49 protein-coding genes (1 of these 49 only partly in view) are annotated in these 57240 nt (G+C 68.8%); 23 read left to right on the top strand and 26 right to left on the bottom strand.

Annotated features, from left to right (window positions below; all coding sequences use genetic code 11):
- Positions 1–62, bottom strand: partial view of a DnaJ family domain-containing protein gene (locus tag ABT304_RS19495; protein WP_350717631.1) — the beginning only. It extends 427 nt beyond the left edge of the window; only the first 62 of its 489 coding nucleotides appear in the window; its start codon is at positions 60–62; its stop codon lies off the left edge, out of view.
- Between the two features lie 78 nt (positions 63–140).
- Between ABT304_RS19495 and ABT304_RS19490 the strand changes: the two genes are divergently transcribed.
- The 3 genes from ABT304_RS19490 (at position 141) to ABT304_RS19480 (ending at position 4036) form a co-directional block, all read left to right on the top strand.
- Positions 141–743 carry a TetR/AcrR family transcriptional regulator gene (locus tag ABT304_RS19490; protein WP_350717629.1) on the top strand — a complete coding sequence of 201 codons (603 nt, stop codon included), beginning with the start codon at positions 141–143 and terminating at the stop codon, positions 741–743.
- A 95-nt stretch (positions 744–838) separates the two neighbouring features.
- Positions 839–3586: a helix-turn-helix transcriptional regulator gene (locus tag ABT304_RS19485; RefSeq protein WP_350717628.1), complete on the top strand. Its 2748-nt coding sequence runs from the start codon at positions 839–841 to the stop codon at positions 3584–3586.
- Positions 3587–3667: 81 nt separating this feature from the next.
- Entirely contained in the window at positions 3668–4036 is a 369-nt protein-coding gene (locus ABT304_RS19480; RefSeq protein WP_350717626.1) for a YciI family protein, read from the top strand.
- A gap of 39 nt (positions 4037–4075) precedes the next feature.
- Here ABT304_RS19480 and ABT304_RS19475 read toward each other — a convergent pair whose 3' ends face one another.
- The 3 genes from ABT304_RS19475 to ABT304_RS19465 form a co-directional block, all read right to left on the bottom strand.
- Positions 4076–4456 (bottom strand): sigma-70 family RNA polymerase sigma factor family protein, encoded by a 381-nt coding sequence (locus tag ABT304_RS19475; protein ID WP_350717624.1) that lies wholly within the window; start codon positions 4454–4456, stop codon positions 4076–4078.
- 45 nt (positions 4457–4501) lie between these two features.
- The gene (locus tag ABT304_RS19470) at positions 4502–5392 is read right to left on the bottom strand and encodes an RNA polymerase sigma-70 factor (protein ID WP_350717622.1); all 891 of its coding nucleotides are present in this window, start codon (positions 5390–5392) and stop codon (positions 4502–4504) included.
- 113 nt (positions 5393–5505) lie between these two features.
- Positions 5506–6264, bottom strand: coding sequence for an SDR family oxidoreductase (locus tag ABT304_RS19465; RefSeq protein ID WP_350717620.1), 759 nt, complete (start codon positions 6262–6264; stop codon positions 5506–5508).
- Between the two features lie 190 nt (positions 6265–6454).
- Between ABT304_RS19465 and ABT304_RS19460 the strand changes: the two genes are divergently transcribed.
- Complete coding sequence (locus ABT304_RS19460) at positions 6455–7501, top strand: ferritin-like domain-containing protein (RefSeq protein WP_350717618.1); 1047 nt, start codon at positions 6455–6457, stop codon at positions 7499–7501.
- A gap of 105 nt (positions 7502–7606) precedes the next feature.
- Positions 7607–8080 (top strand): GNAT family N-acetyltransferase, encoded by a 474-nt coding sequence (locus tag ABT304_RS19455; RefSeq protein ID WP_350717617.1) that lies wholly within the window; start codon positions 7607–7609, stop codon positions 8078–8080.
- An 11-nt stretch (positions 8081–8091) separates the two neighbouring features.
- On the opposite strand, the gene ABT304_RS19450 is transcribed toward ABT304_RS19455, so the two are convergent.
- Positions 8092–9024, bottom strand: coding sequence for an AraC family transcriptional regulator (locus ABT304_RS19450; protein ID WP_350717615.1), 933 nt, complete (start codon positions 9022–9024; stop codon positions 8092–8094).
- 178 nt (positions 9025–9202) lie between these two features.
- Between ABT304_RS19450 and ABT304_RS19445 the strand changes: the two genes are divergently transcribed.
- From ABT304_RS19445 to ABT304_RS19435, 3 genes are read left to right on the top strand one after another with little or no spacing between them, the layout of a single operon-like run.
- A complete protein-coding gene (locus ABT304_RS19445) occupies positions 9203–9547 on the top strand; it encodes a putative quinol monooxygenase (protein WP_350717613.1) in 345 nt (114 codons plus the stop codon).
- 5 nt (positions 9548–9552) lie between these two features.
- Positions 9553–10551, top strand: coding sequence for an alpha/beta hydrolase (locus ABT304_RS19440; protein ID WP_350717611.1), 999 nt, complete (start codon positions 9553–9555; stop codon positions 10549–10551).
- Positions 10551–11798: a low temperature requirement protein A gene (locus tag ABT304_RS19435; protein ID WP_350717609.1), complete on the top strand. Its 1248-nt coding sequence runs from the start codon at positions 10551–10553 to the stop codon at positions 11796–11798. Before ABT304_RS19440 ends, ABT304_RS19435 begins: the two co-directional genes overlap by 1 nt.
- Here ABT304_RS19435 and ABT304_RS19430 read toward each other — a convergent pair.
- The gene (locus ABT304_RS19430; protein WP_350717607.1) at positions 11788–12015 is read right to left on the bottom strand and encodes a carbohydrate-binding protein; all 228 of its coding nucleotides are present in this window, start codon (positions 12013–12015) and stop codon (positions 11788–11790) included. The two genes, ABT304_RS19435 and ABT304_RS19430, sit on opposite strands and share 11 nt — an antisense overlap.
- Positions 12016–12028: 13 nt before the next feature.
- The gene (gene dnaB, locus ABT304_RS19425) at positions 12029–13459 is read right to left on the bottom strand and encodes a replicative DNA helicase (RefSeq protein WP_160026145.1); all 1431 of its coding nucleotides are present in this window, start codon (positions 13457–13459) and stop codon (positions 12029–12031) included.
- Positions 13460–13930: 471 nt separating this feature from the next.
- On the opposite strand from dnaB, the gene ABT304_RS19420 reads away from it, so the two are divergent.
- On the top strand, positions 13931–15286 hold the full coding sequence (locus ABT304_RS19420) for an MATE family efflux transporter (protein ID WP_350717605.1): 1356 nt from the start codon (positions 13931–13933) through the stop codon (positions 15284–15286).
- Between the two features lie 54 nt (positions 15287–15340).
- Positions 15341–15916, top strand: a complete 576-nt coding sequence (locus ABT304_RS19415; protein ID WP_350717603.1) for a DinB family protein — start codon at positions 15341–15343, stop codon at positions 15914–15916.
- Positions 15917–16062: 146 nt separating this feature from the next.
- Here the strand turns inward: ABT304_RS19415 and rplI are convergent, their stop codons facing one another.
- From rplI to ABT304_RS19380, 7 genes are all read right to left on the bottom strand, one after another.
- A complete protein-coding gene (rplI, locus tag ABT304_RS19410; RefSeq protein WP_160026142.1) occupies positions 16063–16515 on the bottom strand; it encodes a 50S ribosomal protein L9 in 453 nt (150 codons plus the stop codon).
- Between the two features lie 11 nt (positions 16516–16526).
- Positions 16527–16763 carry a 30S ribosomal protein S18 gene (gene rpsR, locus ABT304_RS19405; RefSeq protein ID WP_008355445.1) on the bottom strand — a complete coding sequence of 79 codons (237 nt, stop codon included), beginning with the start codon at positions 16761–16763 and terminating at the stop codon, positions 16527–16529.
- Between the two features lie 71 nt (positions 16764–16834).
- Complete coding sequence (locus ABT304_RS19400; RefSeq protein WP_160026141.1) at positions 16835–17431, bottom strand: single-stranded DNA-binding protein; 597 nt, start codon at positions 17429–17431, stop codon at positions 16835–16837.
- A 110-nt stretch (positions 17432–17541) separates the two neighbouring features.
- Positions 17542–17829, bottom strand: coding sequence for a 30S ribosomal protein S6 (gene rpsF, locus ABT304_RS19395; protein ID WP_091044123.1), 288 nt, complete (start codon positions 17827–17829; stop codon positions 17542–17544).
- Between the two features lie 103 nt (positions 17830–17932).
- On the bottom strand, positions 17933–21109 hold the full coding sequence (locus tag ABT304_RS19390; protein ID WP_350717601.1) for a heavy metal translocating P-type ATPase: 3177 nt from the start codon (positions 21107–21109) through the stop codon (positions 17933–17935).
- 5 nt (positions 21110–21114) lie between these two features.
- Positions 21115–21318: a heavy-metal-associated domain-containing protein gene (locus tag ABT304_RS19385; RefSeq protein WP_350717599.1), complete on the bottom strand. Its 204-nt coding sequence runs from the start codon at positions 21316–21318 to the stop codon at positions 21115–21117.
- 33 nt (positions 21319–21351) lie between these two features.
- Positions 21352–21672 (bottom strand): metal-sensitive transcriptional regulator, encoded by a 321-nt coding sequence (locus tag ABT304_RS19380; RefSeq protein ID WP_008355454.1) that lies wholly within the window; start codon positions 21670–21672, stop codon positions 21352–21354.
- A 72-nt stretch (positions 21673–21744) separates the two neighbouring features.
- Here ABT304_RS19380 and ABT304_RS19375 point away from each other — a divergent pair, with 72 nt between their 5' ends.
- From ABT304_RS19375 to ABT304_RS19365, 3 genes are all read left to right on the top strand, one after another.
- Complete coding sequence (locus tag ABT304_RS19375) at positions 21745–22539, top strand: deoxyribonuclease IV (protein WP_350717597.1); 795 nt, start codon at positions 21745–21747, stop codon at positions 22537–22539.
- Positions 22540–22742: 203 nt separating this feature from the next.
- On the top strand, positions 22743–24782 hold the full coding sequence (locus ABT304_RS19370) for an acyltransferase family protein (RefSeq protein WP_350717596.1): 2040 nt from the start codon (positions 22743–22745) through the stop codon (positions 24780–24782).
- Positions 24783–25166: 384 nt separating this feature from the next.
- Entirely contained in the window at positions 25167–25772 is a 606-nt protein-coding gene (locus ABT304_RS19365; protein WP_350717595.1) for a DUF5317 family protein, read from the top strand.
- Between the two features lie 204 nt (positions 25773–25976).
- Here the strand turns inward: ABT304_RS19365 and ABT304_RS19360 are convergent, their stop codons facing one another.
- From ABT304_RS19360 to ABT304_RS19345, 4 genes are read right to left on the bottom strand one after another with little or no spacing between them, the layout of a single operon-like run.
- The gene (locus ABT304_RS19360; RefSeq protein WP_350717594.1) at positions 25977–28415 is read right to left on the bottom strand and encodes a CHAT domain-containing protein; all 2439 of its coding nucleotides are present in this window, start codon (positions 28413–28415) and stop codon (positions 25977–25979) included.
- A 7-nt stretch (positions 28416–28422) separates the two neighbouring features.
- On the bottom strand, positions 28423–29982 hold the full coding sequence (locus tag ABT304_RS19355) for a S8 family peptidase (RefSeq protein WP_350717593.1): 1560 nt from the start codon (positions 29980–29982) through the stop codon (positions 28423–28425).
- Between the two features lie 12 nt (positions 29983–29994).
- Entirely contained in the window at positions 29995–30504 is a 510-nt protein-coding gene (locus ABT304_RS19350) for a hypothetical protein (RefSeq protein ID WP_160026133.1), read from the bottom strand.
- The gene (locus ABT304_RS19345; protein ID WP_350717591.1) at positions 30504–31115 is read right to left on the bottom strand and encodes an RNA polymerase sigma factor; all 612 of its coding nucleotides are present in this window, start codon (positions 31113–31115) and stop codon (positions 30504–30506) included. The genes ABT304_RS19350 and ABT304_RS19345 overlap by 1 nt, the downstream gene beginning before the upstream one ends.
- A gap of 291 nt (positions 31116–31406) precedes the next feature.
- Here ABT304_RS19345 and ABT304_RS19340 point away from each other — a divergent pair, with 291 nt between their 5' ends.
- Complete coding sequence (locus ABT304_RS19340; protein WP_160026131.1) at positions 31407–32570, top strand: lipid II:glycine glycyltransferase FemX; 1164 nt, start codon at positions 31407–31409, stop codon at positions 32568–32570.
- A 7-nt stretch (positions 32571–32577) separates the two neighbouring features.
- Positions 32578–33630: an alanine racemase gene (locus ABT304_RS19335; protein WP_350717589.1), complete on the top strand. Its 1053-nt coding sequence runs from the start codon at positions 32578–32580 to the stop codon at positions 33628–33630.
- Here the strand turns inward: ABT304_RS19335 and ABT304_RS19330 are convergent.
- Together ABT304_RS19330 and ABT304_RS19325 are read right to left on the bottom strand one after the other, a co-directional pair.
- Positions 33588–35009 carry a glycosyltransferase family 87 protein gene (locus tag ABT304_RS19330; protein WP_350717587.1) on the bottom strand — a complete coding sequence of 474 codons (1422 nt, stop codon included), beginning with the start codon at positions 35007–35009 and terminating at the stop codon, positions 33588–33590. The genes ABT304_RS19335 and ABT304_RS19330 overlap by 43 nt on opposite strands.
- Before the next feature lie 11 nt (positions 35010–35020).
- The gene (locus ABT304_RS19325) at positions 35021–37585 is read right to left on the bottom strand and encodes a transglycosylase domain-containing protein (protein WP_350717585.1); all 2565 of its coding nucleotides are present in this window, start codon (positions 37583–37585) and stop codon (positions 35021–35023) included.
- 560 nt (positions 37586–38145) lie between these two features.
- Here ABT304_RS19325 and ABT304_RS19320 point away from each other — a divergent pair.
- Positions 38146–38796, top strand: a complete 651-nt coding sequence (locus ABT304_RS19320) for a PadR family transcriptional regulator (RefSeq protein ID WP_160026127.1) — start codon at positions 38146–38148, stop codon at positions 38794–38796.
- A gap of 45 nt (positions 38797–38841) precedes the next feature.
- Positions 38842–39924: an inositol-3-phosphate synthase gene (locus ABT304_RS19315; RefSeq protein ID WP_160026126.1), complete on the top strand. Its 1083-nt coding sequence runs from the start codon at positions 38842–38844 to the stop codon at positions 39922–39924.
- A gap of 63 nt (positions 39925–39987) precedes the next feature.
- Here ABT304_RS19315 and ABT304_RS19310 read toward each other — a convergent pair whose 3' ends face one another.
- Genes ABT304_RS19310 through ABT304_RS19300 form a run of 3 tightly spaced genes read right to left on the bottom strand, consistent with a single transcriptional unit; the run spans position 39988 to position 43030 of the window.
- A complete protein-coding gene (locus tag ABT304_RS19310) occupies positions 39988–41211 on the bottom strand; it encodes an ABC transporter permease (RefSeq protein ID WP_350717583.1) in 1224 nt (407 codons plus the stop codon).
- On the bottom strand, positions 41208–41915 hold the full coding sequence (locus tag ABT304_RS19305) for an ABC transporter ATP-binding protein (RefSeq protein WP_350717582.1): 708 nt from the start codon (positions 41913–41915) through the stop codon (positions 41208–41210). Before ABT304_RS19305 ends, ABT304_RS19310 begins: the two co-directional genes overlap by 4 nt.
- Complete coding sequence (locus ABT304_RS19300; RefSeq protein WP_350717580.1) at positions 41912–43030, bottom strand: permuted SH3 domain-containing protein; 1119 nt, start codon at positions 43028–43030, stop codon at positions 41912–41914. The genes ABT304_RS19305 and ABT304_RS19300 overlap by 4 nt, the downstream gene beginning before the upstream one ends.
- A 152-nt stretch (positions 43031–43182) precedes the next feature.
- Between ABT304_RS19300 and ABT304_RS19295 the strand changes: the two genes are divergently transcribed.
- On the top strand, positions 43183–44466 hold the full coding sequence (locus tag ABT304_RS19295; RefSeq protein WP_350717579.1) for a helix-turn-helix domain-containing protein: 1284 nt from the start codon (positions 43183–43185) through the stop codon (positions 44464–44466).
- Between the two features lie 103 nt (positions 44467–44569).
- On the opposite strand, the gene ABT304_RS19290 is transcribed toward ABT304_RS19295, so the two are convergent.
- The 3 genes from ABT304_RS19290 to ABT304_RS19280 form a co-directional block, all read right to left on the bottom strand.
- Positions 44570–45025 (bottom strand): SRPBCC family protein, encoded by a 456-nt coding sequence (locus tag ABT304_RS19290; protein ID WP_350717577.1) that lies wholly within the window; start codon positions 45023–45025, stop codon positions 44570–44572.
- A gap of 63 nt (positions 45026–45088) precedes the next feature.
- The gene (locus tag ABT304_RS19285) at positions 45089–48160 is read right to left on the bottom strand and encodes a calcium-binding protein (protein WP_350717575.1); all 3072 of its coding nucleotides are present in this window, start codon (positions 48158–48160) and stop codon (positions 45089–45091) included.
- Positions 48161–48276: 116 nt separating this feature from the next.
- On the bottom strand, positions 48277–49728 hold the full coding sequence (locus tag ABT304_RS19280) for a CCA tRNA nucleotidyltransferase (protein WP_502890380.1): 1452 nt from the start codon (positions 49726–49728) through the stop codon (positions 48277–48279).
- Between the two features lie 50 nt (positions 49729–49778).
- Between ABT304_RS19280 and ABT304_RS19275 the strand changes: the two genes are divergently transcribed.
- The 5 genes from ABT304_RS19275 (at position 49779) to trxA (ending at position 56942) form a co-directional block, all read left to right on the top strand.
- Positions 49779–51968, top strand: coding sequence for a DUF6049 family protein (locus ABT304_RS19275; protein ID WP_350717573.1), 2190 nt, complete (start codon positions 49779–49781; stop codon positions 51966–51968).
- On the top strand, positions 51965–53602 hold the full coding sequence (gene murJ / locus ABT304_RS19270; RefSeq protein WP_350717572.1) for a murein biosynthesis integral membrane protein MurJ: 1638 nt from the start codon (positions 51965–51967) through the stop codon (positions 53600–53602). Before ABT304_RS19275 ends, murJ begins: the two co-directional genes overlap by 4 nt.
- Positions 53603–53671: 69 nt before the next feature.
- Entirely contained in the window at positions 53672–55417 is a 1746-nt protein-coding gene (locus tag ABT304_RS19265) for a protein kinase family protein (protein WP_350717570.1), read from the top strand.
- Positions 55418–55510: 93 nt separating this feature from the next.
- Positions 55511–56485, top strand: a complete 975-nt coding sequence (gene trxB / locus ABT304_RS19260) for a thioredoxin-disulfide reductase (RefSeq protein ID WP_350717568.1) — start codon at positions 55511–55513, stop codon at positions 56483–56485.
- 127 nt (positions 56486–56612) lie between these two features.
- Positions 56613–56942: a thioredoxin gene (trxA, locus tag ABT304_RS19255; RefSeq protein WP_091044069.1), complete on the top strand. Its 330-nt coding sequence runs from the start codon at positions 56613–56615 to the stop codon at positions 56940–56942.
- Positions 56943–57240: the final 298 nt, after the last annotated feature.

Genomic DNA, 57240 nt, shown 5'->3' with positions numbered 1-57240 from the left:
TCGGCGAGGAGGGCGACGGCGACCGCGTCGTCGATCGCGAAGGCGTACGGGTCGTGGGGCATCACCGTCGGTCACCTCCCTCTGCGGATATAAGTCACGTGTATTATGTCACGCGTATTGAAACGAGAAGGGACCGAGGGATGCCGAAGCAGGTCGACCACCGCGAGCGACGAGAGGCGATCGCGCACGCGCTGTGGCGGGTGGTCGAGCAACAGGGCTGGCCCCGAGCGACCATGCGCGAGGTCGCCCGCGAAGCGGATGTCTCCCTCGGCCAGCTTCAGCACTACTTCTCGTCCCGGGCCGCGATGCTGACCTTCGCGATGGAGTTCGCCGCCGAACAGACCTCGGACCGGGTCGCGCGCGCCCTGACCGGGGTCGCGCAGCCTCCACACCCCCGGGACGTACTCCGGGTGGTGCTCACCGAGATGCTCCCGCTGCATCCCGATGCGCGCGCCACCAGCCGGATGAACGCGGCGTACGTCCTCGAGGCGCTGCACGACCCCGAGCTGCGCGAGGTGGCCGGCGTCGGCCTGCGCGAGGGTCGCGACCTGGTCGAGCGTCTCATCCGGGAGGCGATGGCCGACGGGCACATCTCCGCCGACCGCGACCTTGCGATCGAGACGGACCTCGTCCTCTCGCTGACCGGATTCACGCCGCTGCTGGAGCTCGGCGTGATCGAACCCCAGGCCGCGCTCGCGGCCATCGACCAGCACCTGGACCGGCTCTTCTCGCCCGCATCATGACGCCCGACCAGGGATCCGCCCATGCTGTCGTCAGCGCGAGCGGATCGTCGAATTTCGGTGCCTCCGGCTGGGTTGGTCTCACTAGGGTGGCCCCCATGCTGATAGGCCGGGACGAGGAGAAGCAGCAGGTCGAACGGCTTCTGGCGGAGGCCTGCAAGGAGCGCGGTGGTGCCCTCGTGGTGCGCGGCGAGCCGGGCATCGGCAAGTCGGTCCTGCTCGACCACGCGGTCTCGGTCGCGAAGCAGCAGGGGATGGCAGTGGTTCGGAGCACGGGGGTCGAGTCCGATGCCACGCTCGTCTACGGCGGCCTGCACCAGCTGCTCTACCCGCACCTCGACCGCGTGCAGACGCTGCCGGCACCGCAGGCCGCGGCGTTGCGGGTCGCTCTCGGCCTGGCTGAGGGGGACGAGGCGAACCACTTCCTGGTCTCGGCCGGGACGCTTGGCCTGCTCGCCGACCTCGCGGAAGAGGCGCCGCTGCTCTGCGTCGTCGACGACCTCCAGTGGATCGACCAGGAGTCGGTGGCGGCCCTTCTCTTCGCGGCCCGTCGACTGAGCGCTGATCGCATCGCCATGCTGTTCGCCGTGCGCGAGGCCTCCTTGCCGTTCGAGACCCCGAGCATCGATGTGTTGCATCTCCAGCGGCTGACCTCCGACGATGCGGGCCGGCTGCTCGACGCTCGTGCGCCGAGGCTGGCCGATCCGCTGCGAGCCCGGGTGATCGAGGAGTCCCACGGCAACCCGCTGGCGATCCTCGAGCTCAGCTCGGCCCACGACGACGTCCTCGATCACGCGGAGGCGGCCGGACGTGTCGGCGCACTGCCGGTGGCGCACCGAGTCCAGGACGTCTTCCGCAGGCAGATCGCGGCGCTGCCCGTGGACACCCGTCGCGCCCTTCTGGTGGTAGCCGCGGACGCGGGGGCACCACTGACGACGATGCTGCGCGTCGTCGAGGACCTGGGCGGCGCGGCGGCCGATCTGGAGCCCGCCGAGCGCGCCGCCCTGATCCAGATCGGGACCACGGTGACCTTCCAGCACCCGTTGGTGCGCGCAGCCGCCTACCAGGGCGAGCCGTTGCACCGCCGGATCGAGGTGCATCACGCGTACGCCGCGGTCCTCTCGGCCGCTACCGACGCGGACCGTCGCGTCTGGCACCTGTCCGCGGCCACGACCGCTCCGGACGAAGCGGTCGCCGCCGAGCTCGAGGCCGCGGCCGAGCGGTCACAGCGACGTGGCGCGGCGATGGCGGTCTCGGCGGCCTTCGAGCGAGCCGGGCGACTCAGCGTCGACCAGCAGTCGATGGGGCGACGAATTGCGGGAGCCGCGCAGGCCGCCTTCGACGCCGGCAAACCCGATCGGGCCTCCCGGCTGGCCGCCGAGGCCCTGGCGTTGGCGACAGACCCGGGTGTGCGGGCCGAGGCCATCTATGTCAGAGGCGCCGTGGCGTACGAGCGAGCGTCGCCGCGGACCGATGCGGAGCTGACCATCGAAGCGGCCACGTTGGTCCGCGAGACCGATCCCGAGCGCGCCGCACTCAACCTGTACGAGGCGGTCCACGCCGCTCGCCACGGCGCCGCCCACGATCTCTTGGATCAGGCCGCCGATCTGATGCGTGACCTGACCCCGCCACCGCACTGGGCCCCGGTGGTCGATGCTCTTGTCGGCTGGGCGGAGCTGTTCGCCGGCCGCCCGGACCTGGCCATCGGACCGATGCGGGCCCTCCAAGCGGCCGGTGGCGGCGAGGACGCGAGCCTGATGCGCCGGATGACCGCCGGCATCGGCGGACTGCTGATCGGCGACGAGGACGACGTCGTCGCCGAGATGGACGAGCTGCTGGCGCAGGTCCGCACGTCGGGTGCTCTGGCGTGGGTCCCGTACGCACTCAACTCGCTCGCGCTGGCCCGGCTGCAGCGCGGGGAGTTCGCCGATGCGCACGCGTGCGTCGCCGAGGGTGCGGAGATCGCGGACGAGCTCGGCAACACGACCGAAGGTCTTGCGAACCGGTCGATCGAGGTCTGGCTGCACGCGGTGCGGGGTGAGGAGGACCGCTGCCGCGACCTCGCCGCGCGGGTGCTACCCGAGGCGCGGACCCGTCACCGGGTCAACGCTGAGCTGGCAGGCTGGGGCGTGGCCATGCTCGACCTCTCGGCGCGCCGGTTCGGCGCCGCTCTCGATGGTCTCGACGAGGTCTGCCGTGGACCCGCCCACCGAGATGTGGTCAGGCGCGCCGTACCCGACCTCGTGGAGGCGGCCGCCCGTAGCGACGCACCGGACCGGTGCCGGGAAGCGCTGACGGAGTTCGCGCGCTGGGCCGAGCACGTGGACCGTCCGGTCACCACCGGTCTCCTCCTGCGGTCGCGCGCACTCCTGGCCGAGGACGCCGAAGCCGACGGGCTGTACGCCGAGGCGCTCCGACTCCACGAGGGGCACGCAGGGCCGTACGATCTCGCCCGCACTCGCCTGGTCTACGGCGAGTGGCTGCGCCGGCGCAGGCGCCGTACCGAGGCGCGAGCCCGGCTCGTGGCGGCGATCTCTGACTTCGAGCGTCTGGGTTCTCGGCTGTGGGCCGAGCGCGCCCGTGGCGAGCTGAACGCGCTGGGGGGAGCTCGGGAGGAGCAGCACGTCGACGGTCCGCTCACCCTGCTCACCCCGCAGGAGTGGCAGATCGTCCAGCTGGCCGCGGCGGGGCACACCAACAAGGAGATCGCCGCCAAGCTCTACCTCAGCCCCCGCACGGTCGGCCACCACCTCTACAAGGCCTATCCGAAGCTGGGGGTCACCGCGCGCAGCGAGCTGGCCAAGCTCACCGGTCATCGGGTCTCAGAGACCAGTCATCGTGACTGATGCGCCACCGTGCGCGTCCTCCTTAACGTCTTCTCCAGGGCTTCGACCCGCGAAGATCCGCACCACACAAGGAGAGTCACCATGACGCAGTACTTCCTCAGCCTCCCCCACGACTCCAGCGAGGAGCCGACCATGGAGAACATCGACCCCGCCGAACTGGAGAAGCTCATCGCGGAGGTCGACGCCTTCAACACCGCGCTGCAGGACACCGGAGCCTTCCTCTTCGCCGGCGGCCTCCAGCCGCCCTCGAGCGCGACCACCGTCGACGCCACCTCCGACAACCCCACGTTCACCCCCGGCCCGTTCGTCAAGGCCGACGAGTACCTCGGTGGCTTCTGGATCATCGAGGCCGACAACGACGACGACGCGATCGAGTGGACGAAGCGGGCGTCGAAGGCGCTGGGCAGCCGCGTCGAGGTCCGTGCGCTTCAGGAGGAGCCGGCGAGCTGAACTGACCGGGCCCGCACGGCACACGCCGTACGGGCCCGGTCAGCTGCGATGCCAGTCGCCCAGCTTGGCCGGGTTGAGCACGATCCACAGCGTCGCGATCTCGTAGCCGGCCGTCTCCGCGCCGATGACCGCGACAGCGCGCGAGCCGTGTCGCAGGACCAGCCCGGCGCGGCCGTTGACGGACTCGACGGCCAGGTCGACACCGGTCTGCCCGCACAGCGTCTTGACCAGGCGGGCGACCTCTGCCTGACCGTGCAGAGGCTCGTCAGGAGCGGGTACGAGTCCGCCGGCGTCGCAGGTGCCGACGACCTCGACGCCCAGGACGGTGGTGAGCGCGGTGACGTCTCCCCTGCCACAGGCTTCGGCGAACCTGCGGACGACCAGGTCGTGTCGATCGAGCGGACCCCAGGATGTACGCACATCGTGCCCCGTTCTTTCGCGGTCGCCTGGTGTGTCCTCGGCGACTCAGCCTGCGGCGGACACGCCCTTGTTCTTCTCGGGGTTGACCAGCCAGAGCACCTGATCGATGCCGTCGGCGGTGGCGTCGATGGTGACCAGGCCGTACGCGGAGCCGTCGCGGACGAGCACGGCGGACGCCTGTCCGTTCGTGGTCGTCCAGCGCACCTCGACGCCTTCCCAGAACCAGGTGGAGATCGCCTTGAGGAACTTCGCGACCCGCTCGGCGCCGACGAGCGGCGTACGGGCGACACCCGTCCGGCCGTTGCCGTCGGACAGGCTGGTCACATCTGGTGCGAAGAGCCGCTCCAACGCGGCCAGATCGCCGGCGCGGGCAGCGGTGAGGAACGTGGTCAGCAGCTCCCGCTGCTCTTCCGGGGCCACCGGCGCCCGCCGCTCGCCGGCGATGTGCTTGCGTGCCCGGCTGACCAGCTGACGTACGGCTGGTTCGGTCGAGGACAGGATGTCCGCGATCTGCGCGTAGGAGTACTCGAAGGCTTCTCTCAGGACGTAGGCGGCGCGTTCGTTCGGGGTGAGCCTCTCCATCAGCAGCAGAGACGCGAACTGCAGAGCCTCGGCCCGCTCGGCACCCAGGTACGGGTCCGCCCCGGTGTCAACCGGTTCGGGCAGCCACGGCCCGATGTAGGTCTCCCGCCGTTTCCGCGCCGACTGCAGGACATTGATGGCCAGCCGGGTGGTGGTGGTCGCCAAGAACGCCTCCGGGTTGGCCACCGTGGATCGGTCGTACGCCTGCCAGCGCAGCCACACGTCCTGCACCAGGTCCTCGGCCTCGGTGACGCTGCTGAGCATGCGATACGCAATCCCGAACAGGCGCGGTCGCACCTGGGTGAAGACAGCGGTCGCCGCCTCGAGATCCTCAGCGTCACCGAGATCACGCACCTCGGAATCCTTCATCCCCCGCCCCCACCGTCGCGTCTCGGTCGCCGTCCGGCACCAGCCAAACTCTAGAGGCTCTCAGAGGGCCGGCGCGCGACGATCGTGATCGGTCGTGGTCACTTCGCCGGCGGCGGGTTCAGCGGCAGCCAGTCGGCGAACCGGGTGGCCGCCAGCTGCGCGTCGGGGCCCGGCAGGAGCATGTCCTTGTCCAGCAGGGCACCGAAGTAGCGCGCCTCCGGGTCGGTGACGACCTCGCGAGCGTCGCCGCGGTAGCTCAGCCCGGTGCGGATCAGCTCGTCGAGACCGAACTGCTCGGGCCCGGCCACCTCGAGCGTGCCGTTCAGCGGCGTACCCACGGAGACTCGGCCAACCGCGGCGGCGACATCCTCGCCCGCGATGGGCTGGATCCGCGCGTCGGACAGACGGACCGTGTTTCCCTCGGTGGCCGCCTGGGCGATGCTGCCCACGAACTCGAAGAACTGCGTGGCGTGCACGATCGAGTACGGCCGTCCGGACTCCTTGATCAGCCTCTCCTGCTCGATCTTCGCGCGGAAGTATCCGCTCTCGGCGAGACTCTCGGTGCCGACCACCGACAAGGCCACGTGGTGTCCGACCCCAGCCTTCTCCTCGGCGGCGAGGAGGTTCCCGGTGGACGTACGGAAGAAGTCCAGCACGGCATCGTCGGCGAACGAGGGCGAGTTCGAGACGTCCACCAGGACGTCAGCGCCCTCCAGCACCTCGGCCACGCCTTCGCCGGTCAGGGTGTTCACGCCCGAGTTGGGTGACGCGGGCACCGCCTCGTGGCCGTGCTCGGCCAGCTTCCGGACGAGCTTCGAGCCGATCAGGCCAGTTCCGCCGATCACGACGATCTTCATGGTGTTCCTTCCATCTCGCGTTCCAGCCGATCCGGAACGTCGCTCATCAGTGAGGACCGGACAGGCCTGCGGTTTGTGACAGGAGGTTCGACGGCGGATGCGATCGGCCGTCCGCTTCCGGTCGTCGTCACAAACCGAGGTCCGATCCGGTCCTGAATGGAGACACCGACCTGACGAACCGAGGTACCTCATGGACACCCGTGGCGCCCACGCCATCGACACGATCGACGATCTCCGCCGCCACCTGCAGTGGGCGATCGAGCTCGAGCACGCGACGATTCCTCCGTACCTGTGCGCGCTCTACTCGCTGGACCCGGCCCGCAACCCCGAGGCCGCCCAGGTCGTGGGCACGGTCCTTGCCGAGGAGATGATCCATCTGGCGCTGGCCGCGAACCTGCTCAACGCCGTCGGCGGCTCTCCCGTGCTGGACGCGCCGGAGCTGCTCCCGGCGTACCCCCATCCGCTGCCCCACGGCGACCGGTCCGTCCACGTCCATCTCGTCCCGTTCGGGCCCGAGGCGCTCGAGCTGTTCCTGCGCATCGAGCAGCCGGCGTCCGTCGACGCGCCGCCGCAGGGTGACGAGTACCAGACGATCGGGCAGTTCTACGCCGCGATCGAGGCCGGCCTGCGCGCCCTGTGCGACCGGCTCGGCGAGGAGAACGTGTTCAGTGGCGACCCGGCCCGGCAGATCGGCGAGTTCCACCTCAGGGGCGGAGGTGGCGAGGTGCTGCCGGTCGTCGATCTGAAGTCCGCTTCGGCCGCGCTGGCGGAGATCGTCGAGCAGGGCGAGGGCGCCGCGCGTACGAACGTGTGGGACGGCGATCGCGACGTCTTCCACCCGGACCGGGACGAGGTCGCGCACTACTACCGGTTCCAGGAGCTCCGCCTGGGTCGCCGCTACCAGACCGGGGACACGCCGCAGTCCGGACCGACCGGCAAGGAGATCGCGATCGACTTCGACGGCGTGCTGCCGATGCGGCCCAACCCGCGTACCGCGGACTATCCGGAGGGCAGCCCCATCCGCGTCGCCCAAGAGGAGTTCAACCAGACCTACAGCCTGGTTCTGTACCTGCTCGAGCAGGCCTTCAACGGCGATCCCAGCCAGATGCAGGACGCTGTCGGCGCCATGTTCGGGCTCCGCAAGCAGGCGATGGCGCTGATGAAGATGCCTACCGGCGACGGGTCGACGACAGCCGGTCCGACCTTCGAGTACGTGCCCCCGGAGCAGCGGAGCTGAAGCACCCCGTGGGGGTCGCCGGAGCGCGGGCGACAGTGCGCCGCGGCGGCCCTCCCCGGGCCACACCCGCGCGCCTCGTTGCCACCCGCACCCGACACTGGAGCCATGTCTCTCTCGATCCACCCCGGATCCATCATCGACACGAGTCGCTGCGTCGACCTGTGGACACGAGTGATCGTCGCGCGAGACGGGTCGGACGTCGCCGCCGAGGTTGCCCGGCGAGCGCGAGCGGCGTTCACGGAGCCGACCGTACGCTTCGCCGTCGCCGGGTCGGCGCCCGACGGATTCGCGCTCACGGTCACCAAGGAGAACGGCGTCGCGCTCCTGTCCCGGGTCTGCGTCGACCCGTCGGCCACCTCGCGCGGGATCGGCGCGGCCCTGGTCGCCGACGCGGTCGAGCATGCACGGAATGCCGCGTTTCAGCGCATCGAGCTGGATGTCCGGGAGACGAACGCACGCGCCATCGCACTCTATGAGCGGGCGGGCTTCTCCGCCGTCTCCGACCCGTGGGACTACGACGGGGGCGACCGTGTCGTGACGTGGTCTCTCGATCTGACGATCGCGAAGCCTTCCAGGTGAGGTGGACCGACCTAACGAGGGCGGCCCGCGAGGAGATCGTCGGTGTCGTCGATCGCTGTCCCACTCCTCAACCGGCTGGTGTCGCGGCCGGGGGCCTCGCCGTAGCGACGGCGGTACTCGCGGTTGAACTGGGTGGCGCTGTCGTAGCCGACTCGGTGCGCGACCGTCGCGACGTCGTCGGCTCCCGAGACCAGGAGCAGCCGTGCCTGGTGGAGCCGGATCTGCTTCTGGAACTGGATCGGGCTGAGTGCCGTGACGCCCTGGAACTTGCGGTGGAAGGCAGAGGCACTGAGTCCGCAGCTGCTGGCGAGGTCGTCGACGCGGAACGGTTCGGCGAAGTTCTCGGTGATCCACCGCACCGCTCGGCTGATCTGGGTGGTGCAGCTGTCGGCTATCCCGATCTGCGCCAGGTTCCCTCCGAGCGGGCCGGTGAGCAGTCGCCAGAGGATCTCCCGCTCGACCATGGGCGCCAACACCGCCCGGTCCTGCGGCCGGTCGACGAGGCGCACCATCCGCACGACGGCATCGACCAGCTCGGGCTCGGCGTCGGCGACACCGACCGCAGGAGGGGCAGCACTGTTCCGCACGGCCACAGCGCCCGGCGGCGACTCCAGCAGCAGTGACGCGATGGTGGCGGGACGCAGCACCAGCCCGAATCCGAGCGCGGGCCGGTCCGGAGAGGCCTCGCTGTAGTGACCGGTGATCGGGACGTCGACGGAGGCGACGAGGTACTGCCCGGGACCGTACTCGAGAACGCGATCACCCACCGAGATCCGCTTGCGCCCCTGGGTGATCAGCGCGAAGACCGTGCCAGAACCGTTGGTCGACGGCGCCTCCACCGCATCGGCGCGGGCGAGCAGCATCCCCTCGATCGGGGTCGTCTGGTCAGGACGCGCGTGCTTCTCGATCCGTCGGCGCAGCTCCTCGAGCGGGGTGTCGGTCACGTGACGAAGGTACGTCGCCCAGCTGGCCGTCGTCGCCTGGTTCTGCTTCTTCGAGCAGGATCAGGCAATCATCCGCCATGTCTGGTCTCACGCCGCGCGGTCCCGGACTGGTTCGCTGAACGGGTCGAAAGAGCCCGCGCCGATCGGTGCGGAGCAGACCACCGGAAAGGCGACAGCGATGAACATCGAGTACGGATTCCAGGCCACCATGACCGCCAAGGAGGGGAAGGCGGACGAGCTCGTCGACCTTCTGCTCTCCGGTCCCACCGTCGGGCCCTCGGCACACGAGGGCTGCCTGGTGTTCCTGGTCAGCCGGTCGGCCGCCCACCGCGACGTGGTCCACCTCGTCGAGGGCTGGGTGAGCGAGCAGGTGCACCACGGCGTCTTCGACGACCCCGAGTCGCAGGGCTACATCGCCCGCTGTGCCGAGCTCGTCGCCGACTCGCAGTACACCGACTTCGTCCCGCTGGGCGGCAAGGCGAATCTCGCCCACGCCACGTCCCCCTCCGCCACCGGACGGTGACCGCGATGGACCACGCATCCGCCATGACGACCGCCCGGCCGAGCCTCGATCCCGAGCTCAGCACCCTGCTCGCCGACATGCCCGACGTACCTCCCCTCAGCGCGGAGACCCTTCCCCTGATCCGCCCGTTCGCGACCGTCGACGCGGACGTCGCGCTTGCTGGGCACGACCTGAGCAGGCGCGACATCACCGTCCCCGGCTTCGACGGCGTACCCATCCCTCTCACGGTCCTCACACCGGCCAGAGGCGGCGAGCCCCGCACGCCGGCTCCGTGTGTCTACTGGGTGCACGGCGGTGGGATGGTCATGGGTGACCGCTTCTCCCAGGTCGACATCCCGCTCGACTGGCTCCGGAGGTTCGGCGCCACCGTGGTGTCGGTCGACTACCGCCTCGCGCCCGAGGCATCGGGAGCGACGCTCGTCGAGGACTGCTATGCCGGACTCAGCTGGGTGGCCTCGCACGCGGACGAGCTCGACATCGATCCGGCTCGGATCATCGTCGCCGGTACGAGCGCCGGCGGCGGGCTCGCGGCCGGCACCACCCTGCTCGCGCGCGATCGACAAGGCCCGGCGATCGCAGCTCAGGTCCTGATCTGCCCGATGCTCGACCATCGCAACACGACGGAGTCCAGCCGTCAGTTCACGGGTCCCGGTGTCTGGTCCCGCGAGGCGAACGAGTTCGGCTGGCGATCGGTCCTCGGCGACCTTGCCGATCGTGGCGATGGCGGGGTGCCCGGCTACGTCTCCCCTGCGCTCGCCGAGGATCTCGCCGGGCTGCCGACCACCTATGTCGACGCCGGCAGTGCCGAGGTCTTCCGCGATGAGAATGTCGCGTACGCGTCCCGTATCTGGGCAGCGGGCGGGCAGGCCGAGCTCCACGTCTGGGCCGGCGGCTTCCATGGTTTCGATGCGCTCTTCCCCCAGGCCCAGGTATCGCAGACAGCACGCGCCGCCCGAACCGACTGGCTCTCGCGCGTACTCCGCGACCCGAGGCCCACGAGCTGATGGCCACCGCGCTCGCGCACCGCCGCCGCAGTCTGGTGGGTCGCTCGCCGGCCGAGCAGCACCGATCGGCCACCCCGCTGGAGCTGCTGTACGACCTGGTGTTCATCGTCGCCTTCGGACAAGCGGCTGACGAGCTGGCGCACCACGTCGCGGCGGGCCGGCCAGTCGCCGGGGTCGTCGGATTCAGCCTCGGGGTCGTCCTGATCTCGTGGGCCTGGGGCAGCTACACCTGGTTCGCATCGGCGTACGACGAGGACGACTGGATCTGCCGGTTCACCACCATGGTGCAGATGGTCGGCGTCGGCATCGTCGCGCTCGGGTTGCCCGAGATGTTCGCCTCGCTCGCCGGGGCCGAGAACGGCGGCTACGGCATCGTGGTCGGCGGTTACGTCGTCATGCGCGTGCCGATGGCCGTCCAATGGTTGCGGGCGGCGCACAGCGACCCGGCACGACGGCCGGCGCTGATGACGTACTTCTGGACCATCGCCATCGCCCAGGCCGGATGGACGTTGCTCGTGGCGGCCGCCCTTCCGCTCCCCGCTGCGGCAGTCATCGGAGTGGCGCTGCTGGCGATCGAGACGGTCGGGCCGGTGATCGCGCAGCGCGGGAAGGGCGGGACTCCCTGGAACGCCGACCACGTTGCGGAGCGCTACGGCCTCCTGGTCATCGTCGCCCTCGGCGAGGTCGTCTTCGGCACCGTCGCCGCGGTGTCGGCAACAGTGCACGGTCCCGCGGGCTGGAGCATCGATGCGGCCGTGACCGCGACCGCGGGGATCGGGCTCGCGCTCGCGATGTGGTGGATGTACTTCACCGTCCCGTCAGCGCTCGTCCTGCGAGTCCACCGGGAGCGGGTGTTCTTCTGGTCCTACGGACACCACATCATCGTGGGCGCGATCGTGGCCGTCGGTGCCGGCTTGCACGTGGCTGCTCTCCACCTCGAGCACGATTCCCAGATCGGGCCCGTGCCCACGGTCCTGACGGTCGCGGTCCCATTCGTGACCTTCGTCTGGATGCTCTACGCCCAGTGGAAGACCCTGGTCAGGGTCGGCAACCGACGTCACCTCGCCCTGATCATCGGCACCGCTGCGGTGACCAGCCTGGCGGTCGTCCTGATCGCGGCGGGCGTCTCCATCGCCGTGGGCCTGGCGGTGATCGCGATAGCGGCCGTCATTCCCATCGCGTGGTTCGAGCTCATCGGACACCGCGATCTCGCAGCTTCGCTCGCTCCGCAGACTCTCAGCGGATAGGGACGTCGGTCGTCCTGGTCAACTCGTCGATGTCGGATGTCCGAACGGTGACGGCGAGCTTCCAGGTCCCTGAGACGGGCACATCGATACGCCCCAGGCGCTCGCCAGTGGCGACGGTGTCCAGCCGTACCGGGAGCGGCCCGATCCGGCCGAGGCTCGCGGACGCGGCGACCTCGGGCGGGTCCGTCGGTGCACCGCTCGGGTCGAGGACGTACACGTGCAGGTCCTCGTCAGTGGGCCATGTCGACGAAGCGGCTGTAATGGCCCTGGAAGGCGACGACGAGGTCGCGGGTGGGGCCGTTGCGGTGCTTGGCGATGATCACGTCGGCCTCGCCGGGGCGGGTCGACTCCTTCTCGTAGACGTCGTCGCGGTGGAGGAGGACGACCATGTCGGCGTCCTGCTCCAGCGATCCCGACTCACGGAGGTCGGAGACGGCCGGGCGCTTGTCGGCGCGCTGCTCGGAACCACGGTTGAGCTGGGACAGCGCGATGATCGGGACCTCGAGCTCCTTGGCCAGCAGCTTGATCTGACGGGAGAACTCGGAGACCTCGAGCTGACGGGACTCGACCTTCTTGCCGGAGCTCATCAGCTGGAGGTAGTCGATGACGATGAGCCGGAGATCGTGGCGCTGCTTGAGCCTTCGGGCCTTGGAGCGGATCTCCATCATCGTCATGTTGGGGCTGTCGTCGATGAACATCGGCGCGCTGGAGACCTCGCCCATCTTGCGGGCCAGCTTGTTCCAGTCGTCGTCGGACATGTTGCCGTTGCGGATGTGGTTGAGCGGCACCTTGGCCTCGGCGCTCAGGAGACGCATGGTGATCTCGGAGCGGCTCATCTCCAGGCTGAAGAAGACGCTGGTCAGGTTGTTGTGGATCGAGGCCGCACGACAGAAGTCGAGAGCCAGGGTCGACTTACCCATCGCGGGTCGGGCAGCGACGATGATCATCTGGCCGGAGTGGAAGCCGTTGGTGAGCTCGTCGAAGTCGGCGAAGCCGGTGGGTACGCCGTAGAGGCCGGCCTCGCGGTTGGAGATGGCCTCGATCTCGTCGAGGACGCCATCCATGATGTCGGCGAGCGGGGAGTAGTCCTCACCGGAGCGCTTGTCGGTGAGCTTGAAGACCTCGGCCTGGGCCTCGTCGACGATGTTGTCGACCTCGCCCTCGCCGGCGTAGCCGATCTGCACGATCTTGGTGCCGGCCTCGACCAGGCGGCGCAGGACCGACTTCTCGCGGACGATCTCGCCGTAGTAACCGGCGTTGGCGGCGATCGGGACGTTCGAGGCGAGCGTGTGCAGGTAAGGAGCGCCACCGATGCGCTCCAGCTCACCCTTGCGGCGCAGCTCGTCGGCGACGGTGACCATGTCGGCGGGCTCACCACGACCGTAGAGATCGATGATCGCGTCGTAGATGGTCTCGTGCGTCGGGCGGTAGAAGTCGGTGCCGCGCAGCGTCTCGGAGACGTCGGCGATGGCATCCTTCGAGATCAGCATCGAACCGAGGACGGCCTGCTCGGCAGCCATGTCCTGCGGTGGCGTGCGGTCGTTGACCGCGCGCGGGGCGTTGCCCGGTTCGTACGCCGCGGGGCCGTCGCCCCACTCCTCGAACGGCGGCTCCGGGAAGTCGCCCGGACCGCCCATCGAGCCGGTCTCAGTGACGCTCATTCCCTTGCCCCTCCGTGGTCTGCGGATCGTCGCGGCGTGATCTCGGTCGATTCGGTTCCACGCTACGGGTGGGCACCGACAGTTCTGCTCGCGCAGTCCTGGGCCGACCCTCGACGACACCCTCAAGTCTCCGTGAGACTACGTCGCATCCCACATCGGCGACAGCAGGTTATCCACAGGCCCTGGGGATAACCGGGGGATAGCGGTGGACGACACCCTGGTCAATGTGAACAGCCTGGGGAACTGCCTGTGCATAACTAGGCTCATCCGATTGGTAAAGCCGCTCTGACCTGGGGCTTTGTTGTCCATAGGCTGTGGACGAAAGAAAGTCGGCAGCCCATCGGGGTTCATCGCCGAGATCGTCGTGCGCCCTTGGGCGTTTTGTCGACATAGCGCCGCAACGATGTTTTCCACAGGTTTTCCACCTGCCCTGAACAACGCCTCGCGCCGACGGTGTCTAACCTTGAGACCGTGACGAGCCGGGCGGATGCGAAGAGCTACTCGAAGACCGACCGCCGGGGCCTCGACAAGGAGATCTGGCGGCTCGCGATCCCCGCCTTTCTGGCCCTCGTCGCCGAGCCGCTCTTCCTGCTGGCGGACTCCGCGATCGTCGGTCATCTCGGCACCCGCGAGCTCGCCGGCCTCGGTGTCGCGGGCGTCGTGCTCCAGACGATCGTCGGGCTCTGCGTCTTCCTCGCGTACGGCACCACAGCATCGGTCGCCCGCCGCATCGGCGCCGGCGACACCGCCGGCGCGCTTCGACAGGGCATCGACGGGATCTGGCTCGCGGTGATCATCGGGGTCGTCGTCACGATCCCGGTGATGGTTCTGGCCGAGCCGCTCAGCCGGGCGGTCGGCGCAGGCGACGAGGTGGTCGGCCCCGCGACCACCTACCTCCGGATCGCCGTCCTCGGGGTGACACCGCTGCTGATGATGCTCGCGGCCACCGGCGTGCTCCGCGGACTGCAGGACACCAAGACCCCGCTGGTCGCGGCGGTCGTTGCCAACGTACTCAATATCGTGCTCAACCTCGCCCTCGTCTACGGCGCCGGGCTCGGCATCGCCGGCTCGGCGATCGGCTCGGTGATCGCGCAGGTGCTGGCGGCCGGGATGCTGACGTACGTCGTGGTGCGGGCCGCCCGCGGCCAAGGCGTACCGCTGCACCCGGATGCGCCCGGGATCCGGGCCTCCGCGCGGGCCGGCGTAGCGCTCGTGGTTCGCACGCTGACGCTGCGGATCGCGCTGTTGGTCACGACGTACGCCGTCACCCACCTCGCCGTCGGCGACCAGGCCGTCGCCCTGGCGACCCACCAGATCGCCTTCACTCTGTGGACGTTCCTGGCGTTCGTGCTCGATGCGATCGCGATCGCCGCCCAGGCGCTGACCGGGCGGTCGCTCGGGGCAGGCGACACCCGGGAGACGCGAGCCATCACGGCCCGGATGGTGTGGTGGGGCGTTGTGATCGGCGTCGTGGCCGGCGTGCTCCTGGCTGCTCTCTCTCCGTTCCTCGGCGCACTCTTCACCGAGGACCAGGCGGTGCGCGAGCTGTTGGTGCCGGTGGTGATCGTGGCGGCGATCGCGCAGCCGATCGCGGGCGTCGTCTTCGTCCTCGACGGGGTGCTCATCGGCGCCGGCGACGGGCGCTATCTGGCCTGGGGTGGGGTCTGGACCCTTGTGGCGTATGTCCCGCTCGTCGCGCTGGCCGTCGCCCTCGGCGGTGGGCTGGTGTGGGTGTGGATCACCTTCGCGGTCGGCTTCATGGGCGCGCGCTTCGTGGTGCTGACGCTCCGTGCCCGCAGCGACCGCTGGCTGGTCACCGGCGCCTGAGCCTCACCCACATACTCGGTTGCGCTGCGCCCGGGTTGGCGTCAAGGTCAGGACATGCCCGCCGATCCGAAGAGCACCCTGAAGACGTACATCGATGCCCGCCGCGAGGCGCTGATCTCCAAGGTCGAGGGCCTCTCGGAGCGGGAGGCGCGGCTGCCGCGTACGCCGACCGGCACCAACCTGCTCGGCATCATCAAGCACGTCATCGGGGTCGAGGCCGTCTACCTCGGGGCGACCTTCGACCGTCCGTTCCCGCATCCGGAGCAACTGATCTCGGCCGAGCAGTTCGACATCGATCCGCAGGCAGACTGGTACGCCACCGAAGAGGAGACGGCCGCGGAGATCATCGATCTCTACCGCCGCGTCATCGCCCACGGCAACGAGACGATCGACGCGCTCCCGATCGACGCGGTCGGCCACGTACCGCACTGGGGCGGCGAGGAGGTCACCCTGCACCAGATGATGGTCCACCTCTTCGCCGATCTCGCCGGTCACGGCGGACAGGCCGACATCCTTCGTGAAGAGGCCGACGGTGCCGTCGGCTGGCGCAAGGCGGGAGACAACATCCCGCCGGAGTACGACTGGCCGGCGTACGTCGCGAAGCTGACCGACATCGCCAACAAGTTCTGACCCGAGGCGTCATTCGCGTCGGCCGAGATGGCATTCAGGTGCCCGGTCGAACGACCTGAGTGACGGCTCGGCCGACGTACCTGACTTCTCGGCGAAAACGAACAGGCCCGCCTCCCGGAGGAGGCGGGCCTGGGTGAATCCCTAGATCAAGCGGGGACCACGTTGAGGGCCAGCTTGGCGGACACCTCGTCGTGGAGCTTGACGGAGACCTCGTGAGCACCGAGCGCCTTGATCGGGTTGCCCAGCGCGATGGTGCGCTTGTCGATCGACTCGCCGGTGGTCTCGGAGACCGCGGAGGCGATGTCGGCGGCGGTGACGGCGCCGTAGAGGCGGCCGTCCTTGCCGGCGCGGACCTTCACGTTGACCGTGTTGGCCTCGAGCTTGCCCTTGATCTCGGCGGCGTGAGCCTCGTCGCGCACGGAGCGAGCCGAGCGAGCAGCCTTGATCGAGTCGGCCTGCGACTCGGCGCCGCGGCTCCAACGGATGGCGTCGCCACGCGGGATCAGGTAGTTGCGGGCGTAGCCGTCCTTGACCTCGACGACGTCACCGGCGGAACCCAGCCCGGTGACCTCCTGCTGAAGGATGATCTTGGTAGCCATGTCGATCCTCCTCAGCGACCGGTGGAGGTGTAGGGCAGCAGAGCAACCTCGCGCGCGTTCTTGACGGCGATGGCCACGTCGCGCTGGTGCTGGACGCAGTTGCCGGTCACGCGACGGGCACGGATCTTGCCGCGGTCGGAGATGAACTTACGGAGGAGGGTGGCGTCCTTGTAGTCGACACCGGTCGCCTTCTCCTTGCAGAACTGGCAAACCTTCTTCTTAGGCTTGCGAATCACTGCCTTGGCCATTGTGGTGCTTCCTTTCTAGAAGCCCGGCGAGCGCCGGAATGGTTGAGGGATTCGGAATGTGGATCTGTTGATCAGAAGGGAGGCTCGTCGTTGCCCACGCCCGGGGTCGCCCACGGGTCGTTGGCCGGCGCGCCGCCGCCCGCGTTGGCGGGCTGCTGCGGAGCCGGCGAGGCCCACGGGTCGTTGCCACCGGCCGGAGCCTGCTGGCCACCGCCCTGGGGGCCGCCGTAGCCACCACCCTGGTTGTAGCCACCGCCGCCACCCTGGTTGTAACCGCCGCCGCCACCCTGGCCGCCGGACTGGCGGCTGGCCTTGGTGACCTTGGCGGTCGCGTAGCGGAGCGAGGGACCGATCTCGTCGCACTCGAGCTCGAAGACAGTGCGCTTCTCGCCCTCACGCGTCTCGTAGGACCTCGACTTCAGGCGACCCTGAGCGACGACACGCATGCCGCGCTGCAGGGACTCGGCGACGTTCTCAGCAGCCTGGCGCCAGATCGAGCAGCGCAGGAAGAGGGTCTCCCCGTCCTCCCACGCGTTGGTCTGACGGTTGAAGCTGCTGGGCGTCGAAGCAATCGTGAAGTTGGCAACGGCTGCACCGGACGGCGTGAAGCGAAGCTCCGGGTCGTCGGTGAGGTTGCCGATCACGGTGATGACGGTGTCGCCTGCCATGAGATCTCCCTTGAGTCTGATCTGGGTGTCGGTGTCGGTTCAGGAGCTATTTCCCGTATGGGCCCAAACATAGGACCCCGCACCGACAATTACCGACGGTGACATCCGCGTCACTTGGACGGACGGATGACCTTCGTACGCAGGATCTGCTCGTTGAGGCCAAGCTGGCGGTCGAGCTCCAGAACGGTCTTGGGCTCGGCGGTCAGGTTGACGACGGCGTAGATGCCCTCGGCGTTCTTGTTGACCTCATAGGCCAGACGACGGCGTCCCCAGACGTCAACGTTCTCGACGGTGCCACCATCAGTGGTGACGACCTTCAGGAACTTGTCAAGGGTCGGGGCGACGGTGCGCTCATCGAGGCTGGGCTCGAGGATCACCATTACTTCATAGGCGCGCATAGCGTTCTCCACCTCCTACGGACTCGGCGGCCATGGTCTCTCCATGGCAGGAGGGCTGATGCGATGTCCCATCTCCATCTGTGGAGAGGGACGAGTCAGGGTATCAACCAGCGGTTTCCGTGGCCGAATCCACGGCCTCGACCGTGAACGGCACCGTGATCACCTCTCCGTCGCCGAGCCGGAACTGGGCCCAGAGGCGGTAGAGACCAGCCTTCGGTACGTCCAGGTGCAGCCCGAGCTCGGGCCCGAACGAGGCACCGGGGACCGCCAGCTCGTCGCCTTCGGCGTGGCCGTGCACGAACGTCTCGCCGTCCGCGCTCATGACCACGACGTGGCCGGCCGCCCCGAGGTAGGGCTGTAGATCGTCGACAACCTTCCCGGTGCTGTCCTCGAAGCGAAAGTGCAGGTCGCTCTGCTGGTCGGCGACCGGCGTGCCCTCGAGCGTGACGGTCAGATTGTCGACAGTCGACGATCTCGGGCTCGCCTCCAGCGGGACGGCCGGGGGCTGCGTACCCTCGACGGTGAGCTGCTGCCGGTCGAGCACATCGGCCATGTCGGCCCGGCGCCGGAACTCCGTGTCGACGCGGTAGGTGCCTCCGGCAGGGAAGGTCACGTCGGTCTCGAGCTCGCCCGGCCGGCCGGTCGGCTCGGCGTGGAGGTGGCGGAACCAGGAGAGGTCCTGGCTGGTCACGATCACGTGCATCCAGGCCTGGTGGGTGCGGCCGAGGTCGGTGACCGGGTCGCCGGTCGCGGCGTCCGTGACGAGGAACCGGAGCCCACCCTCACGTTGCGTGATCGCGACGTCGATGCCCGACTCCTCGGAGGCGACGGGGGCGATGTCGACCTCGTGCATCTCCGTCATCGACGGACGCATCGGGCTCATCCCCTGCGCCCATTCCAGGATGCCGTTCATCCCGCGCTGAGCGGGCTCGGTGCGGCTCAAGTAGGTCAGGCCGGCCCCGATCGAGATCGCGATCACGGCCGTGACCAGGAGGTACCCGCCGTCGCGGACGCGGGTGACGAAGCCCCGGCCGGCGTACGCCTCGGGGGTCTCGGGGCGGCGGAAGCCGCGCAGGCGCAGCGCGTTGGTGACGACGCTGACCGAGCTCATCGCCATCGCGGCGCCGGCGAGGACCGGGTCGAGAAGGGCGAGCGCGGCGACGGGGATGAGGAGCACGTTGTAGGCGAACGCCCAGAACAAGCCCTGCTTGATCGTCGCGACGGTACGCCGGGAGAGCGCCAGCGCGGTCACCACGCCGCGGAGGTCGCCGCCCACGAGGGTGATGTCGGAGGCTGCCAGGGCGACGTCGGTGCCGGTGCCGATCGCGATCCCGACGTCGGCCTGGGCCAGCGCCGGGGCGTCGTTGATCCCGTCGCCGACCATCGCGACGACCTTGCCCTCGTCCTGGAGCTGCTGGATCCGGGCGAGCTTCTGCTCGGGCAGCAGGCCGCCGGCGGCGTGACGTACGCCGACCTCGTCGGCCACCTTCGCCACCGTCGCGGCCGCGTCGCCGCTGAGGATGTGCACCTCGACGCCCGACTCCTCGAGCAGGCGCACGGTCTCCTTGGCCTCGTCGCGGACCTGGTCCGCGACCCGGATCGACCCGGCGTACGTGCCATCGACCGCGACCAGGACGGAGCCGTTGTCGGCGGCGTCGATGCCGTCCTCGGCCAGCATCGCCGAGTTGCCGACGACGACCCGGCGCCCGTCGACGTACGCGCTGATCCCGCGCCCCGGGTGGGCCTCGAACGCCGAGACCTCCGCGTGCCCGGTGTCGGCCGAGGCCTCGGCACGGGCTCGGAGTGCGGTGGCGAGGGGGTGGTCGCTGCCGGTCTCGGCGGCGGCGGCGATCCGGACCAGCTCGTCGCGGGTCCAGCCAGGGGCAGGGACGATCTCGGAGACCTCGGGCTTGCCGTGGGTGATCGTGCCGGTCTTGTCGAAGACGATGGCGGTGACGGAGCGGGCGCGCTCCAGGGTCTCGCCGGAGCCGACGAGTACGCCGAGCTCGGCGGCGCGGCCGGCGCCGACCATGACGGCGGCCGGCGTGGCCAGGCCGAGGGCGCAGGGGCAGGCGATGATGAGGACCGCGATGGCCGCGGTGACGGCGCTGGTCAGACGCTCGGCGTCGGGGCCGAGGACCAGCCACCCGATGAAGGTCAGCGCTGCCACGACGAGGACGGCGGGCACGAACACCGCCGAGACCCGGTCGGCCAGCCGCTGCAGCTTGGTGCCGGAGCCCTGGGCAGACTCGACCATGGCGATGATCTGCGCCAGCGTGGTCTCGGAGCCGACCGCGGTCGCCTCGATCTCGAACGAGCCGGTCTGGTTGATCGTCGCGCCGATGACGATGTCGCCCTCGGCCTTCCGCACCGGGTCGCTCTCGCCGGTGAGCATGGACTCGTCGACGTAGGACGATCCGGCGACGATGCGGCCGTCGACCGGGACCTTCTCCCCGGCGCGTACGCGAATCCGGTCGTTGACCTGCAGGTTCGCGACCGGGACCGTGACGTCACGGCCGTTGCGGACCACCGTGGCCGTCTCCGGCATGAGGCCGACGAGAGCCTTGACCGCGTCGGCCGTACGCGACTTCGCCCGGGCCTCGAGCCAGCGGCCCATCAGCACCAGCGCGACGATGACCAGGGCGGTCTCGAAGTAGAGGTGGAGCGGCAGGCCCCACGCCTCGGCCTGCCCCATCCACAGGGTCACGAAGGCGCTGTAGGCGAAGGCGATGCCGGTGCCGAGCGTGACCAGGGTGTTCATGTCGACCGTCCCGTGGCGTGCGCCTCGAGCCGCCGCGACGTAGATGTCCCGACCCGCCCACCACTGGGTGATCGCGGCGACCACGAGCACGATCGACATCACCGGCTCCATGGCGTCGACGGGGAGCGGGACGTACATCAAGGCCATCAGGCCGAGCCCCACCGCCAGGGCCGTGACCCACCGCCGCTTGAGCTGGACGAGCTCTTCCGCGCGGCGTACGTCCCGACCCGACTCAGACGTCGCCGCCTCGTCGATGTGCGGCTCCTGCGGATTGTCGACAGTCGACGATCTCAGGACGGCCTGATAGCCCGCCTTCTCGATGGCGGCGCTGATCTCGGCGAGGTCGGTGCGGGTGGGGTCGAAGTGAACGAGGGCGGTCTCGGTGGCGAGGTTGACGTTGGCGTCCTCGACACCCTCGACACGGCTGATGGCCTTGGTGACACGGCGCACGCAGCTCGCGCAGGTCATGCCCTCGATCTCGAGCTGTTGCTCGGTCGGATTCGCGGCGGTGGGGGTCATCATGATCAGGCCAGCGAGTAGCCGGCCTCCTCGACGGCCGCGCGAATCGCGTCGTCCGAGATCGGCTCAGCGGCGGTGACGGTGACGTTGCCCGAGGCCAGGTCGACGTCGACGTTGCTCACACCGGCGATCCCGGTGACCTCTTCGGTGACGGAGGAGGCGCAGTGTCCGCAGGTCATACCGACGACAGTGAAGTTCTGGGTGCTCATGAGAATCTCTCTGGGTTGTTGGATTGTTGACAATCAGGACCGGACGAGGCGAGCGATGGCGGCAGAGGCCTCGGCGAGCTTCTCGTCGGCCTCGGCGCCACCGTTCTGGACCGCGCCGGCGACGCAGTGACCGAGGTGCTCGTCGAGCAACCCGAGGGCGACGGCCTGGAGCGCCTTGGTCGAGGCGGAGACCTGGGTGAGGATGTCGATGCAGTACGCCTCGTCCTCGACCATCCGCTGCAGCCCGCGCACCTGACCTTCGATGCGCTTGAGGCGCTTGAGATAGGCCTCCTTGTTCTTGTTGTGGAGGTATCCGTGATCCGCGTGGCCTTCGGGCCCGGTGTGCTCGTCCATGCGGCCTACCATACCCCCGTAAGGTATGAAGTCAAGCCAACATATGTCGGCGCCGCGCCCTAGACTGGACCCATGGCTGTTGCGATCGGTGCCCACGTAGACCAGACCGACCCCGTTGCCGAGGCGACCGCGCGCGGCGCGAGCCTGGTGCAGTTCTTCCTGGGCGATCCGCAGTCCTACAAGGGCCCGGTGGTGACGTACGCGGACGGCGCGGCCGCCCTCAAGGCGCGCGCGGAGGAGCAGGGTGTCGATCTCTACGTCCACGCGCCCTACATCATCAACGTCGCCACGACGAACAACCGGATCCGGATCCCGAGCCGCAAGCTCCTCCAGCAGCACATGGACACCGCGGCCGAGGTCGGCGCCAAGGGCCTGATCGTCCACGGCGGCCACGTCAACAAGGACGACGACCCGGCGAAGGGCTTCGACAACTGGCGCAAGGCGATCGAGGCGACCGACATCAAGGTCCCCCTCCTGATCGAGAACACCGCGGGCGGCGACAACGCGATGGCGCGCTACCTCGACCGGATCGCCGGCGTCTGGGAGGCCATCTCCACCGCCGAAGGCGCGGAGAACGTCGGCTTCTGCCTCGACACCTGCCACGCCCATGCCGGCGGCAACCCGCTCGAGACCGTGGTCGAGGACGTCCTCAAGATCACCGGCCGGATCGACCTGGTCCACTGCAACGACTCCCGCGACGAGTTCGACTCGGGCGCCGACCGCCACGCCAACTTCGGGGCCGGCCGCATCGACCCCGACCTCCTCGCCGGCGTGGTCCGCGACGCCGGGGCCCCGGTGATCTGCGAGACCCCGGGCGGTGCAGCGGAGCACACCAGCGACTTCGCCTGGCTCCGCGAGCGACTCTGACCGATTCTCACCGAATCTTCACTTCTGTCAGCCGAGACGTGAGTTCTGACGGACGAAACTGCACATTCGTCCACCACAACCGAAGATTCGTTCGCCACAGCCGCGGTCTCGCTCGCCAAAGGTGAAGAATCGGCTGAGAATCAGACCACCCAGCGGGACCGTCGGCTATGACCCAACCGGGCCATTGACTTATTGTTGATCGAATGGGTTCGAATTGGCGCGCCGATGTTCAAGGTCTCCGTGCCGTCGCTGTCGGTCTAGTGATCGCAGGACACGCGGGGCTCTCAGGATTCGAGGGAGGGTTCGTCGGAGTCGACGTCTTCTTCGTCCTCTCCGGGTTCCTGATCACCACTCTGCTGCTGCGTGAGACCGACCGCAGCGGCAGAGTCAGCATCAGTCAGTTCTACGCTCGCCGCGCCCGCCGCATCCTGCCGGCGGCGACCGCGACGATGCTGGTCGTACTCACCTACAGCGCGATCGTCCTGCCCCAGACGCGCACCGACCAGATCGCGGGCGACGCAGGCTGGGCGGCGGTCTTCCTGGCGAACGTGCACTTCGCGAAGGAGGCGGTCGACTACTTCAACAACGCCGCGCCCTCGCCGTTCCAGCACTACTGGTCGCTCTCGGTCGAGGAGCAGTTCTACGTCGTCTGGCCGCTGCTGGTGCTCGCAGTCGCCCTCTGGATCCCGAAGCACCACCGCCGCCGCGCGATCACCGCGCTCGCAGCGCTCGTGGCGGTGGTCAGCCTCGCCTGGTCGCTGCACGCCACCGCTGCCGACCCGACCACGGCCTACTTCTCCACCCCGGCGCGGGCGTTCGAGCTCGCCGCCGGCGCGCTGCTCGCCTGCGTCGCCGGACGACTGACCCGGATCAAGAAGCCGTACGCAGCCGCCCTCGGCATCGCCGGTGTCGGCACCCTCGTCTACGCCACGACCAGCTTCAGCGAGGCGACGCACTTCCCGGGCTGGCACGCCCTGGTCCCGGTGCTCGCCACGGTCGCACTCCTGGTCGCCGGCCCCGCCACCCCGACCGGCTGGCTGCTCTCGAAGCAGCCGCTGCGCTACCTGGGTGACATCTCGTTCAGCCTCTACCTGTGGCACTGGCCGATCCTGATCCTCGCCCCCGAGGCCATCCCCGGCGGCGGCGTCCGCCAGCTGCTCATCATGCTGGCGCTCATCCTGGCCGCCTCCGCGGCGAGCTACCACTGGATCGAGATGCCGTTCCAGCGCCACAAGATCCCGCATCTCACCAAGGGCCGCCGCGCGCTCGCGCTCTGGCCCGCCGCCGCCGCTCTCGCCCTGGTCGCGGGCACGAGCTCGCAGGCGTACGCCGGCTACCAGGTCGACGTCGCCAAGGCCAACGCCAAGGAGTGGTTCAAGGAGAACCCCGACGTCCTCGAGACCGACGACAAGCCGGTCACCGGCGTGCTGAAGAAGACGGTCAAGGCCGCCGAGGAGGGCGCACCACTGCCGCCGGAGGTCGAGTTCGACGCCACCGACTCGTGGGCCGAGCGCGGCGGCTACTGCTACGCCGGCTACGGCGAGACCAAGCTCGACGGCGACTGCGTCTACGGCGACGGCAAGGCAGAGCGCACCGTCGCGGTGGTCGGCGACTCCCACATCGGGATGTGGCTGCCGGCCCTCGACACCCTCGCCGAGCGCCAGCACGTGAAGCTGGTCCCGTTCGTGAAGCTCGGTTGCGCTGCGTACGGCGTCAAGCAGAAGTCCTCGAAGATGACCGTCGAGGAGTGCGAGGACTTCCGGTCGTGGACCAACGAGCAGATCGCCGAGCTCGATCCGGACACGATCGTCGTCGGCGCCCGCGGCATGCTCGACATGGAGGAGCGCGACGGCGTCTCGACCGAGGAGCAGTGGCGCGAAGGCGTACGCCACGGTGTCAGCGCCTTCGAGAAGGTCACCCCGGACGTACGCGTCTTCGCCGATGTCCCCGCCGTCGACAGCGACCCCGGCGAGTGTCTCTCCGACGCCCGCAACCTCCTCGAGGACTGCGTCGTGAAGCCCGACGGCACCGAGGTCGACTCCAACGAGGTGACCCAGGAGGCGCTCGAGGGCACCGAGGCCGCGTACGTCGACATCGTCGACCTGGTCTGCACCGAGCGCTGCCCGCTCGTCGTCGGTGACGTCGTGACCTACTACGACGACTCCCACATCACCGCGACCTGGGTCGACCGGGTCACTCCCGCACTCGGCAAGCGCCTCGGCCGCCTCGACCGTTCCGCCTAGAACACATTTCAGTTCTGCGGCGGCGGAACCATTGCCGTAGCCGCGTCGGCGCGGAAGAATCGAAGGTTGCCGGGCGGGGCAGTCAATCCCCTCACCGCCCCGCCCGGCCCATGTCTTGGCCACTCGTGGGTTGGGCATCCCCCTCTTGCCCAACCCACGTTGTGGCCCCGAAACCGCCTGCCTCCCCCAAGGCGGCGGCGCCAGCGTCCGAACCGAATTCCCCCGAATCTCGGTCCGGACAGTCCCAAGGAGTTCGCCGCCGGCCCCCTGATACACCGACTTCGAGATTTTCTTCCCCGCCTGCTTCCAGCGGTGAAGGCTGTGTAAATCCCCTCCCGGCGCCACTCCCGCGCTGCTACGTTGCTGCGCATGCCAGGCCCAGGAATGCTCACCCTGATGGTGTTGCCCGCCCTGATCGGCCTCATCATCGTCGCCCGCCCGAACGTCGCACTGTCCCTGACACGACTTCGCGGGAAGTGGCTGATCGTCCTGGCCGCCGCCCTGCAGTTCATGCACGTGGAAGGCCTGTGGCCGGATCAGGTCGACGAGCGTGTGGAACGGCGGGCGTATGCCGGCCTCGCCCTGGTCATCGCAATTGCGTTCTGTTGGCTGAATCGCTCGCTCTGGTCTCGGCGCTCAGGCCGATGGGCGCTGTCACTCATCCCGCTTGGGACCGCGTCGAACTCGATACCGATCGCGGCCCTCGGAGCGATGCCGTACAGCCTCCAAGGGGCACGCATCGCCGGCTATTCCAGCGCCGAGCTGGCGACCGACGCGCCCGGTTACATCCGCCTGGACGACGTGTCACCGCTGTGGATTCCGCTCGCTGACCTCATCCCCATCCCCGTCCTGATGAAGGTCATCAGCCTCGGCGACCTACTCCTCCTCCCTGGCTTGGTGCTGCTGGTCATCGCCTGTTACCAGCCCAGCGCTTCGGCCTCTTCTGCCACCGGCTCCACATCGGAGAGTTCCGCCCAGCCATCGGCGTAACCGCGCCGATCTCACCTCTACCCCACGAGAGGAGGAGCAATGAGCAACGGACTGAAGGCACGCGCCTACCTTGCGGCGACCACCGCCGTCACCACGGCCCTGGCGGTCTACGCGTTCGCCGCGCCACATAACCAGCCCCACTAGATCCAACGTGATGGGCGAGGGCTTACCGGGCCTTCGCCCATCACCAAACCGTCAAGGTCGCTACGAGAAGCAGACGAACGGAGCCGGCGGAGCGTCGGTGGTTACGGCGGGGAGGGACTCCGCGAGCGCCTCGGCGGGGGCGAGGCCCTTCGCAAGCGCACCGTGGAGACGGCTGAACACCTCGTACGCCGCCTCATCGGCCACCACCGCGGGCGACGCGATCACGGCGCGGGCGCCGGCGTGCAACCAGGCTCCGACCAGGCCGATCAGCTCCTCGCCCCAGCGGATGGTCGAGCGTCCGACCTCGCAGGCCGAGAGGAGCACGACGTCGGGGACGGCGGCGAGGCCGTCGATGTCATAGCCGTACCAGGTGCCGTCGGCGAGCTCGAGGCCGGAGAAGAGCGGGTTGTCGGCGGAGTGGTGGCCGTGGGCGGCCAGGTGGAGCACGTCGACCTCGGCCGCCAGCGCGGAGACGGCAGATGCCGTCGCGTCGGCGCCGGTGAGGATGCGCGAGCCGCGCCAGGCGGTGGCGCTGTGGGCGACCTCGTCGGCGGCGCGCATGACGCGGGGTCCGGCGACGAACCCGGCCACCTGGGTGCGCAGCGGGGTGTCGGCGCGGCTCAGCCAGGCGGTGGCGCTCTGGGCCACCGTGACGGGTCGGCCGGTGAAGCCCGACAGGAGCGTCCATGGCACGGCCGCCAGCACCGCCGAGGGAGTCAGCACGACCGGCCGATCGCCGATCCGGTCCAGGATCGGCGCGACAAGCAGGTCGGAGAGCTGCTGGAGCCGGGCAGTCAGATCGCCGCGTACGGCGGCACCCAAAGGCCCTGGGAGGTCGGTCGCGGCGACGTCGAGATCCGGCAGCAGGCCACCCAAGAGCGACCCGAGCGCAGCCTGCTCGCCGAGGTCGATCCGGGTGGCCGCGTCGTCGGTCGCGACGAGCGCGACGATCCGTCCCGCAGCGACGACGTAACCGACGAGCGCATGACCTCCGATGCGTTCACGCAGGTCAGGCAGTGAGATCGGGTCGGAGACCTGGCCCGATCCCTTGACCCGCCAGGCTCGCTGACGGATCTGCTCACGCAGCTCGTGCTCGCGTTCGGGCGACACCTCACCGCGCAACTCGGCCAGGTCGGCGGCGAGCTGAGGATCAGACGGCGGCCGCACCGGCTGGACCCGCGACGCCAGCATCCGCGACCGCTCAGACCACTCGAAGAGCACCTCGGTCTCGCCCGACTCGACGGCCAGCTCCAGGCCGCGCCTGGCCAAGGTCCGCCCGTGTCCAGCGACGTTGGTCTGCAGGTCGAGGCTGCCGAACGAGCTCTGCCACAGATGGAAGTCATCGAGTCCGGCCCGCAGTTCGCGAAGTCCGGCTACGGTCCGGCCAGCGGCCACGGCCAGCTCGGCTCGGAGCTCCCGCTCCAGCAGGCGGATGTCGATGGGAGCCTCGGGGGCCACCGGGCCGATGACCCTGCCACTTGCTGGTCTCGTCGGCAGGCCGGCATTCTCTACCGAACGAATGCGCGCGAGCCGGGCCTGCAAACGCACGCGGAGCGCGGGCCAATTCAGGCCTTGCTCCTCGAGCGGACCCGCCAGCGCCTCGCCGTCCTCGCTCGGATCCTCGCGGGCGGTCACCGCCGCCTCGAAAGCCACCGCCCGCGCCCTCAGCGCCAGCCCTGGCGCCTTAGCCTCTTCGAACCGCCCGAGCGCCGAACGTGCCACTCGCTCGGCCTCGGCCGGGTCTGTCGCCACCAGGTGCGACGCCAGCACCAACTCCGCCTCGCCCTGCCGCTGCCGCTGCCCCTTCGATCCGTACGCCTCCGCCGCCTGCCGCAACATCTCGCCGCCCTGCCGGGTCAGCCCCGCCGCCATGAGCACTTCGGCCCGGTCGGCGTCACACACCGCCTTCACCAGCGGTCCGGCAGCGGCTTGCAGGGCATACGACGACTCCATCAGCGCCAGCGCGCCGACCAGATCTCCGGAGAGAAAGAGCGCGTACGCCCGGTTGTGGTCAGCTTGAGCTGCCGCGAGATCGTTGCCTGTTTCCAGATAACTGTCCGCGGCCTTCCGGAAGTCCTCAACAGCTGCCTTGAGATCAAAACGGTCGAGGTGCACGGTGCCACGGTTAAGGTACGCATCAGCCAGGTCACCGGGATGGTTAGCCAGCGCCCGGATGGCTTCCCCGAAGACGGCGAGCGACTCTGCCGCACGTCCGGCCCGCCGCAAGAGCGTCGCCCTTTGTTGCAGAAGTGCGCCCGACGTCTTCGTCTTCAATCCGTCGAGGGTCAACGCCCGGTCGAGCAGGTCCAGTGCCTTGTCGAAGTTGGACTCATCTGCCGCCAAATAGGCCAGCGTCGACTCCGCACGAGCTTGCACTTCGTTGTTGCCCTCTGCCACGGCAAGCTCGCGCGCCTTGTTGAGCAGGCGTTGCGCTTCGGACACGTCACCGGAGACGGACGCGCCGACGCCCATCTGATGAAGCTCCTCCGCACTGCTCATCACCGCATCAAGCCAGGGGCTTGAGCGTGGTCAGCGCCTCTAGCGCCGCCCACGCTCGCTTCTTGTCCTGCTCCTCGTCGCCTGGCTGCCCATGGTCGAGGAGCCACTGAGCGATCTTCCCCGCAAGCAGAGGTGCAGCGAAGGACGTGCCACTCCAGATGGCGAATCCCCCTGAGTAGTCGTCTGGGTCGAGGGACGCTCGAGTTCGACCGAGGTGGTCAGTCTCGACACCAGGCTGGTAGCCCCCGTCGAAGGTTACAGGCAGTGTGCTCAACACACTCGCGCCGATCTCATGCGCTCGCACCCACGGCCCCGCGTTGCTGAAAAGCGCATCAGTCGTTCCGTTCGGGTTCAGCGCGCCCACGGAAACGATGGGAAGCACGTCAGGATCTTGAGCGATTGGACCAGAACCGTCGCTCCATGGACCGAAAGCCGCCGGGAAGCTCGGTCGGGTCGTGGCGTCGTTGCCTGCGGAGCAGACAACCAGCGTCCCGTTCGCGGAAAGGTCCGCGAGGATCTCATACAACGTCGGATCGAAGAGCGCATCTGACGGGGTCTCGTGGTAATAGCTGATCGACAGGCTCAGCACATCGATCCTGCGCCCGCGCGGGTCGCCCTTTCGGTATAGATGAACCAATTCAGCGATCTGTGCGAGTGCGGTAATCCAGTCGGTCTCGGCAACTGACCCCTCGGGTGGAACGATCCGCCACGAGTAGATGTCGGCATCTGGGCATGCCTGGTGGACCAGGCCGCTGATGAATGTTCCATGGCCAGCTAGGTCGTCGATCATTCCGTCGAGGGGACCGACTTGGTCTTCATCCACCTCCGAGTTGGGAACACTCGCCGGCCAACCGATGTGATGCTCTCCGAGCCGCACGTCGCGCTCGACGAAATCGAGCCAAGGGTGCTCTCCACAACCCGTATCCAGAATGGCGACCACCGGCCGATCGCCATCAAGTTCGTCATCCCGATGCCGCGCAGGGGGCGAACCGATGTAAGCCACAGGCTGGCGGCCGCCCGTCCCAAACGGGTCGTACCCGTCATCGGGGTTTGGGCGGTTGTGAGGGTTAGGGCGATTATGCGGATTCGGCCGATTGTGAGGGTTCGGCCTGTTGTGAGGATTTGGGCGGTTGTGAGGGTTGGGCCGGTTATGCGGGTCAGCGCCGGTTTCAGGAGCTGGAACGAGCACGTGCTCCAGACTGATCCCTCGAGTGCCGTCCTTCGAGTCGGCTCGAAGCATCTGCAGGACGGTCCAAGCATCCGGGGCCTGTGCGGCCTTACCCGGGCGAATGCCCAGTCGAACGCGGCGTACGCCAAACCTCAGGTCGCGGGCGCACTCGGCTTCGTCCTCGGGCTCGGCCCGCCATCCGAGGCCCTTGGCAGCCTTGTCGATCCGCTTGAGGGTGTCATCGAAGTCCACCGACTTGGAGATCAGCAGGACGGTCGACGAGTAGACGGTGGAACCGGCAGCGACGCCGTCGACCGCCATCGCGTTGGTGGGGTCGAGCAGGCGTGCTTCAGACCATCCATAGGCCATCGACAGTCGTGGCTCGTTCTTGGGATGCACTGGTACTCCTGGTCAGATCTCGAACGTGGGGGTCAGAAAAGCAGCAGAGCCGTCGGCAGGCTCGAAGCGGAGCCGGATGAGGCCGGCGGGCAACGAGGTGAGCTCGAAGCGACCCGAGGCTCCGAGGGTGACGGCGACGATCGGCGTACGGACATCGTCGGCGCGGACGGCGCGGACGGTCATGGGTGAGCCGGGGACGACCCAGCCGTCGAGGCGGGCGGTGGTGTCGGTGTCGGATGCGACACGCACCAGGACATCCACGCCGGACTGGGCGAAGCGCAACGTGTAGGCAGAGCGGGCGGAGGCAGGGGCGGAGGAGCGTACTCCGGCCGCCTCGGCACCCGAGGACTCCACCAGGAGCATCAGCTCCAGGTCGAGCCCGAGACCGGACTCCTCGGCGGCGCCTGCGGCGGCCGCCTGCATCCGGGAGATCAGGCCCCCGGGGACGGGGTCACCAGCAACATAAGCCTGTCGAACCAGGCCCAACAGCTCTTCGCGAGTGGGCTCCTCCGAGCGACCCATCACGACACCTCCCCTTCATCGAACGCAGCGCGCAGTGCGTCCCGCAGCTTCCCGAGACAGCGGCCGCGGGTGGGGCCGATGCTGCCGATGGGCATGTCGAGCTCTTCGGCCAGACCGGCATAATCCGGCCGGTCGGAGAAGGCGACCACGCGCAGCAGTCGCCGGCACCGCTCGGGCAAGCCCTCGACGGCTGCCCAGATGAGGGAGTTGCGGTCGCCCTCGACGACCAGGGACTCCGCGGAACGCTGCGTCGGGACGCGGGACTCGAGCGCCTCGTCCTCCACAGGTACGTCCCGCCCGGATCGCTTCGCGACCCGCCACGCCTCACGGCGCGTGGTCAGCGTGAGCCAGGCGCCGACGGCTGCGGTGTCGAGGATCGAGGAGTGCTTGCGTACGAAGGTCAGCCAGGTGTTCTGGACGACGTCCTCCGCTTGCTCGGCAGAGAGTCGGTAGGAGCGCGCGACCTGCCACAGGACGGGCGTCATCGTCGCGACCAGCTCGTCGAGGGCGGCGGAGTCGCCGCTGAGCCAACGGTCGAAGTCGGCCGTGGCCCGGGACCACACGGTCACAGGTGCGTCGGCATGACCGATCCCCCGTGGTACCCGTGTCACAGTCTCCTCCTCGACCGGTGGCCTCCGGATCGGCGGCGAGCCGGTGGGGGGCCAGATGGCGCGCGGACGCGTCATCGTGGTGGTCATAGTTGCTGTCACGGCTACAAGGAGGCCCGGGCCCCAAGCCGTGATACATCTGGTCGTTGACAATAGCGTCTCAACGGCCCTGACTCACTAGGGAGCGGCGCGATTGTCCCCACATTGGGGCGGTGAGACGCTCACGGGCGGCGGTCCCGACCGGCTCGACCACCGGGATTCGGCCCTACCGCCAGAGCGGGTAGCCTTCTGCGGGTGAGTCTCACCGTGCGCCCCATCACCGCTGCGGAGCATCTCGCCTTCATCGAGAAGCAACCCAGCGTGAGCTTCCTCCAGACCCCGTCGTGGGCCCGGGTCAAGACCGAGTGGCGCTCGGAGTCGATCGGATGGTTCGACAGCCTGCAGGGCGGTGCCCTCGTCGGCGCCGCGCTGGTGCTGCACCGGCCGGTCCCGAAGCTGGAGCGGTTCACCCTCGCCTACCTGCCGGAGGGTCCGAGCATCGACTGGTCGGGCGATCTCGCGCCGTGGCTGGCGCCGCTGGCTGCGTACCTGAAGAAGAACGGCGCCTTCGGCATCCGCATCGGCCCGCCCGTCACCACTGCCACCTGGAACGCGAACCAGGTCAAGGACGGCATCGCCGACGACACCGTCCAGCGGCTCAACCAGCTCACCCCCACCCACCGCGACGCCACCGGCGCCCGCGTCGTCTCGCAGCTGAGGGCGGCGGGCTGGAAGCTCCAGTCCCCCGAGGACGGCTTCGGCGCGGGCCAGCCGCAGTACAACTTCGTCATCCCGCTGGCCCACGAGGACGGCACGCCGAAGACCGAGGACGAGGTCCTCAAGGGAATGAACCAGCTCTGGCGCCGCAACATCAAGAAGTCCGCCAAGATGGGCGTCGAGGTCACCGTCACCTCTCCCACCGCCCCCGCGGACGGCGACTTCGAGGGTGACCTGAGCGCCTTCCACGACCTCTACGTCCACACCGCCGCCCGCGACCACTTCACGCCCCGGCAGCGGAGCTACTTCAGCACCATGTTCTGGGCGATGTCGTCCGAGGATCCGGAGCGCATCAAGCTCTTCCTGGCCCGGCACGAGGGCGATCTGGTCGCCGCCACCATCATGGTCCGCGTCGGGCAGCACGCCTGGTACTCCTACGGAGCCTCCTCGACCGAGAAGCGAGACGTACGTGGCTCGAACGCCCTGCAATGGGCGATGATCCAGGACGCCATGGCCGCCGGTGCGACCACCTACGACCTGCGCGGCATCACTCCGACGCTCTCCACCGACGACTCCCACGTGGGGCTGATCCAGTTCAAGGTCGGCACCGGTGGCCAGGCGGTGGAGTACGCCGGGGAGTGGGACCTGCCGCTGAACAAGCCGATCTACACGGCCTTCGATGTCTACATGAAGAGGCGCTGATCTCCGTATGCCGCTGAAACTGACCGTTGACGCCGATCGCTGGCGCAAGCACGTCCAGACCTTCGCCGAGGCGACTCCCGGCCTGGTCCCGGTGGCGAAGGGCAACGGCTACGGCCTCACCCTGCGCAAGCTCGCCCACCAGACCGAGTGGCTCAACAGCCTCGACACCGGCGTCGACACGCTCGCGGTGGGCACCTACAACGAGGTGTGGGAGGTCGCGACCCGGTTCAGCGGATCGATCTACGTCCTCACCCCATGGCGGCCCTACTCACCCGAGATCAACCCGGAGATCGCCGACCGGGTGATCCACACGATCAGCCGCCCCGAGGACCTGCCGCTGCTGCTGGAGCGCCAGCCCGGCGCCCGGGTCATCCTCGAGCTGGTCACCTCGATGCGCCGCCACGGGATGACGCCGAGCGACCTGTGGCCGACCGCCGCCGTCGCCCGCGAGCACGCCCGCTTCGAGGGCATCACCATGCACTTCGGCCTCGACGGCGGATCGCTGGCCGAGGTACGCGCCCAGATGGACGCCGTCGTCGGCGCCGAGGCGAAGACGGTGTGGGTCTCCCACCTGAGCGCCAACGAGCTGGCCCAGCTGCGTACGGCCTACGGCGACATCACCTTCCGGCCCCGCGTCGGCACCGCGCTCTGGCTCGGTGACCGTGGCGCGCTCACCGTGACCGCGACCGTCGAGGACGTACACCCGCTCGAGCGGGGTTACTCCTACGGCTACCGCGGCCGCACCGCGATGCGCGCCGGCCACCTGGTGGTCGCCTCCGGCGGCACCGCCCACGGGATCGGGCTCGAGGCGCCGCTGGGCGACACCCATCTGCGCTCCCGTGCCCTCGCGGTCGCCCGCGGTGGGCTCGACGCGATGGGGCAGTCGCGCTCCCCGTACACGCTCGACGGCAAGGCGCTCTGGTTCGCCGAGCCGCCGCACATGCAGGAGTCGATGCTCATGCTTCCCTCGGGCGCGCGCGTGCCCGAGGTCGGCGAGGAGCTCGAGGTGCGGGTGCGCTACACCGCTACCTCGTTCGACGAGATCGTCCTGGATTCCTGAGTCTCCGCGCGGGCGTCGGTCCATCGGACGGGATCGCGCCACGGCTCGTAGATCTCTCGGACCACGACCGCGACCAGATAGATCTCGGCGGCGACCCGGGCGATGATCGCGAACCAGTACACCGGCTGGTCTCCGCCGCTGCTGGCCAGCAGGTCCGCGAGATACCACCAGACCGCGACGAAGTAGAAGAGCTCACCGGCCTGCCAGATCAGCTGGTCACGCCAGCGCGGCACGGCGAGGACGGCCAGCGGCAGCAGCCACAGGACGTACTGCGGTGAGTACACCTTGTTGACCAGCAGGAACCCGGCCACGATCAGGAAGCCGAGCTGTGCCAGACGCGGTGTCTCCCGGGCCGTCAGCCCGATGATGAGTACGCCGCTGCACCAGGCGATGAAGAAGGCCCAGGAGACGAGGTTGACCGTGTGTGCGGAGATCGCCGCGTCGCTGGCCTGCTGGACCACGAGCCACAGCGAGCCGAGGTCGGGGCCGCGCTCGGAGTTGAAGCTCCAGAAGACCTTCCACTCCTCCAGCCCGGTGGCCATCGCGGGGAGGTTGGCGAGCACCCAGGCGAGGATCGTCGCCAGGGCGGCGACCGCCAGGTCGTAGTAGCGACGGCGCCGGATGCAGATCACCACGAGCCCGCCGAGCAGGAAGAGCGGGTAGAGCTTCGTCGCGCAGCCGAGGCCGATGAGGATGCCGGTCAGCAGCGGCCGGTCGCGCGACCATGCCCACAGCGCGCCGGCCACGAAGACGACCGCCAGCATGTCCCAGTTGATGATCCCGGTCGCCGCCAGCACCGGAGCGAGCGCGAACGCGGCGGCGTCCCAGGGCCGTCGGCGGTGCGTACGTGCCAAGAACCAGGCGGAGAGCAGCGCCGCGACCGCGAAGCCGATCACGTTGACGATGATGAAGACCCGGATCTCGTGGTGCATGCCGGGCAGACCCCAGAAGCTCGAGGTCTCCACGAGATGGCGCTCGTCCTCGTCGGGGGTGTCGGTCAGCCAGTCGGTGACGTGGGACATCGCCCAGGCGTAGTAGGAGATGCCGACCGGATACTCCATCACCTGCTGGTAGCGCGCCCGGACCTCAGGATCGGAGGAGTACGGCCACTCGTGCTCGGCCAGGCCGCGGTCGACGTAGAGATAGGGCAGGTCGGAGTAGCAGAAGTGGGTGTATCTGGTGTCGCCGTTGGTCCAGGTGGCGTTGTAGCAGGTCTGCTTCGACACCATCCCGATCGCGAAGGTGAGCGAGGTCAGGAGCAGCAACAGGCCGACCGCGCTGAACCAGCGCCGTCGGCCGTGTGCAAGTCCCCCGAGAGGACCGCCCACCGCGGTGGAAGCGGTCCTGACGACCGGATCCTCCGCCGTGGGGGCGGTCACTGGACCTTCTGTCACTGCGTAGTGCCCTCTTCGGTGCTGCCGCCATTGCCGCCGCCATTATTGCCATCCGCCGGTGGCGAAGACGACTCACAGTCCCCGAACCAGTCACACGCGGTCTCGGTGACCCCGGGCTCGGTCGATTCGGACGGGTCAGGAGTCGTGCCCTCTCCCGGATCACCGTCGGTCGCGCCATCCGTGGGACTCTGGCTCTCCTCAGGCTCCTCGATCGGGATGCACAGGCCCTTGCGCTCGTCCTTCTTGGAGCAGTCCTCCGACGGAGTCGGGGTCGGCTTCGGGGTGGCGATAAGCGACGGATCGTGACCGTCCTCAGGGGCTTCGCCGTCCATCCAGGCAGGCTCGGGGAACTCCTCGAGTTCCAGGTCATCGGTCAAAGCGCCCATGATCGCGGCCCAAGTCTCGGCCGGGTAGCTGGCGCCATAGTAAGAGTCGAGCCAGCCGTCCAACCGGCCGTTACCGGTGCCGCGGACGTACATCACGGCGGTGGACAACTGCGGCGTGTAGCCGGCGAACCATGCCGAGGAGACGTACGACTCGTCGCCAGAACCCATCGTCGCGGTGCCCGTCTTGCCTGCAGCGGGCTGGGCGATGACACCCGCCGACTTGCCCGTGCCGTCCTTGACCACCTGCTGAAGAGCGTAGGACGTGTCATCGGCGGCGTCCTCGGACATCGCCCGCTCCTCGCCGTCGCGTTGGTTCCACTCGTAAGCGACGTTCCCTTCAGCGTCGACGACCTTCGAGACGATGTGCACCGTGTTACGCACGCCGCCGTTGGCGATCGTCGCGAAGGCGTTGGCCATGTTGATCGGGCTGACCTGTGCCTTACCGAGTGTGACGAGGTAGTCGGTCGGATCCATGTCGGGCGAGTACGCCGGCATCGAGCGGTAATCGGCGGGTGCGTCCTCAGCCGATTGCTCCATCGGCGGGATACCTGCCTTGACGGCCTGCTCCCAGACGTCGCGGTGGTTGTTGGGCAAGGCCTGCGACATCTCGACAAAGGAGGTGTTGATCGACTCCTCCATAGCCTTGATCCCGGTGACGTGCTCTCCATACGAGTGACCAGTCGGGTCGGAATCCGACTGACCAGAGTTACGGACGACCAGTTCGGTCCCGGGGATCTCCATACCTCCCTCGCCGGTCCAGGTGTCCTTCAACGAGTAGCCCGCCTCGAGCGCCGCCGCCAAGGTGAACGGCTTCATCGTCGAGCCCGCCATGCCACCGTTCGCCGCCCAGTTGATCTGGGACTGGAGGTAGTCCTGGCCACCGTAGAAGCCCTTCAAGGCTCCGGTCTTCACATCAACGGTTGCGGCCCCAACGTGAAGGGCGTTCTTCTCGTTCTTCTCGTTGTACGCCTTCTTATCCTCCGGACGTACGTCGTTGACAGCCTCCTCCGCCGTCTTCATCGCCTTCGCACTGAGCGTGGTGGTGACCTTCAGCCCCTTGCTGTCGATCTCCTCCTCGGTGAAGAGGGGGTTGCCGTTCTCGTCCTTGAGGGACTTCAGCTCGTTCTTCACCAGGGTGAGCGCGTGGCCCTTCTGGCCACCGAGGCGGCTGTCGGCCTTCGGCTTGGGGAACTTGGGCAGCGCCGCCTTGGACTTCTCGAGGGTCGCCTCGTCGTAGTCGCTGAGCGCCTTGCCCTGGGCCTTGAGCTCAGCCATGCCGTTGAGGACGTACTGATAGCGGCCCAGCAGCTCAGTGCCTCCCGCGTCCGCTCCGGACTTCTCCGGGTCGAACCCGTTCGGGTTGTTGAGGATCGCGGTGAGGGCCGCGGCCTCCTTGATGTTGAGGTCCTGGGCCGACTTGCGGAAGTAGGTCTTCGCCGCGGCCTGGACACCGTAGGCTCCGCGGCCGAAGTAGACGGTGTTGAGGTAGCCGGTGAGAATCTCGTCCTTCGACTTCTGCCGGCTGATCTTCAGCGAGATGACCGCTTCCTTCACCTTGCGGGAGTAGGTGCGCTCCTGGGTCAGGTAGAGGTTCTTGACGTACTGCTGCGTGATCGTCGACGCACCACCCGCGCTGCCGGTGGTGGCGTTGGTGAAGAGCGTGCGGGCGATGCCCTTGAGGTCGATGCCGTTGTTCTCGTAGAAGCTGCGGTCCTCGGCGGCCACCGCCGCGTCCTTGATGAGCGCGGGCATCTCGTCCTCGCTCAGCGCGTCACGGTTCTGGTCGCCCGCCTGGAAACGGCCGACCTCCTTCTTGCCGCCGGCGTAGTAGACGAAGCTCGACTCGGCCTCGAACGCCGCGTTGGCGCTGGGGATCGAGATCATGTTGTAGGAGATGATCACCGCACCGCTGCCGATCAGCGCCATGACCAGCGCGCAGATCGCCGCGATCTTGCCGATCCGGGCCGCGAGGGCCTTCTTGTCCAGCCCCTCGTCATCGAAGCGGCCGTTCGGCGCGCCGGCTACGGAGTCGGGGTCACGCGGCCCGCGACCGCCGCCGCCACGCTCGGGACGCGCAGGCCGCTGACCGAGACGGTCGACCGGCGGCTCGCCGGGACGACGGGGGCCCGGCGGGTAGGGCTGCCGCTGACCGGGGCGGGGACCGCCGGGAGGCATCGGCCGCTGGCCGCGGGGCTGGGGGCGACCGCCTGAGGACGGCCCTTGCGGAGAACCCTGCGGACCGCCCTGGGGACGGCGCGGTGCCGGCGGACGACCGCCCGGACCACCCTGCGGTGGGCGCGGTCCGCCCTGGGGTCGTCCTTGCTGCCCACCGAGATTGGATCTACGGGGACTGGCACTGCGGGGGCTGGGCCTTTGAGAAAAGCCGCCGGATGGGTCGCTCACGGGTGTTGCACTGCTCCTGTGACTGCCCGGCACGTGACCGGACGGGCTGACACTGACAATCCCCCGACGTCGCTGAATCCCCCCGAGGGAATCCCATCAACCTGACGCGCGACGCTTGCCTGACCTTCCCCGGGTGGTTCCTCGGGTAGGTGAACGGCAGCCATCAGCGTACGCAATCGACGCTAGCGCTCCCGCATCCACGCCCAGCGCGCCTCAAGTCACCCGACGTCAACAGTTCGGTGACGGTTGCATCGAAGCGGGCTCTTCAGGCGTAGACAGACAAGACTTTGGTCTCTATTTGCCATCACAGATATATCGGTACGATAGGTCGCATGGCACGTCGCGCAGAGACGATCGAGTTGGCAGTCCTTGGGCTGCTGCACGAGTCGCCTATGCATGGCTACGAGCTGCGCAAGCGGCTCAACCTGATGCTGGGCTGGGGGCGAGTGCTGTCGTACGGCTCGCTCTACCCGGCTCTGAAGAAGATGCTGCGCAAGCACCTCATCGAAGAGGAGGCGCAGTCCGTCACGCCGGTGACCCGGCGGCCGCGGATCGTCTACCAGCTGACGCCTGCCGGAGAGCGTGAGTTCACCCAGCTCATGTCCGAGGTCGGTCCGATGGCTTGGGAGGACGACAACTTCGACATCAGGTTCGCGTTCTTCGGTCGCACCGACATGGAGATCAGGCTTCGCGTCCTCGAAGGACGCCGCAGCCGGCTCCAGGAGCGGCTCGATCGGGTGCAACGCGAGCTTGCCATGACCCAGAAAGAGGTCGACTCCTACGCCCGCGAGCTTCAGCGTCACGGCGTCGAGTCGGTCGAGCGGGAGGTCCGATGGCTCTCCTCTCTGATCGACGCCGAACGCAACCCCAGGCCTGTGAACGACGAGCAGGCGGCGGGTCAGGGGGATCTGGGGGATGACGATGGCGTACGCGACGAAGCGGACGTCTCGCGCACAGCGCAGAGCAGCCAAGAGAACGAGTGATGACCTCCGGGCCGGTGTCGGCCCGGAGTATTGGAAGGAGCCCCGATGGGTTCGGTTCGTGTAGCAATCGCGGGAGTCGGCAACTGTGCCAGCTCCCTGGTCCAGGGTGTGGAGTACTACAGGGACGCCGACCCGGCGGGCAGCGTCCCGGGCCTGATGCACGTCACGTTCGGCGACTACCACGTCTCTGACGTCGAGTTCGTCGCTGCCTTCGACGTCGACGACAAGAAGGTCGGCAAGGACCTCTCCGAGGCGATCAACGCCTCCGAGAACAACACCATCAAGATCGCCGACGTCCCGTTCAAGGGCGTCGAGGTCCAGCGTGGTCCCACGCTCGACGGTCTGGGCAAGTACTACCGTCAGACCATCTCCGAGTCGGGCCTCGACCCCGTGGACGTGGTCTCGGTCCTTCGCGAGAAGGAGGTGGACGTTCTCGTCTCCTACCTCCCGGTCGGCTCCGAAGAGGCGGACAAGTTCTACGCGCAGTGCGCGATCGACGCGGGCGTCGCCTTCGTCAACGCGCTGCCGGTCTTCATCGCCTCCGACCCCGAGTGGGCGGCGAAGTTCGAGGCCGCCGGCGTCCCGATCGTCGGTGACGACATCAAGTCGCAGGTCGGTGCCACCATCACCCACCGCGTCATGGCCAAGCTGTTCGAGGACCGCGGCGTCGCGCTGGACCGTACGTACCAGCTCAACGTCGGCGGCAACATGGACTTCAAGAACATGCTCGAGCGCGAGCGCCTGGAGTCCAAGAAGGTCTCCAAGACCCAGGCCGTCACCTCGAACCTCAAGGGCGAGCTGGCCGACAAGATCGACGACCGCAACGTGCACATCGGCCCGTCCGACTACGTTCAGTGGCTCGACGATCGCAAGTGGGCGTACGTCCGGCTCGAGGGTCGCGCGTTCGGTGATGTCCCGCTGAACCTGGAGTACAAGCTCGAGGTCTGGGACTCCCCCAACTCGGCGGGAATCATCATCGACGCCGTCCGTGCGGCCAAGATCGCCAAGGACCGCGGCATCGGCGGCCCGATCATCCCGGCCTCGGCCTACCTCATGAAGAGCCCGCCGGTTCAGATCGAGGACACCGAGGGTCGCGTTCAGCTGGAGGCGTTCATCCGCGGGGAGTGACCCTCTGCTGTTGAGCTGCCCCGGGTGCCTGGCACCCGGGGCAGTCGCCTTTCGTACGCGGCGTCAGAAGCGGATCGCGTCGATGATCTTCACGCGCGCGGCGATCATCGCCGGGAGGATGCCCGCGATCGCGCCGACCGCGAGGGCGACGGCGAGGCCGAGGAACGCCGCCGAGAGCGGGAAGGGCGGGACGTCGTCGATGCCTTGCAGGACGAGCTTCTGCACCAGCGGGTTCTTGATGGCGGCCACAGCCAGGAGCACGCCGACCACGCCCGCGACGACGGTGGCCACGACACTCTCCATCAGCACCGAGAAGAACACCCGCCCCGTGGTCGCCCCGAAGCTGCGCCGGATGCCGATCTCCCGGATCCGCTGCTGGATGGTGACCAGGGCGATGTTGAGCAGACTCAGGGCGCCGAGCAGCAGGATGATCCCGGCGATCCCGATGATCACCCACTTGATCGGGCCGATCGGGTCCTCACCGCCCCACGCCAGGTAGTCGTCGCGCTGGGCGTCGACCTGGAGTCCCGGGAGCTCTGCGCGCATCGCCATGCCGATCTCGCCGGCGAGCTCGTTGGCGCCGTCGATCGGCACCCACATCTCGTAGCTGGCGTCCGTGGGGGCTCCGGCCTGCCAGTGCTCCAGCGAGTCGGCCAGCATGAACGCTCGTGGCGTGCCGTAGCCCCGCAGGCTCGTGACACCGATGATCGTGGCGGTCACCGACATCCCCTGGCCCTTCAGGTCCACCGACGTCGGCAGCTGTGTGCCCCGCAGGCCGAGCTTCTTCAGGAACGTCTCGTCGACCACCAGCGCCGGGGAGAGGCGCTCCTCGTCCGAGGCCTGCAGCCAGCGACCCTGCGGCACCACGACCCGGTGGATGGCGGCGTACGCAGGGTCGACCCCCATCAGCTCGACCCGCTTGCTGCTGCTCGCGGTGGTCGCCTTGATGTCGTAGGCGGAGATCCTCGCCGAGGCGTACTTCACGTCGAACCGCTCCGCGACCGTCTGGAAGGCGGGCCGGACCCGCTCGACGGAGAGCGGCATGCCGCTGATGGGGTCGTAGGCCATGACCGAGATGTGCGCCGGCCGCCCGTCGACCTCGTAGGACTCGGTGAACATCTGCTTGGCGATCTGGCCGGCCGCGACGGTCGCGGTGATCGAGGCGACCGCCACCGCCACCCCGACCAGCGACAACAGCACCCGGAGCCGGTGGATGCGCAGCTCCTGCCACGCCTCGACGGTCGAGGCGGCCAGACCCGTGACGAGGCGCGCCAGGTTGCTCCTCACGCCGCTGCCTCCTCGGTCAGCGGGTGCAGCCGTCCCTCGGCGAGCCGGAACCGCCGCCGGGCCAGGGCGGCGACGTTCTGGTCGTGGGTGATCGTGATCAGCGCGGCGCCGGAGTCGTACGTCGCCTGGTCGAGCAGCTTCATCACCATCGCGCCCGTCTCGACGTCGAGCGCCCCGGTCGGCTCGTCGGCCAGCACGACCGACGGCGTCCGGACGAGGGCGCGGGCGATGGCGATGCGCTGCTGCTCACCGCCGGAGAGGAACTGCGGCATCGCGTCGAGCCGGTCGCCGAGCCCGACCTTGTCGAGCATCGTGGCCGCGATCCGGCGCCGCTGCCAGAACTCCCTGCCGGACGCGTAGAGCAGTGGCGCCATCACGTTCTCCAGAGCCGTACGCCCCGGCAGCAGGTTGAACTGCTGGAAGACGAACCCGACATCACGCCCGCGGATCCGGGCGGCCTGCCGGTTGCTGATGTCGGTGACGTTGCGACCCGCCCACTCCAGGGTGCCGCCGGTGGGCCGGTCCAGCAGGCCGAGCAGGTTCAGCAGGGTCGATTTGCCGGTGCCCGAGCGGCCCACGATGCCGACATGGTCGCCGCGGCTCACGTCGAGGTCGACGCTGGTCAGGATGTGCAGGTCCTCGCCGTCGGGGAGCTCGACCGTGCGGGCCACGCCGGTGAGCCTCAGCAGCTCCTCCGCGCTCACATCTCCCCCATCGGCATTTCCTCGGTCATCCCCTCGTCCGTCCCGCCGCCCGTCTCCTTCGAGCCCGGGACGTACCGCAGGACCGAGTCGCCGGCCTTCAGCCCGCTGGTCACTTCGACGAGCTTGCCGTCGGTGACGCCGAGCTTGACCGGCTGCTCCGTCGGGGTTCCGTCCTCGCCGACGACCCAGACGGTGCCGTCGCCGACCAGACCGGTGACCGCGGTGACGGGGATGGTGACGACGTCGCCGTCGCTCTTGCCCGCGTCGATGGCCATGGTCATGGTCAGACCGTCGAAGACGGTGACCTTCTCCGGCACCAGGCAGCTGATCCGGGCGCCTGCCCCCGAGTCGCTCTCGGCCCCCGGCTCCCCCTCCATCATCTCGCCCTCGGGCTCGTTGCTGGTGATCGTCTCGGTCGCCGCGTCGCCGATGCGCAGGTCGGTGCAGGTGAACGGCTTCGGGCCGCTCTCGATGGTCACCATGGCCTCATCCGGGTTGCTGGCCAGCCGGTAGCGGTCCAGCGGCGAGATCGCGCCGACCGCATGGAACGTCGTGGGACGGATCGAGACGACCACCCCGTCCTCGGTCACCTCGCCCATCAGCTCGGCGGCGTAGTTGCCGACGATCCCGGTGGCCGGCGCGACGACCGTGTACCAGTGATGGACCGGCTTCGGCGGCGACGGCTCGACCGGGGCGTCGCCACGATCGCCGTCGCCGGCGGCGTCATCCACGTTCCCGGGCTCCTCGGCAGGCTCCTCGACGGGCTCGGCCTCGGCGGGCTCCTCCTCCGTGCGCACCTGGAAGAGCTTGTCGCCCTTCTTCACCCTGGCGCCGGTCTCGGCGAACCGGTGCGCCAGCACCCCGGTGACCGAACTGGTGGCGGAGACCGGCTTGTCGATCACGATCGTCCCCTCGACCGTGAGCGCGTTGGAGATGGTGCCCTTCTCGACGACCACCTCCTCCGGCGGGATCTTCCCGGTCGGCGTCAGTGGCGCCCCATCGGCATCCTGCGTCGAGCCGGTGAAGGCCAGCTTGAAGAGGCTCACCGCGATGACCAGGCCGATCACGGCCCAGAACGACTTGAAAAGTACGCGGCGCACCGCCGTCTTCGACATGTGCGGACTGTAGCCCTGTGCTCTGGGTCGCGACCGCCGAATTTCCACCGGGTTTGTCAACACTCCATCCACGTACATCTCGAACACCTGTTTGATCCCCTAGACTCCGGGACCCGAACGATCGACCGCCTCAGGCACGGGAGACCCCCACGATGCGTCCCGACAACGACACGACCCCGACAGGCAAGGGCTCGACCGGAAGTGGTCGCGGCCTCATCCTCTTCGGCGCCGTCTCGGTCGCGCTGATCTCGACGGCCGCCGCGTACGTCGCCATGGTCGGCTTCGGGCGGGACGTGCTCGCCATGGGCGCGATCAACGCCTACGCCTTCGCCGGCGTCTTCGAGCTCTCGCTCGTCACGGTCGCTCTGATGGCCCGCGAGGCGGCCCAGCAGGACCGACCGGCGCAGACGCTGCTGACCCTGACCTGGCTGCTGTCGGCCGCCTCCGGGTTCTTCGCCGGCTGGCACGAGATCCACCTCGGCCACGCCGTCACCGCCGCCGCGTTCCGGTTCATCGTGCCGCTCCTGGCGGCTCTGATGTGGCACCTCGCGCTCGTCGGCGACCGACACCTCGCCATGGAACGCTCCTGGTCCGACCTGCGGATGGGCGCCCGGATGCACGCCCTCCTGGCCACCCGCGTCGAATGGCGCCGTGCTCGTGACACGGCGGTGCGGAAGCGCACGGCCTCGTCCCGCCGGAAGCTGGAGCGCGCGCAGAAGCGCTACTGGCGCGCCGAGGCGGTCGCCCTGCGGTCGGTCGCGCCGGGCGCGATGCGCGACCAGATCACCCAGTGGGTCGACGCCTTCGCCGCGGTCGCCGAGGGCACCCGCCAGGCCGACCGGCTGCCGATCACCCTGCCCGACGTGCACGAGGCGCTTAGCGTGCCGGTCGTGGAGCAGGTTCCGCACGTAGCACCCGCTCCTGACGCCGACCGTGCCATCGAGGCGCCTACCGGCATCCACTTCGACAGGACCACCGACGCCGTCTCCGACTCGGTCACCGACGTACCCCGCGAGGTGACCCCGTCGCGCGAGACCCGCACCCGCGAGATGGCATCAGCCCTCGCCACCCCGGACACCCGCCGCCGCGTCTCGAGCCGGGTGAGCGACGCCGCGCGCACGGCCGCCGACGCTGCCCCGGGCGCCGGGATGGCGCCACAGTTCAGCAACGTCCGCACGGCCACCAAGCCGTCCGACGCCGACGGCACGCTCCTCGACCGGATCCCGTTCCCGGAGAACATCCCCGACCCCGAGCCGGCCATGGACTACCCCGACATCCTTCCCGACGAGATCGCTGAGCTGATGGCGAATCTCCCCGACGACAAGTCCGAGGCCGCCCGGCTCCTCGTCGACGCCGGGGCCCGCATCCCCGACGTGGCCGCGCAGCTCGGCGTCTCCACCAGCAGCGTCTACCGCTGGACAAGGGCAGGGGCCTGACGCCGAGGCGTCACGTACGTCGGCCGAGCTGTCAACGCGCTGCCACCTCGGCCGACCGGCCTGACGCTTCGGCCGACCGAATCGACGCCTCGGCGCGGGAGGGTCAGCCCTCGAGGTCGGCCTTGAGCTTGGCGAGCGTGGTGGCCATGCCCGTACGCAGCTCCTCGGTGAACTTCTCCTGACCGCCGAGCACCGCATTCGTCAGCGAGCGGGAGAGCGCGGAGATGCCGTCCGGGGTCTCGCGACGGTGGGTGACCAGCGAGCCCTCAGGGGTCTCGTCGATCTGGAAGGACCAGACCGTCGTGTTCTCCGCGACCCGGAACGCGAAGTCGGAGTGGGGCGCGAAGCGTACGACCTTGGCGTTGGTCGGCCAGTGCTTCCAGCCCTGGCGGTTGATGTTGAAGAAGCGGGTGCCCTCCTTGACCTGGCCGAACACCACGGTCTTCACCACCTGCGGGCTCCACGAAGCCATCCGCGGAAGGTCCGTGATCGCGGCCCACACCTGAGCGGGCGTCGCGTTGATGGCGGTCGTTGCCTCGAGATCTGTGATCGTCGTCATACGCGGAACCGTACCGTCAGTATGGCTCGATGGACAGTAGGCGCCCAGATGTCAATTGGGTTCTCAGCCGACGCTGACCTTGACCTCGACCGAAGTCGAGGTGTCGGCGCCCGCCCCACCGTTGCCGTAGTCCCGACCTGATCCGCCGTTGAGCCTGTCGGGCCCGCTCCCGCCGTAGAGGCGGTCGTCAGCGCCGTAGGCATAGAGGACGTCACGACCGCCGCCACCTTGGAGCACGTTCCTCGCGCCATTCCCCTCGAGCTTGTCGTCGTAGCGACTTCCCGTCAGGTTCTCGAAGCCGCTCAGCGCGTCGGTGCCCGCTCCGCCGGTCGCACGTGCCAGCGACGCGACCACCCGCGCTCCCGCGGAGGCGTACGTGACGGTGTCCGTTCCCGAGCCGCCGATCAGCCTGTCGGAACCGCGCCCGCCGCTGATCGTGTCATTGCCGTACGAGCCGCTGATGACGTTGTTGCCGGACGAGCCGGTGAGGACATCGTTGGCAGACGACCCGGTCAGGTTCTCGATCGTGCTGATCCGGTCGTAGCCGGATCCGCCGGTGTTCTGGGCCGCCGTCGAGGCGAGTGTGACTCGAACCCCGGTCTTCGAGGCGCTGCCGTAGGCGACCGTGTCCGCGCCGCTCGCCCCACTGACGACGTCGTCGCCAGCACCGGGGTCGATGCTGTCGTTGCCGTCGCCGCCCGAGATCACGTCCTTGCCGCCGAACGCCTCGATGTGGTCGTTGCCGGAGCCTCCGGAGATCCGGTTCGCGAGATGGTCGCCGCGGAGATCGTCAGAGTACGGACTCCCGATCATCGACTCGACCTCAGCGAGAGAGTCGGCATCCGCGGTGAAGTAGTCGGCCTTCATCCACGCGCGTGCGCCGGCCTTGGCCGAGGAGTAGGTGACCGTGTCCGTCCCGGAGCCACCGGATACCGCGTCACCCTGCCCACCGATGGGGACCGCGGCGCCGCCGAGGATGGTGTCGTTGCCGATCTCGCCGAACACCGAGTCCACTCCCGTGCCGGGATCGAGACGGTCGTCGCCGGCGTCACCGTGGATGACGTCGTTCCCGGCCCCTGCCGTGACGGTGTCGTTCCCATCGCCCGCATAGACGGTGTCGCCGCCCGCGCCCAGGTCGACGATGTCGTTGCCGGCGCCGGACCTCACGGTGTCGTTCCCATCGCCACCGTAGATGGAGTCTTTCGCCGAGTTGCCCTCCAGGAGGTCGTCACCGAGCCCACCGATCAGGGTGTTGTCGCCGATGCCGCCGCGTACGGTGTCCGCGTCGGCGCCGCCGTCGACACGGTCGTTGCCGTCGCTTCCGTCGAGATCGTCGAGTCCGGCCGATCCGGTGACCGCGTCGTCTCCCGCCTCACCGTGGACGGTGTCGTCACCCGCACCGCCGTCGATCGCATCGTTGCCGGCACCACCGAAGATCTGGTCGTCACCGGGGCCGCCCTCGATCCGGTTCGCCCGCGCGTCTCCGGTGAGACGGTCGTAACCGGCTGACCCGATGACGCCTTCCACTCCGGCCGGAACGGTGTACTCGACCCACCCCGAGACCTTCGCGAACGAGGCCATGTCCGTGCCGGTGCCACCGTCGAACCTCGCAGACCAGTAGCCGACTCGGTAGTCGTCCTCCTGGAACTCCAGGAGGTCATCCCCGTCTTCTCCGGAAACGGCGTACTCGTCGCAGTCGGTGTCCCGAGCGGGAATGAACCGATCGTCACCGTTGCCGCCGGCCACGTCACAGAAGAATCCGAACTCGACGACGTCGTCGTACGCCGACCCGATCAGGCTCCAGTCCTGACCTGAGACCGACCACACGTTGAAGGTGTCTGTTCCCTGGCCGACGACGGTGATCTTGTTCTGTCCGACAGAGCTGGGCGTCATCGTGATCGGGCCGGATGCGGCCGCGTACGAGATAGATGCCTGGTTGTCGTCGAAGGTGTCATCGCCCGGCCCACCGATGTACTGGTCCTTCCCCTCTCCACCGGAGAGGGTCGAGCCGCCGACGCCGGCCGCGAGGGTGTCCACGAAGCGGGAACCAGTCACGACCTCCGCGCCGGAGACGGAGTCGCGCCCCAGACCGGTGTCCTGAGCGGTGGTCGTCCTCAACGACACCGTGGCAGCCACGGGTGAGAACGCGTAGGTGATCTCGTCCCGGCCGTCGCCGAGATCGGTGACGTCGTCGCCCATGCCCACGTAGGCCTTGTCGTCGCCCGCTCCGCCGAAGAGCTGGTCGTCGGCCACCTCCGGGTCGAACTGGTCTGCGTCACCGACGCCACCCTCGTCCAGCAGGTCGGCACCGGCGTCACCGTGGAGACGATCGGCCCCGGCGTCGCCGCTCAGGAGGTCCCGACCGGCCCCGCCGTGGATGATGTCCGCACCAGGGCCCCCGTTGAGCTCCTCGACGGGCTTCCACGAGCCCGGCGCTTCGGTCAGGTCGGTCCCGGTGATCGTGTCATCGCCCTGGCTGCCGATCACGAAACGTACGCGCGGCGCCGCACCGTCGCGGGCGGCCCGGATGATGTCGGTGCCGGCTCCGCCGGTCACCTTGACGACCATGCGGCCGTCGACCTCGACCGGGTTCAGGTCGATCTCCACCGGGCCTGCGACATCGGCGTACGACAGGTAGTGGGTGTCGTATCCGATCGCATCTCCGACGTACGGCCAGGTCACGACGTCATCTCCGGCGCCGGGCAGAACCGTGCGGGTCAACCCCTGAAGGCTGTAGCAGTTCATCTGGATGGAGTCGGCACCGTCGCCACCGATGTAGACGTTCTCACCTTCTTCGCATCCCTCGACCACCCCGTCGCCGATGTTGTCGTTGCCGGCACCACCGACGAGGGTGTCGTCGCCGTCCTCGCCGAACAGCCGGTCGTCACCGTCGCCACCGCAGATGGTGTCGTCACCGCCGAGCCCGTTGATCGTGTCGTCGCCGGGCGTACCGAGGATGACGTCTGCCCCCTCGGTGGCAGCTGCGCCCGCCGCGGTGTTGAGGTCGATCGTGACCGGAAGGCCATTGCAGACGGTGACCTCCGTGTCCGCCGCACCAGCGGAGGCAAGCCCGACGGTCATCAGGCCGGACAGGAGGAGACCGCCGACGACGTACGCCGGGGAGAGAAGACGCATGTGAGACTTTCGAGCTCGGTGGGGCGAGCCGACGGGCTCACGCAGCGCCGGACAGCCTCACGACGCGCGGGTTTACGTTAAGGCTGAACCATGCCGAGCGACATAGCCCGAACGGACTATGCGGAGCGCTCGGACCACCAGTCCAGGAGCCGTTTCGCGGCCTCGTCCTCGGAGAGGATCCCCTCGTCGAGACGCAGGTCCATCAGGAACTTGTACGCAGCCCCGACCTCGCGCCCGGGAGGTATGTCGAGGAGCGACATGATCTGGTTTCCGTCGAGGGCGGGCCGGAGGGCGGCGAGCTCCTCCTCCTCGGAGATCCGCTCGATGCGGGCCTCGAGGGCGTCGTAGGTGCGGGCGAGGCGGTCGGCCTTGCGGCGGTTGCGGGTGGTGCAGTCGGCGCGGGTGAGCACGTGGAGGCGCTGGAGCTGGTCGCCGGCATCCCGCACATAACGACGGACCGCGGAGTCGGTCCACTCGCCGTCGCCGTAGCCGTGGAAGCGCAGGTGCAGCTCGACGAGCGAGGAGACCGCCTCGATCTCGTCGTTGGAGAAGCGCAGCGCCTTCATCCGCTTGCGGGTCATCTTGGCGCCGACGACGTCGTGGTGGTGGAACGAGACGGTGCCGTCGTCGTGGAACTTCCGGGTGCGCGGCTTGCCGACGTCGTGCATCAGCGCTGCGAACCGGGACACGAAGTCGGGGCCGCCACCCAGACGCTCCTCCTGGTCGATCGACTGCTCGAGCACCGTCAGAGTGTGCTCGTAGACATCCTTGTGGCGGTTGTGCTCGTCGCGCTCCATCCGCAGCGCCGTCAGCTCGGGCAGCACCAGGTCGGCCAGCCCGGTCTCGACCAGCAGCGAGAGGCCGCGTCGCGGGTAGGGCGCGCAGATCAGCTTCACCAGCTCGTCGCGGACCCGCTCGGCGGAGATGATCGAGATCCGCGAGGCCATGTCCTTCATCGCGGCGACGACCTCGGGGGCCACCGTGAAGCCGAGCTGGGCGGCGAACCGTGCCGCCCGCATCATCCGCAGCGGGTCGTCGGAGAACGACGCCTCCGGCGTCCCCGGCGTACGCAGCACCCGGGTCGCCAGGTCGACGACGCCGCCGTAGAGGTCGACGACCTCGCGGCCGGGAAGCTGCACCGCCATCGCGTTGACGGTGAAGTCGCGGCGTACGAGATCGTCGGCCAGCGACGTGCCGTAGGCCACCTCGGGCTTGCGGGAGTCGGCGGCGTAGGCCTCGGAGCGGTAGGTGGTGACCTCGATCTGCCACGGGCCCTTACGGGTGCCGATGGTGCCGAAGTCGCGGCCCATGTCCCACAGCGCCTCGCCCCACGTACGCAAAATCTTCTCGGTCTCCTCGGGGCGGGCCGAGGTGGCGAAGTCGAGGTCGTTGTGCGGCCGGCCGAGCATCGCGTCGCGGACCGGGCCACCGACGAGCGCCAGCTCGAAGCCCGAGCGAGCGAAGACCTCACCTAGGGAGTCGATGACCGGTGCGATACGGTCCAGTTCAGCAGTCACCGATCGCTGAACATCGGCGACGCTGATCGGGGGAAGCTGGCTGTCGGACACAACGCCGCAGTCTACGAGGACCGCACCCCCTGAAAGATATTCTCGAAGTCATGCCAGTCCGCCAGCATCAGGCGAGGCCGCCACGGCCACGTGGGCGAGTCACCGCCGCACTCGTCCTGGTGCTGCTGGCACCCCTTCTGCTGATGCTGTCAGCGACCACGCTGGCCGCTCCGGCCCGGGCCGCGGAGGAGACCGCGGAGCCCGACCCGCTCGCGATGAGCATCGACGAGCTCGACACCGTCAGCCTCGACGGCCGCACCAAGGGCCGGATCACCGTCCGCGGCAAGGTCACCAACACCACCGAGGAGGAGTGGCACGGCGTCAAGGTCTACCCGTTCGTCGGCGACACGCCGATGACCACCTCCGAGGAGCTGGCCGAGGCGGCCGAACTGCCCGCGGACTCGCTGGTCGGCGAGCGGATCGTGACCGAGGGGACGTACGCAGCGATCCCCGACCTCGCGCCCGGCGAGACCTACTCGTGGTCGCTCTCGGTGCCGCGCAAGCGGCTGGAGATCACCGAGCCCGGGGTCTACTGGTTCGGGGTCCACGCGCTGGGCTCCACGACGCCGAACACCGCCGACGGCCGGGCACGCACCTTCCTTCCGCTGGTCAAGGAGCCCAACAAGAAGGCCAAGGCCGAGAAGGTGTCCCTGGTCATGCCGCTCCGGCGCAGCGTGGTCTACAACGGCGACGGCAGCGTGAACTACCTCCCGGGCTGGACCCGCGACCTGGGCGCCGGCGGACGCCTCTTCCGGACGCTCGAGACCGGCGCCGAGATGCCCGATCTGACCTGGGCCATCGATCCCGCGCTGATCGATGCCGTACGCAATCTCGCCGAGGGCAACCCCGCCCGCAACCTGGCACCGACGGACGAGGGTGAGGAGGAGCCGGAGGAGAGCGGGAGCCAGAGCGCCTCGCCCTCGGCCTCCGCGCTGCTGCCGAGCCCCTCGCCCAGCATGGACACCGACGCCGAGAAGGCGATGGACGAGGAGACCGAGGCCGCGCAGAAGGCCGCGACGGTCTGGCTGGGCCGCCTCGAGGACGCGCTCGCCGGCCACAACCTGCTCGCTCTCCCGTACGGCGATCCGGACCTGTCCGCGCTCGCCACGACCGATCCCGTCCTGCTGGCCACGGCGCGTGAGCACACCGCCCAGGCGCTCACCGAGCTCGGCATCAAGGCGACCTCGGCCGTCGCTCCGCCGACCGGCTACCTCGACCGTGCCGCGGTCAACCTGCTCGAGCCGGGCGCGGTCAACCTGGTCAGCGACAGGATGCTCCGCGGCACCACGCCGGTCATCGCCGACCTCGACGGTCACCAGATGATCGTGACCTCCTCCGGCGCCGCCGCCGGCGGGCCCGGACCCAACGACCCCATCGACGCGATCTCGGTACGCCAGCGTCTCGTCGCCGAGGCGGCCCTGCTCCGCGGCTCCGGCAAGCCGCTCATCGCGGTCCTCCCCGACGGCTGGCACCCGCCGCAGAGCGCCGCCTCGTTCGTCACCCCGTGGAACAAGGCCGCCTGGATCTCGTCCTCGACGCTGGACGAGGCCGTCGCCGGGCACAAGCCGACGTCGATCACCGCCGACAAGCTCCGCTACCCCCGCCGAGAGATGAAGGCCGAGATCTCCACCGACCGGATCGACACGGCCAACGAGCTCATCGGCGCCGGCGAGATGCTGCAGCGCATCCTGACCCACAACGACGAGGTCGCCTCCGACATCGTCAACGAGGCCCTGACCTCGACCTCCTACTCCGCCCGCAAGGGCGACGCGGACCCGGCTGCCGAGGCGTTGAGCCAGGTCAGCTCCGAACTGAGCTCGGTCACCGTGGCCGTACCGCCGAAGGTGATCCTCTCCAGCATGAAGGGCGGCGAGTTCCAGGTCACCCTGAGCAACGAGCTCGACGAGCCCGTCACGGTGCGGCTGGACGCGATGACCGACGAGTCGCTGCGGGTCGCCACCTCCGAGCCCGTCCAGCTCGACGCCAACTCCAAGGCCAGCTTCAACCTCGCCGCGAGCATGCGCGACACCGGCACCCACACCGCCCTGATCGTCGTGACCGACACCAAGGGCAACCCGCTGGGCGCCCACGCCTCCGTCCCGATCCGCCCCTCGCAGGTGAGCGGAGTGATCTGGTGGTTCGTCGGGACCGGCTGCGCGCTACTCTTCGCGGCGATCGCCGTGCGTCTCACCCGGCGCATCATGAAGGCCAAGAAGGCACGTACGTCAGGAGAAGCGTGACAGCCACCGAGCAGAAGTCCGGCGGGGGCTCGGTCCTGGCCAACAGCGCGGTGATGGCCGCGGGGACCATGTTCTCGCGCGCCAGCGGTTTCATCCGCTCCGCGCTCCTGGTCGCCGCGCTGGGTTCCGGCCTGCACGCCGACGTCTTCAACATCGCCAACACCGTGCCCAACATGCTCTACATCCTGTTGGCGGGCGGTGTCTTCAACGCGGTGCTCGTGCCGCAGCTGGTGAAGGCGCAGAAGAACGACGCGGACGGCGGCGCGGCCTACACCGACCGGATCATCACCCTCGCCGGGCTGTTCCTCGGTGCCGTCACGATCCTCCTGGTGCTCGGTGCCCCGCTGCTGATGCGCCTCTACCTCGGCCCCGAGATGTACACCCCCGACCATGCGGCCCAGCTCGAGTCGGCCATCGACTTCGCCCGCTGGTGCCTGCCGCAGGTCTTCTTCTACGGGATGTTCGTGCTGGTCGGGCAGGTGCTCAACGCCCGCGGCAGCTTCGGCCCGATGATGTGGGCCCCGATCGCCAACAACATCATCGCGATCTCGACCCTGGTGATCTACCTGGTCGTATTCGGGCCGTCCAACGTCGGTGGCTTCACCACCGGCCAGGAGATCCTCCTCGGACTGGGTTCCACGCTCGGCATCGTTCTCCAGTTCCTGCTGCTCCTGCCGGTGCTCCACAAGACCGGCGTACGCTTCCGCCCCCGCTTCGACTTCCGCGGCGCCGGACTCTCGCAGACCGCGAAGCTGGGTGTGTGGACGGTGCTCTTCGTGGTCGTGAACCAGGTGGCGTACACGATCGTGACGCGGCTCGCCTCGACCGGTTCGGCCGAGGGCGGCACCGGCTACACGGTCTACTCCAACAGCTTCCTGGTCACCCAGGTCCCGCACTCGATCATCACGGTGTCGCTGGCCACGGCCATCCTCCCGCTCCTCTCGCGCCACGGCGCGGCCGGTGAGCTGCCCGAGCTCGGACGTACGCTGTCGCACCAGCTGCGCAACGCGCTCGCCATCGTGATCCCGATCGCCGCGCTGCTCCCGGTGCTCTCCGAGGACATCGCCCACATCCTGTTCGGCCACGGCGCCGGCGCCGACGCGTTCAAGGAGTACGCCCCGACGCTGTCGATCTTCGCGGCCGGGCTGGTCTTCTTCACGATCCACTACCTGCTGCTGCGCGGCTTCTACTCGCTGGAGCAGAACCGCACCGTCTTCTTCATCCAGTGCTCGGTCGCCACCACCAACATCGTCGCCGCGGTGCTGCTGACCCGGGCCGTCTCCGCGGAGTACACCGCGCCGGCGCTCGCCGGCGCCTACACGCTGTCCTACCTGGTCGGCTCCGTCGTCTCGTACGTCGTGCTCAAGCGCACGCTCGGAGACCTGGACGGCCGCGGGCTGCTCGGGTTCCTCGCCCGCCTGGTCATGGTGACGGTGGTCGCCGCGGCCGCCGCCTGGCTGCTCCGCACGGCACTGGGCATGATCAACGACGAGCCGACGATGGTGCTGGCCTTGATCGGGGCCGCTATCGTCGGGGCGCTGCATCTCGGCATGCTGCTCCTCGGGGCGCAGGCTGCCCAGGTCAAGGAGCTGACCACGATGGTGCAACAGGTCGCCCGACGGCTGCGTCGTTGAGCACCAGTCCTTGACCACCATCGGACAGCCGCCTCACTGTCTGGCACGGTCTGAAAGAATGGGTCCGATATGGAGTTCACGCAATCAGGCGACGTCCTCGCCGGCAGATACCAGCTGACGGATCTGCTGAGCGAGTCCCGCGAGGGACGCTTCTGGCGCGCCCAGGACGCGGTGCTCGGCCGCCCGGTTGCCGTGCACGTCCTCGACGCCCACGACGAGCGCGCGCCGCGCCTGATGGCAGCGGCCCGCAACTCCGCTGCCGTCGGTGACCCCCGGATGCTGCGCGTCCTCGACGCCGCCCAGACCGACCAGGTGGCGTACGTCGTCAACGAGTGGGGCGAGGGCGCATCGCTGGAGAACGCGCTCGCCGCCGGTGGCCCGCTGCCGCCGCAGCAGGCCGCCTGGATCGCCTCCGAGGTCGCCGACCTGCTGGTCCTTGCCCACGACCAGGGCCACGCCCACGGACGGCTCAACCCCGAGGCCGTGCTGCTCGACGACCTCGGCGCGGTGCGCGTCATCGGCTTCGGTGTCGACGCCGCGCTGCACGGGATCGACCCCGACACCCGTGACTCCCAGCGGCGCGACCGGGTCGACGCCGTCGGCGTTCTCTACGCCGCGCTGACCGGCAAGTGGGCCGGCGAGACCCTGTCCTCGATGCCGCCCGCGCCCCGCGACCACGGCCGTGTGCTCCGTCCCCGGCAGGTACGCGCCGGTGTGCCCCGGCCCCTCGACGACCTGTGCGACCGGGTGCTGGGCAGCGGCGCCGACATGCCGCCGCTGACCGCGGCCGAGCTCCACTCCGCGCTCGCCGGCTTCTCCGGGGAGCCGACCGCTCCGCTCAACCGGCCCTCGGCGGTCAACGAGGAGACCCAGGCGATGGCCCCGCCGACCGAGCTCGAGCCGGCCGAGGCGCAGGCGGCGTCGAACGCCATCGGCGTGGCCCCCGATGCCGTACGCCCTCAGCGCCAGCGTCCGTCCGCCCCGCCGCCGATGCAGGACCCGACCCCGTCGAAACCGCTGTTCGCCGACGAGACCCCGGGCTACGTGCCGCCGCAGCGCCCGCAGCAGGCTCCTCCGGCCGCCGCCCGGCGACCGGTGGCCCCGGATGCCTCCTACAACGGCTGGCAGGGCCCGTGGACCGGCGCCAACGTACCGATCGCCGAAGAGCCGGACTACAACCAGAAGCCCGGCGCCAGCTGGCTCCGCATCGCGATGGGCGTCGCCCTCGTGGTGCTGGTCCTCATCGCCGGCTCGATCGCGTGGAACATCATCGGCGACGACCCGAACACGACCGCCGAGAACCCCGGCACCGGCAACAACGGCGGCGACACCACCACTGAGGCCAAGCCGACCCCCATCAAGGGCATCACCGCCAAGGACCTCGACCCACACGGCGACCCGCCCAGCGAGTACCCCGACCTGGTCGCGGGTGTGGTGGACGGGAAGGACGACCCCGTCACCAACTGGCGCACCTCGACCTACAACGACCAGATCGGTGATGGTCCGCGCTCGCTCAAGCCCGGCATCGGCGTCGTACTCAACCTCAAGGGCGACTACGCCGTCGACTCCCTGAAGTTCCGGATGATCGGGGAGCCGACCGACATCAGCGTCTACGTCGGCGACTCACCGTGGACCGACGACCCCAGCGGCGCTCCGGCAGCCAAGGGCAGTGTCGGAACCGAGGGCGAGATCAAGCTCGACGGCGCCCCCGAGGGCAGCTACGTACTCGTCTGGATGACGGGTCTTCCGACCGGTGACGGCGGCTACCGCGCCGAGGTCAAGGAGATCGAGGTCCTCGGCACCTCCGTCTCCTGACCCGAGCCGGATCTCTCGGCGTTCAGGGCCCTGGAATGTACGTGGCCTACGATCTGTTGTGCAGTTCGCCAGCCACACCTGAGGAGCCTCAAGATGCCGACCCCGTCGTCCCCGACCGACCCCCGCAACGTGATCGTCGTGGGCTCCGGCCCGTCGGGCTACACCGCAGCGGTCTACAGTGCCCGCGCCGGACTGCAGCCTCTCGTCTTCGAGGGGTCGGTGACCGCCGGCGGCGCCCTGATGAACACCACCGAGGTCGAGAACTTCCCCGGTTTCCGCGACGGCATCATGGGTCCCGCGCTGATGGACGAGATGCGTGCCCAGGCCGAGCGCTTCGGTGCCGAGCTCGAGCCCGACGACGTGGTCGAGATGGATCTCACCGGGCCGGTCAAGGTCGTCAAGACCGCGACCGACACCCACTACGCGAAGTCCGTCATCCTCGCCACCGGCTCGGGCTACAAGAAGCTCGGCCTGCCCCGCGAGGACGAGCTCTCCGGCAAGGGCGTCTCCTGGTGTGCCACCTGCGACGGCTTCTTCTTCCGCCAGAAGCCCATCGTGGTCGTCGGCGGTGGTGACTCCGCCCTGGAGGAGGCCCTCTTCCTGACCCGCTTCGGCTCCTCGGTCACCCTGCTCGTACGCCGCGACGAGCTGCGCGCCTCCAAGATCATGCAGGAGCGTGCCTTCGCCGACCCGAAGCTCGAGATCGCCTGGAACTCCGTGGTCGAGTCGATCAACGGCGAGCTCTCCGTGGAGAGCATCACCGTCAAGGACACCAAGACCGGCGAGCTGCGCGACCTCGAGTGCGCCGGCCTGTTCATCGCCATCGGCCACATCCCGCGCTCCGAGCTGCTCACCGGCCAGGTCGACCTCGACGACGACGGCTACGTCCTCACCAAGGACGGCACCACGGCCACCAACATCGAGGGCGTCTTCGCCGCCGGTGACCTGGTCGACCACGTCTACCGTCAGGCGATCACCGCTGCCGGCACCGGCTGCCAGGCCGCGCTGGACGCGGAGAAGTTCCTCGCCCACCAGGCCCACGCCGAAGCGGCTGCCGTCTCGGCCTGAGCCTCGCGTCTACCCTGGTCGTCATCTCGACAAGCTCGATGACCGGGTGCGCGGGAATGCTCGACGCAGACCCAGCGTTCTGACCACAGACCTCCCCAAACACGTCCCTACCGAGAAGGAACCCATCGTGGCTGACAACATGACCGCCGTGACCGACGCCGAGTTCGACTCGACCGTCCTCAAGTCCGACAAGCCCGTCCTGGTCGACTTCTGGGCCGAGTGGTGCGGCCCGTGCCGTCAGGTCTCCCCGATCCTCGAGGAGCTCGCCGGCGAGCACGGTGACAAGGTCACCTTCACCAAGATGAACGTCGACGAGAACCCGGTCACCCCCTCCACCTACCGCGTGACCGGCATCCCGACCATCAACGTCTACCAGGGCGGCGAGGTCGTGAAGTCGATCGTCGGCGCCAAGCCGAAGGCCGCGCTCCTCAAGGAGCTGCAGGAGTTCATCGGCTGACACCAGCTGTCACACGTTGGCGCGCCACTGTCACAGTGGCGCGCCAACGTTCATTTAGCCGAGACGTCAGTTACGTCGGTCGAGACGTCACTTGCGTCGGTCGAGACGTCACTTGCGTCGGTCGAGTTGGCATAAACGGTGGGTGAGGCTGCGGTTGTGGCGGAGGCTGGTGGTCTCGACAGGCTCGACCACCGGGGCGGGTCGTGGTCTCGACAGGCTCGACCACCGGGGCGGGTCGTGGTCTCGACAGGCTCGACCACCGGGGCGGGTCGTGGTCTCGACAGGCTCGACCACCGGG

It is taken from the genome of Nocardioides sp. NPDC000445, from assembly GCF_040300245.1.
Lineage (GTDB): Bacteria > Actinomycetota > Actinomycetes > Propionibacteriales > Nocardioidaceae > Nocardioides.
Note: the sequence above shows the minus strand (reverse complement) of the source record. Positions and strands in the feature narration are given on the sequence as shown.

What these genes read in the sequence shown, in the direction of transcription:
- ABT304_RS19490 (WP_350717629.1), top strand. Translation starts at nt 141, where the DNA reads ATGCCGAAGCAGGTCGACCACCGCGAGCGACGAGAGGCGATCGCGCAC.
- ABT304_RS19485 (WP_350717628.1), top strand. Translation starts at nt 839, where the DNA reads ATGCTGATAGGCCGGGACGAGGAGAAGCAGCAGGTCGAACGGCTTCTG.
- ABT304_RS19480 (WP_350717626.1), top strand. Translation starts at nt 3,668, where the DNA reads ATGACGCAGTACTTCCTCAGCCTCCCCCACGACTCCAGCGAGGAGCCG.
- ABT304_RS19465 (WP_350717620.1), bottom strand. Translation starts at nt 6,264, where the DNA reads ATGAAGATCGTCGTGATCGGCGGAACTGGCCTGATCGGCTCGAAGCTC.
- ABT304_RS19460 (WP_350717618.1), top strand. Translation starts at nt 6,455, where the DNA reads ATGGACACCCGTGGCGCCCACGCCATCGACACGATCGACGATCTCCGC.
- ABT304_RS19455 (WP_350717617.1), top strand. Translation starts at nt 7,607, where the DNA reads ATGTCTCTCTCGATCCACCCCGGATCCATCATCGACACGAGTCGCTGC.
- ABT304_RS19445 (WP_350717613.1), top strand. Translation starts at nt 9,203, where the DNA reads ATGAACATCGAGTACGGATTCCAGGCCACCATGACCGCCAAGGAGGGG.
- ABT304_RS19440 (WP_350717611.1), top strand. Translation starts at nt 9,553, where the DNA reads ATGGACCACGCATCCGCCATGACGACCGCCCGGCCGAGCCTCGATCCC.
- ABT304_RS19435 (WP_350717609.1), top strand. Translation starts at nt 10,551, where the DNA reads ATGGCCACCGCGCTCGCGCACCGCCGCCGCAGTCTGGTGGGTCGCTCG.
- dnaB (WP_160026145.1), bottom strand. Translation starts at nt 13,459, where the DNA reads ATGAGCGTCACTGAGACCGGCTCGATGGGCGGTCCGGGCGACTTCCCG.
- ABT304_RS19415 (WP_350717603.1), top strand. Translation starts at nt 15,341, where the DNA reads ATGCCCGCCGATCCGAAGAGCACCCTGAAGACGTACATCGATGCCCGC.
- rplI (WP_160026142.1), bottom strand. Translation starts at nt 16,515, where the DNA reads ATGGCTACCAAGATCATCCTTCAGCAGGAGGTCACCGGGCTGGGTTCC.
- rpsR (WP_008355445.1), bottom strand. Translation starts at nt 16,763, where the DNA reads ATGGCCAAGGCAGTGATTCGCAAGCCTAAGAAGAAGGTTTGCCAGTTC.
- ABT304_RS19400 (WP_160026141.1), bottom strand. Translation starts at nt 17,431, where the DNA reads ATGGCAGGCGACACCGTCATCACCGTGATCGGCAACCTCACCGACGAC.
- rpsF (WP_091044123.1), bottom strand. Translation starts at nt 17,829, where the DNA reads ATGCGCGCCTATGAAGTAATGGTGATCCTCGAGCCCAGCCTCGATGAG.
- ABT304_RS19390 (WP_350717601.1), bottom strand. Translation starts at nt 21,109, where the DNA reads ATGACCCCCACCGCCGCGAATCCGACCGAGCAACAGCTCGAGATCGAG.
- ABT304_RS19385 (WP_350717599.1), bottom strand. Translation starts at nt 21,318, where the DNA reads ATGAGCACCCAGAACTTCACTGTCGTCGGTATGACCTGCGGACACTGC.
- ABT304_RS19380 (WP_008355454.1), bottom strand. Translation starts at nt 21,672, where the DNA reads ATGGACGAGCACACCGGGCCCGAAGGCCACGCGGATCACGGATACCTC.
- ABT304_RS19375 (WP_350717597.1), top strand. Translation starts at nt 21,745, where the DNA reads ATGGCTGTTGCGATCGGTGCCCACGTAGACCAGACCGACCCCGTTGCC.
- ABT304_RS19370 (WP_350717596.1), top strand. Translation starts at nt 22,743, where the DNA reads ATGGGTTCGAATTGGCGCGCCGATGTTCAAGGTCTCCGTGCCGTCGCT.
- ABT304_RS19365 (WP_350717595.1), top strand. Translation starts at nt 25,167, where the DNA reads ATGCTCACCCTGATGGTGTTGCCCGCCCTGATCGGCCTCATCATCGTC.
- ABT304_RS19360 (WP_350717594.1), bottom strand. Translation starts at nt 28,415, where the DNA reads ATGAGCAGTGCGGAGGAGCTTCATCAGATGGGCGTCGGCGCGTCCGTC.
- ABT304_RS19350 (WP_160026133.1), bottom strand. Translation starts at nt 30,504, where the DNA reads ATGGGTCGCTCGGAGGAGCCCACTCGCGAAGAGCTGTTGGGCCTGGTT.
- ABT304_RS19335 (WP_350717589.1), top strand. Translation starts at nt 32,578, where the DNA reads ATGCCGCTGAAACTGACCGTTGACGCCGATCGCTGGCGCAAGCACGTC.
- ABT304_RS19325 (WP_350717585.1), bottom strand. Translation starts at nt 37,585, where the DNA reads ATGCCTCCCGGCGGTCCCCGCCCCGGTCAGCGGCAGCCCTACCCGCCG.
- ABT304_RS19320 (WP_160026127.1), top strand. Translation starts at nt 38,146, where the DNA reads ATGGCACGTCGCGCAGAGACGATCGAGTTGGCAGTCCTTGGGCTGCTG.
- ABT304_RS19315 (WP_160026126.1), top strand. Translation starts at nt 38,842, where the DNA reads ATGGGTTCGGTTCGTGTAGCAATCGCGGGAGTCGGCAACTGTGCCAGC.
- ABT304_RS19300 (WP_350717580.1), bottom strand. Translation starts at nt 43,030, where the DNA reads ATGTCGAAGACGGCGGTGCGCCGCGTACTTTTCAAGTCGTTCTGGGCC.
- ABT304_RS19295 (WP_350717579.1), top strand. Translation starts at nt 43,183, where the DNA reads ATGCGTCCCGACAACGACACGACCCCGACAGGCAAGGGCTCGACCGGA.
- ABT304_RS19290 (WP_350717577.1), bottom strand. Translation starts at nt 45,025, where the DNA reads ATGACGACGATCACAGATCTCGAGGCAACGACCGCCATCAACGCGACG.
- ABT304_RS19285 (WP_350717575.1), bottom strand. Translation starts at nt 48,160, where the DNA reads ATGCGTCTTCTCTCCCCGGCGTACGTCGTCGGCGGTCTCCTCCTGTCC.
- ABT304_RS19275 (WP_350717573.1), top strand. Translation starts at nt 49,779, where the DNA reads ATGCCAGTCCGCCAGCATCAGGCGAGGCCGCCACGGCCACGTGGGCGA.
- ABT304_RS19265 (WP_350717570.1), top strand. Translation starts at nt 53,672, where the DNA reads ATGGAGTTCACGCAATCAGGCGACGTCCTCGCCGGCAGATACCAGCTG.
- trxB (WP_350717568.1), top strand. Translation starts at nt 55,511, where the DNA reads ATGCCGACCCCGTCGTCCCCGACCGACCCCCGCAACGTGATCGTCGTG.